The following is a 57,465-nucleotide window of genomic DNA, read 5'->3' as shown; positions in this document are numbered from 1 at the left end:
CGCTGCTGACGGGTCCGGCATCGCGTTCGTGCATCGTGAGGCCGATTCCAGCGGCCGTGCCGACGACGAACAGCGCGCCGATCGCAAGCGAGAGCCGTTTGCGGATTTTCGAATTCGTTAACATGACTAGTGATCCTTATTAAATGAAACTCTTTCGTGACGCGTGGTGATTGAGCGAGCTCAGCCAGCCGCCGCGGGAACCCATTGCTCAGTGCATCAGCAACGGCCTCAAGCGTTGGCAGCAGTATGGTTGACGCCCGGGTGGTGATAAAGACGGCGATCGGCGACGCTTTGTATCCGGGCCGGATACAGTCAATGGGCCCGATCGAAGTACTTCCGCAGGAACGCGGTGACGTCGTCGAAGACCGGCGCGTGGGCGATCAGATCGTCGTGGGTGATGCCGGCGTAGCGAGTGACCTGCACCGGGACGCCTGCGCTAATTAGCTCTTTTGCATACGCTTCACCGTCGGCGCGCAGGGCATCGTGCTCGGCGCTCGCGATCAGCGTCGGCGGCAACGCGTGCAAGCGGCGCGATTCGAGCGGCGCGGCGTACGGATGTATCCGCTGCGCGGCGTGCGGCAAGTAGGCGCGAATGTCCTTGAATCGCGACATCGGCGATTTGCAGCGGCGCGTCGGTGAATGAGGCTTGCACGGTGTTGCGGATGCGAATGTCGATGCACGCATTGTCCGCATGAAGCCGCTTTCGATCATCACCGGCAGATCGATAAGACAATTCGCTCAGAGCGAAATGTTTTCGCCTTCTGATGCGATGTCTGCCGATACGGTTTGCTGGTCGGCTGAGCCGTTCAGGTATCGCGCGATCGAAGCGGGCAGCGCGTCATTTCTACGCAGCAGATAACACCGCTCGAATACCTCCGCGATCCAGTCGACGAATACCCTCACCTGGGGCGACAAATGACGATTCTGCGGATACACGGCCGAAATCGGCAGCGACGCCGGACGCCATTGCGGCAGGATTTCGATCAGGTCGCCGCGTTGCATACGGCGCAGTGCCATGAAGTGAGGAATCTGGATCAACCCATGGCCCTCAAGCCCGCATTGAAGATAGGCGTCGCCGTCGTTTGCGGCGAGCTTCGAACGCATACGCACCGCGACCGGCTTGTCGTCGACGATAAAGTCCATATCGACGATACGGCCGCTGCGACTCGAAAAATAGTTCACCGCGATATGTTGATCGAGATCTTCAAGCGTGGCCGGCGTGCCGTGCCGCGACAGGTAGGCGGGGCTCGCTACCGTGACGAATTCGGCGGTGCCGACGCGCCGTGCGACGAGCGTCGAGTCTTGCAGCGGACCCATGCGGATCGCGCAATCGACACTTTCGGCAACGAGATCGATCGCTTTGTCACTGACACCTAGCATCAGATCGATGTCGGGGTAACGCATATGGAAGTCTTCGAGCGCGGGCACGATCACCATGCGGCCGATCGCGCCGGGCATGTCGACTTTCAAGCGACCGCGTGGCGCGCGCGAGGTCTCGGCCAGTGCATGCTCCGCGTCTTCGATGTCGGCGAGGATGCGCGCGCAACGTTCGTAGTACGCGGCGCCGTCGGGCGTGAGGCTGAGGCGGCGCGTCGTGCGATTCAGCAGACGGGCTTTGAGAAATGCTTCGAGGTTCTGGATGATTGTCGTGACCGACGAGCGGGTCATGTTCAGTGCGTCGGCGGCGCCGGAGAAGCTGTGCAGATCGACGACGCGCGTGAAAACGTGCATGGCCTGGAGTTTGTCCATGTTTTTTCATTCGGCGGCGCAAGATGCCGCGGATGTCGCATGCGGTGAACCCGGCGAACCCGGTGAACGCTGCGAAAAGGCCCTGATTTCGGTGGCTAACTGTTCGATGTACCCGTCTGTCAAACCCGCTTCGGCCAATGCTGCTTCGAGGTCGAGCACGTAGTCCTGATTGCTGCCGACATGACCACGCGCTGCGGCGATCAGTGGCACGACGGTGCGAACCGACGCGTCGGATTCATATTGTGGTTGTGCACGATCGGCGACGAATACGATCGCATGCGCGCGCGTGCCGTCCTCGAACGTGATCGGCGCCCACGTCGGCAGATAGGAGCCCGCGACCATCTCGCGAATCCAGATCAGGCGCAATTCTTCATCCATCGATTCTGGCGCGAGCCTGAGCGCAACGCCTGCGGCGCTACCGCCGGGCTCGAGCGCCAGCATGCGGCCGGGGCTGTCGGGGCTGCCGCGGCCCGCGACGAGGCGTATGCAGAAGCTGCGGTGCCAGTCGCGCAAGGTTGCGGCCGCACGTGCATCGAAATGGATCAGGGGGTTCCACATCAGTGAGCCGTAAGCGAAGACCCACACCGGGCTGTCGTCGGGGCGCTGCGCTAGCGTCGCTGCCAGCGATGCTTCGATGCGTGCGGCGCTCCATAGCGATTCCGTAGGCAGGTCGCGGAAGCTATCGAGGTAGGCACCGGAGCGCAGGGCGTCGCGTGACAGCATGATCGGATCGGAGGGCTTGCGGAAATGAGCAGTTGTTGCAAGGCGGCGGAACGTGCCGCGAGTCGGCGCTTTGCGCATGACCCAAGTATCCGCCTGACCGGATAAGAGATAAACCCGCCGGGTGGAAACGCTTTGTCGCTGGTGCGGCGACAATCCGGTCGGCGTGTCGGCGGAGCCGGGCAGTCGGGGTCAATCGTCAGCGCATTTTCCGGCAACGCGATGTCGATCCGGATGCCCGCGCGGTGCGCACGCTCAGACGTGATGCGGCGCTCGAGCCGCCTGACGCATTCGCGCGCCAGGCGCGCGCCGATACGGCGCGGCACGCGGTTCGGTTCATTCAGTGCGACATCAGCACCGGCACCGTCATCGATTCAAGCATCGTACGTGTCACGCCGCCAAGCACGCGTTCCTGCGCGTGCGGATGACCGAATGCGCCCATCACGAGCAGGTCCGCATGCAGATCGGCGATGCGGTTCAGCAGCGTCGCACCGGTGCCTACGCCGGCGACGGCCGGCGTCGTCGAAAACGACGCGCGGATGCCGTGTCGCTCGAGAAATGCGGACACGTCGATGGCCGTTGGCGGTGCGTTGTGCGGTGCGGCGCGTGCGTGCGTTCCGACCGACTCGATCGTCACGAAACGCGCACGTCGGATCAGCTCAAGCGAGTCGGTCAGCGCGCGCGCCGCTTCACGGCTGCTGTCCCACGCGATCACCACGTTTTCGCCGAGCGTCGCGACCTTGCCTGCGTACGGCAGAACGAGTGCCGGGCGGCCGCATTCCATCAGCACGTCTTCGATGAAATGCCGCGCGACGTACGACGCTGGGTCCTCCGGATCGCGCTGGCCGAGCACCAGCAGATCCGCATGCCGTGCGTGCAGCGTCACGGTTTCGATGGCGGGTCCGGGCGGCGCGCGCCATTCGACGCTGCATGCGGCGCGTTGCGCGGCGTCCAGAAACGCGGCGTGTGCCTGCGACTGCCGTTGCGCGTGCTGCTGCTCGAGCGTGGACAGCTGCAGGCTGTCGTCCAGCCTGAAGAGGGGCTGGAACAGATCCTGACTTACCACGTAGAGCCCGATCAGATGCGCATCGAAGCGTAGTGCGAGATCGAGTGCGACCGCGACCCGCGCCGCGCTGTGACGGCTGTCGTCGATATGAACCAGCATGGTCTTATAGCTCATGGGAGCTCCTTTTCCGCGGGATGTGATGCGGTCTCATCGGCAGCAGGTTGCGCGCGCAATGGAACCAGCAGGACCGGACATGGCGCGCCGCGCACGACCCGTTCCGCGACACTGCCGAGCACGAAGCGCTGAAAGCCACGCCGACCGTGCGTTCCCATCACGATCAGATCGGCGTGGTATTCCTGCGCTGCCCGCTGGATGCACTGCGCGACGCCCTCGCCCGGCGTGACCGTGTCAATGACGCGCGGGCTGCCGTTGATGCGCTGTGCCGCCATCCGATCGCGCGCGCCGGCGATGACGCGCTCGCCGTCGCGGCGCAGCGCGTCGCACAATGGCTGCGGATTGAACCCGGGTGTGCCGAAGGCGATACCCGGCAGATCGACCACATACAGCGGATGCAGCAGGGCGTCGTTCTGGCGGGCAAGGCGCAGTGCGGTGTCGAGCGCCTGATGCGAAGTGTCGCTGCCATCGAGTGCGACAAGAATGTTGGTGTACATCGCGTCTCCTCCGTCAGTGTCGGGCTTTGTCCGCCGTGGCTGCGCCGGGTTATGTGCGGCTTTGCCGCAGCGGCGCGCGGCACGCACCTCGCAATACACGTTCTAATGCGACATCAGCACGGGCAAGGTCATCGATTGAAGAATAGTCCGCGTCGCGCCGCCCATCACCCGTTCACGCCAGCGTGCGTGCCCGTACGCGCCCATCACGATCATGTCGCAGCCCTGATCGTGTGCGGTCGACAGCAGCACGTCGCCGATCGGCGCGTCCCTCGCTGCGTCGACTTCGAGTACGTCGACACTGGCGTCGTGGCGCGCCAGCGTCAATGCAATATCCGCGCCTGCGAATCGCTCGCCGGGCGGTTCGCCGGCCGTGCCGCGCACTGTCACGACCGTGCACTTTTTCGCGCGTGCGAGAAAAGGTTCGGCGTCGTATGCGGCGCGCGCGGCTTCGCGGCTGCTGTCCCACGCGATCAGAAGCCGTTCGCCGAACTTCGGGAAGGCGCCCGCCTTCGGAAGCAGCAGCACGGGCCGCCCCGCCGACATCACGACGCATTCGGCGAAGTGGTCGTCGACATAGGACTCCGGGTCGTCCGGATCGGTCTGGCCGATGATGACGAGATCGGCGTAACGCGCGTGCTGTGGCACGCTCGCATTCGCGGGCCCGTCGGAACAGATGAAGCGGGCGTCGACGTTGGCGCGCAGCGCCTGCGCATGAAAGAGCCGCTCGAGCGCACCGCGTTGCTGTGCGCGCCGCTGTTGATGGGCGGGGTAGTAGTCAGCCGTGCCGGCCATCACGAAGAACGCGCGGGAATCGGGTTCGAACGCCGCAAAGAGGCCCGTCAGATGGGCGTCGAAGCGTCGCGCAAGTTGCAGTGCGGCGTCGAGCCGCTGCGGGGTCCGTTCGCTGGTGTCCAGATGGACGAGAACACTCTTGTAGCTCATCGCAGTCGCTCCGTCATGAGCGGCGGGCGGATCGGCCGCCAGCCTTGTTTGAGTCTAGAGCGTGTGAGGCGTGCCGCATTGACGCAGATCAACCGCGCGCGCCGCGCGGACTTTATGACCGGCGCGTGACCCCACGCCGCCACGTCACCACCGCAGGTGCATAAGCCATGCGAAATGGTTGCGCGATGCACGCGAATGCGTTTGACAGAGGTCAACGCTACTGCTCTGTCGCGACCTACACTGAGTGAGTCAGCGTGGACCCTTAGCGGAGGGAGAGTCAGTTATGAAAGCAATCGTTTACCACGGGCCGGGCAACAAGTCGCTCGATGAACGGCCGATACCGGAACTCGCGGCGCCGACGGATGCGATCGTCAAGGTTACGCGCACGACGATCTGCGGGACTGATCTGCACATTTTGAAGGGGGACGTGCCGACCTGCGAGCCGGGCCGGATTCTCGGCCATGAAGGTGTCGGTATCGTGCATCGCGTTGGGGCGGCCGTGCAGGGACTGGCCGTCGGCGATCACGTGCTGATTTCATGCATTTCGTCGTGCGGTCAATGCGACTATTGCCGGCGCGGCATGTATTCGCATTGTGCGACCGGTGGCTGGATTCTCGGTAACCGGATTGATGGTACGCAAGCGGAGTACGTGCGCATTCCGCACGCGCAGACGAGCCTGTATCGGATTCCACCAGGCCTCGACGAAGAAGCGCTGGTGATGCTGTCGGACATTCTGCCTACCGGCTTCGAATGCGGGGTGCTCAACGGCAAGGTGCAGCCGGGCAGCACGGTCGCGATTGTCGGTGCGGGTCCGATCGGCCTCGCGTCGTTGTTGACCGCGCAGTTCTATTCGCCAGCACAGGTCGTGATGATCGATCGTGATCCGAACCGTCTGGAAGTGGCGCAGCGGTTTGGTGCGACCGCCTGCGTCGACGCGAGCCGTCAGGACCCGGAAGCCGAAGTGATGCGGCTGACTGACGGGGTGGGCGTCGACTGTGCGATCGAGGCGGTCGGGATACCGGCCACGTTCGAAATGTGCACGTCGCTGGTTGCGCCAGGCGGTGTGGTCGCGAACGTCGGCGTGCACGGCGTAAAAGCGGATCTCCATCTCGAGAAGCTGTGGGATCGCAATGTCGCGATCACGACGCGTCTCGTCGATACGGTCAGCACACCGATGCTTCTGAAAACGGTGCGCGCTGGACGGCTGGACCCGGGGCAACTGATTACGCATCGCTTCCCGCTGAGCAAGGCGCTTGATGCGTATGACACGTTCAGCCGCGCGGCGGATACGCGCGCGCTAAAGGTGGTGATTGAAGTGAGCTAGGGTGTCGGATCGGTCGAGTTGATCGGTTACCACCTCCGCGGTGAGCGCGTAATTCGTGTGTAATGCGCGGATACGCGCTGTTGAATGCGTTTGTCCGCACGATTCGTCGGAGGCTTGCGGCGTTGAAGGAGATTGAGTGGGCGTTGGAGCGACAGCCGTCGGGGTCGTAGACATTTCGTCGCCCGATAGCGTTACCACCCGTTACACAACTGAATGTTCAGTCGCACCTGCTACTTCCTGTCGCTTCTAGAATGCACCTCATCTGAACTGCACTGCCACTCATGAAAGCACGCCGACGACGTTCATGTCCAACCGGCAGGCAAAGGGGCTGCACAACACGGAGGACAGGATGCTTGAGCCAATGTCCGTTACGGCGAGCAAGACTGTTAATGGCGAAACGGTCAACGCGGAGTTTCTTTGTGATACCGGTCGATTGCGGATTGTGGGTGGCGATCAACTCCGGCTGGAGTGGTTTCCCCCTCATTCGTGGATCGCAATCGCGTCCGTTTCGGGACATAGCCGTTGGGGTACGCGGCCCGATGAGGAAGACTTGCTGCTACTGATCGATAATATTGCAAATTCACCGGGGTAATGGTGTTCAGAGTGGGTCCGGCGCCGTTGGTTTTCGCGAGGTAGCCGTGCGCACTGCAATGGAGTCGAGTGCGCGCTATTCTACGCAGGGCAAATTCATTTTGCGACCGGACTGCGGCGGTGCTTCTGACATCGACCGATAGAGTGCGTTGTTGTATGTCCTCCATGGAGCGACGACATGACTTCACACAGCGAGCAAGCGATAAAAGCCACGATCGAACGGTTCTATCAGGCATTTTCGACGAAAGACATTTCGTTACTGCGTCAGGTGGTCACGAGCGATTGGGAGTACATTCCTGAGCCGCCGGGCGCCGTACCGGGTCCTGAGCAGATGGGCAAGATTTTCGAAAATATCGCCACTGCGCTGCCGGATATGAAAGTTCGCATACTCGACCTGCTCGTTCACGGGGACCGGGTTGGCGTGCGTGCGGAGGTGACGGGGACGCAAACGGGGAGCTTGCTTGGTATTGCCGCTACGTCAAAACGGGTTCATTTCGCGATTCATTCTTTTCACCAGATACGTGATGGACGGGTTTGTAAAACATGGCATCTGGAGGATTGGCTGGGGGTGTTTCGGCAGTTGGGAGCGTTGCCTAAGAGTTTCGATCTGATGTGAGCGTGCGTGTACATTTTCTCGAAGTCAGCCTCCGCTACCGTTCGAGTTTCTCGAACGGTAGCCGGTTTAACGTACACAATTTAGCTTGCGACCTTTCACTCGGTCGGCGGGCGACAAGACAATTTTGGCGATTCCGCCTGCTTCCTCTTCATGCTTGTGACGTCGCAAGCTAGTCAGACGGCTTACTGCTGTCTATAGAAGTAGATGCGCTCATCGAAGCCACCGCTCCCAACGTCCTTCGTCAGCACCACGTCCATCGCACCGACACTTGTCGACATCGGAGTCTCGCCCGTGTACCCAAACCAGAACGCGGAGTACAAAGCTTCCAGCTTCGACGGACCGAGACGCGGAAGGTTAAGGACGACGAAAGCGGCGTACCACGGTTGAGTCGAACTTGGGTCAACAGGTGCGGTGATGTCGGCCTGAATATGGTAAGTGCCCTCTTGCAGGATGTCGCAGGTCGGGTGAAAAACTTCTGTTGGCGTTACGCCCCGAAGAACCGTCACTACCGACGTTGTTCCGTCTGGCGCCGTGACCGTGTATGTCGCAGAACCATTATTGGATGCTCCGGTTATCTGTAGCGGTCCTTCGGGATTGTCATTGCCAAATGAACCCGCGTCGTTGGCCGCCTGTTGAGCGAGGTCCATCACGCGACCTTCAAGACCCAACTGATCGTTCAGGTAGACATTCAGGAAATCATGCCCGAGGGGGTCGTAGGCGTACGTCGCCAGGCCTGAGTTGAAATTTGGAAGGGCCGGCTGGGAGGTGAGCGCCAACGTCGACAGAAGCCGGGCAAGCAGGTCGATCACAATGTCCTGCACCGCCGTCACGTATTTGCCGGTATCGGAGGTTGTCGCAGGTGTGCCAACGTTGACCACCTGAAACTGCCTGGCAATCTCGTAGCCGTTCACGTTGTACTGGTTAGGCACCGCCATCTGGGTTCGAGCGTACAGCTCCTTCGCGAACATGTTGCCCTGAGAGTGCGCGACAATCACCATCTTTTGACCCATGCTCGCCAACGCCATCAGGTTGACGGTCGAAAATTCGAGCGTGTTTGACGCCGCTGCATCGAGGCCGTTCAGTACGGTCGTCGCAACGGTATCGCGTGCCACCTGCTTAACCGAATCGAGGTCGGCAGCGGATAGCGTGTTTTGCACGCCGCCTAACGCTCTCCATGCCTGTTCGATGAATCCCCACGACGTTCCGATAACTGCGGCCAGCGAGTATTTTCCGAAGTGACTCGTCAGCTCTCGTAGGCGGGCACCTTCTCGGCGCTGCGTTGTCGCCTTCTTGAGAGGAACGATCTCTTTGGCGTAGCGCGCAAGCGCGTCGGCTACGGTGGTTTTCTCGGAGGGAGCGCGTTGGATGAACACGCCCCGAACCATTTCGTCTTCTGTGCGTCGCGCCCAATCCTCGGCGTCGCGCTTGGTTCTGAACATCTTCGCGGCTGTCGGCCAACCAACTCGGCGGATGGTCGCTTTCCATGTTCCCGAGGGCGTTTTTGTCAGTGCTGCCATGTGTTCCTTGTTAGGGGTTACACCGTGCATTGCACCGAAATTGCACCGCGAGCCGGGGGTAAAAGAAAAGGGCTTGCGAACAAATCGCAAAGGTCAAAGCAAAAAACCCCTGTAGATCTTTGATCTACAGGGGTTTCGCATTTGGTGGCGAATCAGGGATTCGAACCCCGGACCTGCGGATTATGATTCCGTCGCTCTAACCGACTGAGCTAATTCGCCTAAGACCGACAATTATAGGGAGGTCGGCGGGGGTCGTCAACCCCCGCCGGTTCCCTTATCAGGACGCTCGATCTACATCACACGACGGAGCAGAGCAGAGGGCAGCGCGCAGAAACACCCCGCCCACCGCCCCCATCAATCCTGCGCATAGATATTGGAGTCCTTGGTCTCCCGCACAAAAATCAGCCCGATCACAAACGTCATCATCGCGATGATGATCGGATACCACAGCCCGGAGTAGAGGTTGCCGTTAGCCGCCACAATCGCGAACGCAGTGGCCGGCAGGAACCCGCCAAACCAGCCATTGCCGATGTGATACGGCAACGACATCGACGTGTACCGGATCCGCGTCGGGAACATCTCCACCAGCATCGCCGCGATCGGTCCGTACACCATCGTCACGTAGATCACGAGGATGGTCAGGATCACCACGGTCATCGGCCAGTTGATCTGCGCCGGATCAGCCTTCGGCGGATAGCCGTCCGCCTTCAGCGTCGAGCCCAACTGCGTCTCGAACGCCTTGCCCAGGTCCTTCGCGTTCGCGGCCCGGCCGTCAAACGAGTTGATCACCACGTCGCCCACCTTGACCTGCGCAATCGTTCCCGGCGGCGCTGCGACGTTCTCGTAATTCAGACCCGCCCTCGACAGCGCGCTCTTCACGATGTCGCACGACGACGTGAACTTCGCCGTGCCCACCGGGTTGAACTGGAACGAGCACTCGCTCGGGTCCGCGATCACGACGATCGGCGAGCGCTGCTGCGCAGCCTCCAGCGCCGGGTTCGCATAGTGCGTCAACGCCTTGAAGAGCGGGAAGTACGTCAGCGCCGCGATCAGGCAGCCCGCCAGAATGATCGGCTTGCGGCCGATGCGGTCCGACAGCGAGCCGAAGAACACGAAGAACGGCGTGCCGATCAACAGCGCAAGCGCGATCAGGATGTTCGCGCTCGTGCCATCCACCTTCAGCGTCTGCGTCAGGAAGAAGAGCGCATAGAACTGGCCCGTGTACCACACCACCGCCTGACCCGCGGTCAGGCCGAGCAGCGCGATAATCACCACCCTCAGGTTTTTCCACTGGCCGAATGCTTCCGTCAGCGGCGCCTTCGACGTCTTGCCTTCGGCCTTGATCCGCATGAATGCCGGCGATTCGTTCAGTTGCAACCGGATCCACACCGACACCGCCAGCAGAATCAGCGAGGCAATGAACGGAATGCGCCAGCCCCATGCGCCGAACGCGTCTTCGCCCATCGTCGTGCGCACGCCGAGAATCACGAGCAGCGACAGGAACAGGCCCAGCGTCGCCGTCGTCTGGATCCACGACGTATAGAAGCCGCGCCGATTCGCCGGTGCGTGCTCGGCTACGTAAGTCGCCGCGCCGCCGTACTCGCCGCCAAGCGCGAGACCCTGCAACAGCCGCATCGCGATAAAGATCACCGGCGCAGCGATCCCGATCGATGCAAATCCCGGCAGGAAGCCAACCACGCAAGTCGACAGACCCATGATCACGATCGTGATCAGGAACGTGTACTTGCGGCCGACCAGGTCGCCGAGCCGCCCGAACACCAGCGCGCCGAACGGACGCACCGCGAAGCCCGCGGCAAAGCCCAGCAGCGTGAAAATGAAGCCCGCGGTCGGATTGACGCCGGAAAAGAAGCTCTTGCTGATGAAGACCGCCAGCGAGCCAGCCAGATAAAAGTCGTACCACTCGAATACCGTGCCCAGCGACGATGCGAAGATCACCCGCTTCTCATCGGCTGTCATCGGCGCGTGCGAGACCTGCCCGCTTACGGTAGCCATATGTCGTCTCCACTATTGATTTATGCACGCGGTCGCCCGGAAAGGCGGATCCGTGCCCCCGATTATTGGAGTGGAAACTTACGGCCTACTGACTCGGAATAGTCTGACTGTGCGGCGCGTTGTTTTTCGGAAAATCTCGGATTTTTGTCTATACGTCGGCCATCTTGCCCATAATTTTTGGCAACGTGCTGTTTTGACGAGGTCGCGCCGGTCGGCGTTTCCTGATGGTTAGGGTAAGTCCCGTGCCCGCAAACTGACACGCACGAGCGTGCCGGCGAGTCGCGGCGATTCCCGATAGACGTTGTCGTCGATCGTGAGCGTGCCGCCGTGCATCGTCGCGATCTCGCGGACGATCGCCAGACCGAGGCCGCTGCCGTCGCCTTCGCGGCCGAGAATCCGGTAGAAGCGCTCGACCACGCGCTCGCGTTCGGCGGCCGGTATGCCGAGCCCTGTGTCTTCGACTTCGAGGTGAACCCAATGCGGCGCATCGTGCGGCGGCTCTTCGCGCACACGCACCGTCACGCGTCCGCCAGGCGGTGTGTAGCGGATCGCGTTGTCGATCAGATTCGACAGCATCTCGCGCAGCATCACCGGATTGCCTTCCACTTCAACCGGCAGATCCGGTCCTTCGTAGCCGAGGTCCATCTGCTTGGCGAGCGCCGCCTGCACCCAGTCGCGTACCGCATGGCGCGCGACCTCCGTGATCTCGACCGGTGTGAAGACCTGCCCGGACATCCGGTTTTCCGCGCGCGCCAGCGCAAGCAGTTGTGTGACGAGCCGTGCCGCGTGCTCGGAACTCGTCGCGATCTGCTCAAGCGAGCGCTGTACTTCCGTCGATACGTCCTGCCGAAGCGCCAGTTCCGCCTGCGTGCGCAGGCCGGCAAGCGGCGTCTTCATCTGATGCGCGGCATCGGCGATAAAGCGCTTTTGCAGTTCCATGTTTTGTTCGAGGCGCGTCAGCAAATCGTTGAACGACGTGACGAGCGGTTCGATTTCCGGCGGTGCGCGGCGTGCTTCAAGCGGCGACAGGTCGTCTGGACGCCGCGCGCGGATATGCGCTTGCAGTGCGTGCAACGGCGCGAGACCGCGCGATAGCCCGAACCACACCAGCACGATGGCGAGCGGCAGGATCACGAATTGCGGCAGGATCACGCCTTTGATGATGTCGTTCGCGAGCTGGCTGCGCTTGTCGAGCGTCTCCGCGACCTGCACGAGCACCGGCTGTGCGCCTTGCGTCTGCGGAAATTCGACCGTCGTATAGGCGACGCGGATGTCGTTGCCATGCAACACGTCGTCGCGGAATTCGACGATGCCCGGCTGCGGCCGGTCGTCTTCGTGCGGCAGCGGCATATCGCGCTCGCCGCCGACCAGTTCGCCGCGCGTGCCCAGCACCTGATAGAACACGCTATCGATATTGTCGGCGCGTAGGAAATCGCTCGTCGAATCGGGCAGCCTCAGTTCGGCGAGGCCGTTGACCGGCTGGATCTGGCGCGCAAGCACATACGCATCGGTCTCGAGCGCGCGGTCGAACGGGCCGTTCGCGATCGACTTCGCGACCAGATAGGTCACCGCGATGCTCATCGGCCACAGCAGCAACAGCGGCGCGAGCATCCAGTCGAGAATCTCGCCAAATAGCGACCGTGGGCGCGTCTCGGCCGCCGCTTCGGTTTCGTCGGGCGGCGCGAACGGGTTTTCGTAGCGGGCGTCGCGGTCTTCGTCGAGGTTCGCCGCGTGCGCCGGAGCAGCTGTGGCGCGATCTGCGCGGGCGGACATGGCGCTGGGTCTGCTTACTTGTAGTGATGGCTCGCCGGCATCGCGGACGATGCGGCGCGCTCAGGCGTCTGCGCTGCGGACGTTGCCGCCGCTGCGCCCGCTGCGGCTTGCTGGGCCGGCGCCGGGGCGGCTTTCTCAAGACAGTAGCCGAGCCCGCGCACCGTGATGATGCGCACGCCGCTCGGCTCGATCTTCTTGCGCAGCCGGTGCACGTAGACCTCGATCGCGTTATTGCTGACTTCTTCGCCCCATTCGCACAGGTGATCGACCAGTTGTTCCTTCGAAACGAGCCGGCCGATCCGCTGCAGCAGCACTTCGAGCAATCCGAGTTCGCGTGCGGACAGATCGAGCACCTGGTCGTTCACGTACGCGATGCGTCCGACCTGATCGAACGACAGCGATCCATGCCGCACGACTGTCGGACCGCCGCCCGCGCCACGCCGCGTGAGCGCCCGCACGCGTGCTTCGAGTTCGTTGAGTGCGAACGGCTTGGCCATATAGTCGTCGGCACCGAGGTCGAGGCCCTTCACGCGCTCGTCGACGCTATCCGCGGCCGTCAGAATCAGCACCGGCAGGTTCGAATTGCGCGCGCGCAGACGGCGCAGCACCTCGAGCCCGGACATGCGCGGCAGGCCGAGATCGAGAATCAACAGGTCGAAAGTCTGCATCGACAGCGCGGTGTCCGCTTCGACGCCGTTCTTCACGTGATCAACGGCATAGGCCGATTGGCGGAGTGATCGAATCAGACCATCCGCGAGTATGCTGTCGTCTTCGGCAATGAGAATTCGCATGATGCGCTGGCAGGCATGCCGGCACCGGTATGTCCGGCGCGCGGCGTCTCCGAAACATTATTGTGGTGGGGTTGGTATCTGATTGGCCATGCGTGTTTACACATGCGTGCATGTGCGCAAATTGGCCGTAATTGAGCTTGCCAAAACCACTGTTTTTTTATACAGTGTCTGCGACTGGCGTGTTGCCCGGGTTCGATCCGACGGGAGGGGCATGCACAGCCTGCACAGGCGCCGTTCATCATAGCAAAGGACGATTCATGGAAGAAAGCAAGAAAGGCTCGGCTGGACTGACGGCTGAAAAGAGCAAGGCGCTTGCTGCCGCGCTCGCGCAGATCGAAAAGCAGTTCGGCAAAGGGTCGGTCATGCGGCTCGGCGCAGGTGAGGCAGTCGAAGACATTCAGGTGGTCTCCACCGGGTCGCTCGGCCTCGATATCGCATTGGGTGTCGGCGGTCTGCCGCGTGGCCGGGTCGTCGAAATCTATGGGCCGGAATCGTCGGGTAAGACCACGCTGACGCTGCAAGTCGTCGCTGAAATGCAGAAGATCGGCGGCACCGCGGCGTTTATCGATGCGGAACACGCGCTGGACATCCAGTACGCGGCGAAGCTCGGCGTGAACGTGTCGGACCTGCTGGTTTCGCAGCCGGATACCGGCGAACAGGCACTCGAAATCGCGGACGCGTTGGTGCGTTCAGGCTCGATCGACATGATCGTGATCGACTCCGTCGCGGCGCTTGTGCCGAAGGCGGAAATCGAAGGCGAAATGGGCGATGCGCTGCCGGGTCTGCAGGCACGACTGATGTCGCAGGCGCTGCGCAAGCTCACCGGCACGATCAAGCGTACGAACTGCCTCGTGATCTTCATCAACCAGATCCGCATGAAGATCGGCGTGATGTTCGGCAATCCGGAAACCACGACTGGCGGCAACGCGCTGAAGTTCTATGCGTCGGTGCGTCTGGATATCCGCCGGATCGGCTCGATCAAGAAAAACGACGAAGTGATCGGCAACGAAACGCGTGTGAAGGTGGTGAAAAACAAGGTGGCGCCACCGTTCCGCGAAGCGATTTTCGACATTCTGTACGGTGAGGGTATTTCGCGTCAGGGCGAAATCATCGACTTGGGCGTTCAGGCGAAGATCGTCGACAAGGCGGGTGCCTGGTACAGCTACAACGGTGAGCGGATCGGTCAGGGCAAGGACAACGCACGCGAATTCCTGCGCGAAAACCCGGACATCGCACGTGAAATCGAAAACCGCGTCCGCGAGTCGGTGGGTGTGAATGCGATGCCGGTCGATGCGGTGATTGGCGCAGACTCAGAAGACGCGGAAGTCGCGGGCGAAGAGTAAGCACGACGTGATGCGCAAGGGCCAACCGGTGTTCGAGTCTGGACGTGATGCGGGCGGCCCGCGCGACGGGGGAGAGCGCGATCGTTCGAACCCCAGCGATGCATTCGATCCCTTCGAGTCTTTCGATGCACATGACCGGGCGGAGGGTCGTGGCCCGTCTGCACGATCCGGTTCCCGATCGGGTTCCCATTCCAGCGCCGCAGACGGCGAAACCACCTACACCCGTTCGCGTCGCCAACCTGACACAACGGATTCAACCTCCGCCGGCTCACAACGCCAGCGGCCAACCCGCTCGCTGAAGAGCCGCGCGCTCGCTCACTTGTCCCGGCGCGAATATAGCCGCGCGGAATTGTCCCGTAAGCTGCAGTCGTTCGTCGAAGACGGCGATTCGCTCGACTCGCTGCTCGACGCGCTCGAGCAGGAGGGCTGGCTCTCCGACTCACGTTTCACCGAAAGCGTTGTCCATCGCCGCGCACCGCGGCTCGGCGCGAACCGCATCGTCGGCGAATTGAAGCGGCAAGGTGTCGGCTCCGTGCTGATTGAAGAAACCGCCGCACGATTGCGCGAAACCGAACTGGCGCGCGCGCAAGCCGTCTGGCGCAAGAAGTACGGCCAACTTCCCGAAACGCCCGCGGAACGCGCGAAGCAGGCACGTTTCCTCGTCGCGCGTGGATTTTCGCAAACGGTGGTCTCAAGAATCCTCAAGGGCATCGACGAAGACTGAAATGCCGACGAAGGAGTCGATGCATGGGCCGACGCAGGTGCCAATGCAGGCATCGACCAAGCCGCAAATGCCGCACGGATGTCGCCCTTACCGTTTCACCACCCCGTCGACCCTGAAAGCTCGCTGCTAACTCGTCGCCGAGGCTGTCCGATTCGCACGGGCCATGCCGAGGCACGGATACCCGATATGCTAAAATCCGGAGGTTTCCAAATCCGGCCTTCTTCCCCTCGCATGTCGCTTTCCCCGCCCGTGCCCCGTCAATTGCGCCATCGCCGCGCAATCCGAGCGGATGCTTATGAGCGTGCAGATGGGTTGTGGGATATCGAGGCGTGCCTCACCGACGTCAAGCCGCGCGATACCGTGCTGGCGTCAGGTGTCCGGCCCAATGGCCTGCCGATCCATGAACTCTGGCTTCGCATCACGATCGATCGCAAGCTCAATGTCGTCGACGCCGAAGCGTCGTCGGCCTGGGTTCCGTATCCGGGTCTTTGCGAAACGTCCAATTCCGCCTATCGTGCCCTTATCGGGCTCAATCTCTTCGATAACTTCCGCCGTCACGCCGCGCGTCTGCTCGGCGGCACGGTCGGCTGCACGCATCTCACCGAGCTCTGCGCGGTGTTGCCGAGTGCGGCAATCCAGGCCTTTGCCGGCGACGTGTGGAATACCACGAACGGAAGCCCCCGCGCGAGCGGCGAACAGGACAAAGCGGAGGGACGGGCGGGAGCCGACGCGCATTCCAACGAAAATTCAAACGATAAACCGCCATTCCAACTGGGTCGCTGCCATACGCTGCGATTCGACGGCGAGGCGGTACGGCAGTTCTATCCGCGCTGGTACGGCCACGCGCCGCGATCGTTGCAGCCTCGCGAGGCGTCGCGCGCCGGCGCATCGGCTGCGCACGCAGCCGCTGAGGAGACAGCCGGTAAAGAAGTTCTATCCAACTCTCAGACTGAAGGGAATCACGCATGAAGATTCACGAGTACCAGGGTAAGGAAATCCTGCGGAAATTCGGAGTCGCGGTACCGCGCGGCAAGCCGGTGTTCTCGGTGGACGACGCGGTCAAGGCCGCTCAGGAACTGGGCGGCCCGGTGTGGGTCGTGAAGGCTCAGATCCACGCGGGCGGCCGCGGCAAGGGCGGCGGCGTGAAGGTCGCGAAGTCGCTTGACCAGGTGCGCGAGTATTCGAATCAGATCCTCGGCATGCAGCTCGTCACGCACCAGACCGGTCCGGAAGGCCAGAAGGTGAATCGCCTGCTGATCGAAGAAGGCGCTGACATCAAGAAGGAACTGTATGTCGGTCTCGTGATCGATCGCGTGTCGCAGAAGGTTGTCGTGATGGCGTCGAGCGAAGGCGGCATGGACATCGAAGAAGTCGCCGAGAAGCACCCGGACGCGATCCATAAGGTGGCGGTAGATCCGGCCAAGGGCCTGCAAGATGCGGAAGCTGACGGCCTCGCGAAGAAGATCGGCGTGCCCGACGCTTCGCTGCCGCAAGCGCGCACGATTCTTCAAGGTCTGTACAAGGCGTTCTGGGAAACGGATGCGTCGCTCGCCGAAATCAACCCGCTGATCCTGACCGGCGACGGCAAGGTGATCGCACTCGACGCGAAGTTCAACTTCGATTCGAACGCGCTGTTCCGTCATCCGGAAATCGTCGCGTACCGTGATCTGGACGAAGAAGATCCGGCTGAAATCGAAGCGTCGAAGTTCGATCTCGCCTATATCTCGCTCGACGGCAATATCGGCTGTCTGGTGAACGGCGCCGGCCTCGCGATGGCGACGATGGACACGATCAAGCTGTTCGGCGGCGAGCCGGCCAACTTCCTCGATGTCGGCGGCGGCGCGACGACCGAGAAAGTCACCGAAGCGTTCAAGATCATGCTGAAGAACCCGAACCTGACGGCGATTCTCGTCAACATCTTCGGCGGCATCATGCGTTGCGACGTGATCGCGGAAGGCGTGATCGCGGCGTCGAAGGCTGTGTCGCTGAAGGTGCCGCTCGTGGTCCGCATGAAGGGCACGAACGAAGACCTCGGCAAGAAAATGCTTGCCGAATCGGGCCTGCCGATCATCGCGGCGGACAGCATGGAAGAGGCCGCGCAGAAGGTTGTCGCGGCGGCGTCGGGCAAGAAGGCTTAAGGCCAGCGCCAATCACCGGATACGAATGGCGGCGCGAGAGCGCGGCGCGCGTACGCAACTTCCACGCGAAGCACCGTATAACGAGCGCCGAAGACGCGAAGCCAAACGAACAGAGGTCAATACATGTCGATTCTGATCAACAAAGACACGAAGGTCATCACGCAGGGCATCACCGGCAAGACCGGTCAGTTCCATACGCGGGCTTGCCGTGAATATGCAAACGGCCGCGAAGCTTTCGTCGCGGGCGTGAACCCGAAGAAGGCCGGCGAAGACTTCGAGGGCATTCCGATTTACGCGAGCGTCAAGGAAGCGAAGGCTGAAACCGGCGCGACCGTGTCGGTCATCTACGTGCCGCCGGCGGGCGCCGCTGCTGCGATCTGGGAAGCGGTTGAAGCCGATCTCGATCTCGCGATCTGCATCACCGAAGGCATTCCGGTGCGCGACATGATCGAGGTCAGGGACCGCATGCGTCGCGAAAACCGCAAGACGCTGCTGCTTGGACCGAACTGCCCCGGCACGATCACGCCGGACGAGCTGAAGATCGGCATCATGCCGGGCCACATTCACCGCAAGGGCCGCATCGGCGTCGTGTCGCGTTCGGGCACGCTGACGTACGAAGCAGTCGGCCAGTTGACCGCGCTGGGTCTTGGCCAGTCGTCGGCGGTCGGGATCGGCGGCGACCCGATCAACGGTCTGAAGCACATCGACGTAATGAAGATGTTCAACGACGATCCGGACACGGACGCGGTCATCATGATCGGTGAGATCGGCGGTCCGGACGAGGCGAACGCCGCTCACTGGATCAAGGACAACATGAAGAAGCCGGTGGTCGGCTTCATCGCGGGCGTGACGGCGCCTCCGGGCAAGCGCATGGGTCACGCTGGCGCGCTGATCTCCGGTGGTGCGGACACCGCTGAGGCGAAGCTCGAGATCATGGACGCCTGCGGTATCAAGGTCACGAAGAACCCGTCGGAAATGGCGCGTCTGCTGAAATCGGTGCTGTAAAGCCGTTTTCGTCGCGTTACCCACGAACGCCGGCGTACTTTCAGGTACGCCGGCGTATTTTTTTGATACTCTTACGAAATTCTTTCGTAAAGCACCGATTTTTTTACACCAAGCGAGAGAGCGTCCCTCCCTCGCTTTTTTATCGCCGGTCCTGACTCCGGGCTTTTACCCTGCTTTCATGCTCGAATTTTTCGCGACACTGCATTGGGCCGCAGTCTTCCAGATCATCGTGATCGACATTCTGCTGGGTGGCGATAACGCGATCGTGATCGCGCTTGCGTGCCGCGATCTGCCGGCCGCGCAGCGTACGCGCGGAGTCGTGTGGGGGACCCTCGGCGCGATCCTGCTGCGCGTCGCGCTGATCGCGTTCGCGGTCGCGCTGCTCGACGTGCCGCTGCTCAAGTTCACCGGCGGCCTGCTGCTGTTATGGATTGGCGTACGACTGCTGGCGCCTTCGCCCGATGGGCACGCGAACATCAAACCTGCCGACAAGCTGATCACCGCGATCAAGACGATCATCATCGCGGACGCGGTGATGAGCCTCGACAACGTAATCGCGATTGCCGGCGCAGCGGAGCAGGCGGACCCGCAACACCGCATCGCGCTCGTGATCTTCGGCCTCCTGGTCAGCATTCCGCTGATCGTCTGGGGCAGTCAGCTGGTGCTGCGGCTGCTCGACCGTTATCCGATCGTCGTCTCGCTGGGCGCGGCGCTGCTCGGCTGGATTGCGGGCGGGCTCATCATCAACGATCCGGCCGGCGACCGTTGGCCGATTCTCGATACGCCGGCTGCCGAGTACGGCATGAGCATTGCCGGTGCGCTGTTTGTGCTGATCACCGGTCATCTGCTCAAGCGGCGCAACGCGCGGCTGGCTGGCCACTCATCGCATTAGCTTTCGCTTCACGTTCGCGGCCGCCACTTTACGGCACTTTGCACGCCGCGAACATATGCCGTTCGGCTGACTAGGTAAGCCTGGCGAAGCTCGTTACGATCGCAACGCCTGTCCTGATGTGCGGGACAGGCGTTTTTGCTTCGAGGAGTTTTGCCCATGATCGCAACTGTCGCCGTCTATTCTTTGTCTTCGTTTTTTTCGCGCCGCCGTTTCAGTCCACCGGACGGTCGCTGGCAATGGCCGCTTGGGCTCGCACGGGCCTGTTACGCCGCTTATGGCTTCACGCTGATCGAGCTGATGATCGTGCTCGCGATCGTCGGCGTGATCGCGTCATACGCGATTCCCGCGTATCAGGACTATCTGGCGCGCAGCCGGGTGGGCGAGGGTTTGTCGCTTGCCGCGTCCGCGCGGCTTACAGTCGCGGAAAACGCCGCGAGCGGCAACGCGCTGGGCGGCGGCTATACATCGCCGCCCGCTACACGCAACGTGAAATCGATTCATGTCGATGACGATAGCGGCCAGATCACCGTCGCGTTCAGCACGCGGGTCGCGCCGGCGCAGACGAGCACGCTGGTGCTGGTGCCGTCGGTGCCGGACAATGCGGATGCGCCTACCGCGCGTGTTGGCCTCGCGAAAGGTGTGTCACAGCCGGGTGTCGTGACGTGGGAGTGCTTCGCAGGCGGCAAGAGTGCATCGTCGTTGCCCGCGCCGGGTGCCGGTCCGCTGCCGGCCGATGCCGCGACGCTGCCGGCGAATTTCGCGCCACCGGAATGCCGCGCATGATGCATGAATCTTCTAATAGCGCCACGGTTACCTGACCTTACCGGCGTATTTCGGCACAGCCGGCGCACAGCGGGATGATTCTTTTGTATAGTGCGCCGGTTGCCGACGTCTCCCATTGCTCATGCCCACGACATTTGCACGCTATCTTTCGCTTTTCCTGCTGGTCTGTGCGTTGATTCTTCCGTATGCGGTCGTCAACCATACCTATCCGATCCCGACCTTCTATGCGGAGTACACAGCGCTCGCGCTGTACCTGTTGACCGGCGCCGCCGTCGCGCTGATGGTCTGGACGTCGCACCCGCGCATCCCGTTCGGCTCGCCAGTGGTGGCGCTCGTGCCACTAGGGTTCGGCATCGTGCTTGTCGCGCAGACCTTCGCGTTGCCCCTCGCGCAGCCGTCGATGAACTGGCTGGGCGCCGGGTTCGTGCTCGCCGCGCTGCTGGCGGTGCATACCGGCTTTGGTTTCAATCGCGCGGAGCTCACGGAGACCGTGCTGTGCGTCGGCGCGGGCGCGATGGTCATCGGTGCGCTGTTTGCGGTGTTCTGCCAGGTGATCCAACTGTTTCACCTGGAAGCGAAGGTCACGCCGTTCGTCGTCGCGTACAACATCATCGTTGACCGGCGTCCGTTCGGGAACATGGCGCAGGCGAATCACCTCGCGACCGTCATTGCGTTCGGGGTGGCAGGCGCGATGTTTCTCGTGCAGACGCGGCGGCTGAACGTGATCGTCTGGGCGCTGCTGTCAGCGATTTTTTCGCTGGGCCTGGCGCTCACGGTTTCGCGAGGCCCGTGGCTCCAAACCGGCGTGATCGTGGTCGCGGGCTGGTGGATGGCATTCGCCGAAAAGCGGCGCGATCCGCATCGGCGTCGAAGCGATCGCGAATGGCTGGTTCCGTTCGCGCTCGCACTGCTGTTTGTGCTGATCAACGTGGTGGTGCGCTGGGCCAATGTTCGCTATCACCTCGACCTGGCGGTGTCGGCCGCCGATCGCTTCACGGAGGCCGGGCAAATCGCACCGCGGCTTGCGCTGTGGAAATACGGTTGGACGATGTTCGAGTCTCATCCGCTGCTGGGCGTCGGCTGGGGCGAGTTTCCGCGTTACCAGTTCGATCTGGTCACGCAGTTGGGGCATGTCGAGATCGCGAACAACTCGCACGATATCTTTATCGACCTGCTTGCGAAGACGGGTGTGATCGGTCTGGCTATCGTGCTGCTCGGATTGCTGACGTGGCTGGTCCGCGTGCTGCGCGTGCCGCACACGGCCGCGCGGGTGTTCGCGCTTGCCATGATTGGCGTGCTCGTGATGCACGCGCTTGTCGAGTATCCGCAGCAATACATGTTTTTCCTGCTGCCTGCGATGTTCATCTTCGGACTGCTCGACACGAAGCCGCTGCGCTGGATACCGGGCGGCGTATCGCTGACTGCCTATTCGGTCATCGTGTTCTTCGGGCTCGCCGCGCTGTATCCGCTGCTGCGCGACTATAACCGTGCGGAAGTGCTGTACTACGGCTCGCGTCCGGCCGAGCAATACGAGGCGAATCCGTCGATCCTGTTCGGCGCATGGGGCGAGTATGGGATGGCGACGCTGCTGCCGATGAACGGCATGAATCTGCCGTACAAGCTCGAGATGCACAAGCAGGCGATCGCGCTGCTGCCGGGCGAAACGGTGTTGCGCCGCTACGCGGTGCTACAGGCGTTGAACGGCGACATGCAGGGCGCGTTCGATACCGTCGGACGCCTGAAGCTGTTCGCTGAGGAGTTGAACGATTGGCCGTCGCAATTGGCGTATCTGTACACGCTTCTCGATGAGCAAAAGACGCTGGCGGGCTTCAAAGCCGACCTGGTGAAGAAATACGGAACGCCACCGAAAGACATCAATCAGGACGACGAGGACGACGACGACGGCTGATCACAGCGATGCGACCCAATCCCCCGACTTGCCGCCATGCTTCTCCAGCACACGGACGTCGGTGATGGCCATCCCGCGGTCCACCGCCTTGCACATATCGTAGACCGTCAGCAACCCGACCTGCACCGCGGTCAACGCTTCCATTTCGACGCCGGTCCGTCCGCGCGTTTCCACTTGCGCGGTGCAATGGACGCCCGGCAGCGTGTCATCGAGTACGAAATCCACCGTCACTCGTGTGAGCGCCAGCGGGTGACACAGCGGGATCAGATCGGCGGTGCGCTTCGCGCCCTGAATCGCGGCAATCCGCGCGACGCCGATCACGTCGCCTTTTTTCGCGTTGCCGTCGCGAATCAACGCGAACGTAGCCGCCAGCATCCGGATCGAACCGCGCGCAATTGCGACACGTTGAGTCTCCTCTTTACCGCCGACGTCGACCATATGCGCCTGGCCGGCCGCGTCGAAGTGGGTGAGTTCACGCATGGTTGTGCTCCTGGTACGCTTAATATTCCTGCGACGGGTCGACGCCGGTCATCGCAATGGGTTTGCGCCGTCCACTGAATTCCGCGCGGGCGCCGCGCGCTAGAATTTGACCATACGCCGCCTGTCTTCGCACGGTCGCCACGGGGTGGGCGACTGGTTACAATCGTGCGAGACCAGCAGAAGTGAATACGCCGCAGGGCACGATCTTCGTCCCGCGATTTCAACCTCGCGAACCCGCGCACCACGCAATGCGTCCGAATCGGTTCCTTGCCGTGTTGTTGTCCGTCGCGCTTGCCGCACCGCAGCCCTTGCTTGCGCAAGCCGCCAGCCGCAGTTTGCCCAGTAGTTTGCCCGGCAGTTTACCGCTCGAATCGGGCCCGCTCGAACAATACGCGTCTCCCGAGCTACCGCCCGATATCGCGCAGGGCGTATTTGGCACGTATGGCGGCGCGCAATCGCGTTTTTCGGGCAACGTCGGTGGCAATGCGAGCTTGCGCGCGCCCGTCTCGACGTGGCAACTGCCCGATCTCGGCGACGGCTCCGGCGGCTCGCTGACGCCACAAGCCGAACGCAAGCTCGGCGAGCGCGTGATGCGCGAGGTGCGCCGCGATCCCGACTATATCGGCGACTGGCTGGTCCGCGACTATCTGAACTCGGTCTCGGCAAAGCTCGCGGCGGCAGCGAGTGCGCAATACATCGGCGGATACCGGCCGGACTTCGACCTGTTCGCGATGCGCGATCCGCAAATCAATGCGTTTTCGCTGCCGGGCGGCTTTATCGGCGTCAATACCGGGCTGATCGTCACGACGCAGACCGAATCCGAACTGGCATCGGTAATCGGCCACGAAATGGGCCACGTGTTGCAGCGGCATATCGCGCGGATGATCAGCGCGAGCGAAAAGAGCAGCTATGCGGCGCTCGCCAGTGTGCTGTTCGGCGTGCTCGCGGGCGTGCTTGCGCACAGCGGCGACCTTGGCAGCGCGATCGCGCTCGGTGGTCAGGCGTACGCGGTTGACAATCAACTGCGCTTCTCGCGCGCGGCCGAGCACGAAGCGGACCGCGTCGGCTTCCAGCTGATGTCAGGCGCGGGCTACGATCCCTATGGGATGGTGTCGTTCTTCGAACGGCTCGATCGCGCATCAATGGGTGACACGGGCGTACCGGCCTATGCGCGAACCCACCCGTTGACCGGCGAGCGCATCGCCGACATGGCCGACCGCGCGCGTCGCTCGCCGTACCGGCAGCCGCACCAGGCGCCCGAGTATGGCTTCGTGCGTGCGCGTGCGCGCGTGCTGCAGGACCGTTCTCGCAGCGACTATGCCGATGAAATTTCGCGCATGCGCTCGGAGATCGAAGACAAGACCGCATTGAACGTCGCAGCGAACTGGTACGGCATTGCCTACGCGCAGATGCTGCTCGAACGCTACGACGATGCGGCTGCAACGCTTACGACTGCGCGTCAGGTGTTCGAGTCGAATGCGCGCAGGGAAGGCGACGCGACGCGCGGCTCGCCGAGCCTCGATGTGCTGGCCGCCGATATTGCGCGTCGCGCCGGCCATGACGACGACGCACTGCGGCTCGCGCAGATCGCGCAGGCGCGCTGGCCGCAGTCACACGCGGCCATCGAGATCCATTTGCGCACGCTGCTTACCGCGCGGCGCTTCGAGGAGGCGCAGGCGCAGGCGAAGCGCGAGACCGAGGCGGAGCCGCAGCAACCCGCCTGGTGGCTCTATCTGGCGCAGGCGAGCGCGGGCAGCGGCGACGCACTGACGCAGCATCGGGCGCTAGCCGAGCAATTTGCGCTCGAAGGCGCGTGGCCATCGGCGATCCGGCAGCTCAAGGAAGCGCGTGACATCAAAACGGCGGGTTACTACGATCTGTCGACGATCGACGCGCGCTTGCACGAGTTCGAGGCGCGCTACAAGGAAGAGCGGCAGGACGAGAAAGACAATAGTTGACCGCGGTTGAGAGCGGTGAACGGCGCCGCGACTGTGCCATCGGGCTAGCGTGTGCGTTAGGGGCGTCCGTCCGCTGAACTGCCAGACGCCGCCGCAACAGCCCGTGCAGCCGGGCTCGCGACAAACCCGAAGCGTGCCGCGACCTGCGCTCGCGAAATCGATTGAAGCGGCAGCGCATAGTCGTCGCGCCAGTTGAACCGGCCGGTGCCGCCATCCGCCGATAGTTCGGCGTGCTCGGAAAAGAGATCGAGATCATGGTCGTGCAGCGCGGCTATCCGCGCGGGCGATGCATCATCGGAAAGCAGCACGCCGCCTTCATCGTCCACAAAGACGGCAGCCGGCTCGAATGGCTGGCCAGCATGGTCGGTGAGCACCAGCGTCCCGTTTGCATCATCGACGGCCAGCCGCACGATCCATGGCGTATAGACCAGTTCGACATACACGCGCTGCGGTCCGTTCTGAAAGAACCACTGGCCGTCCCTATCGCATTCGTAGTTGCGGTTGATAAAGCCGAGCAGCGCCGCATGCCGGATTGGCTCGCCGAGCGCGCCGCGCGCCTGCGCGGCCTCGTCGCGCATGCGCCACGTGCCGCGCCGGTCGAGCAGCAGCCAGCCGGTGCAATACGGGACGTTCGGCCATTTGGCGAGCGCCTGTTTGACGATCTCATCCATGCTGCGTGAACGGCGCGAAGTAACCGAAGACCCGCCGCGACAGCCAGTCGATCCGGCCGGGAAACGGCCCGGTCATGAAGCCGACATGTCCGCCGTCCGCGGGCTGATCGAGCTCGACCGCATTCGATACGTCATGCGGCGACGGCAACACCGTGCCGGGCAAAAACGGATCGTTGCGTGCGTTCAACACCAGCGTGGGCACCGTGATTTCCGGCAGCCATGGTCGCGTCGCGGCGCGCGTCCAGTAATCGTCGGCATTCCGAAAGCCGTGCAGCGGCGCGGTGACGACGTCATCGAAGTCGAACATCGTGCGGCTCGCGAGCATCGCGTCCAGATCGAACAGCCCCGGGTATTGCGTCAGCTTGCGCTGCGCTTTCTTCTTGAGCGTCTTCAGGAAGCTGCGCGTGTAGACCATGCCGAAGCCCTGCGAAAGCGCGCGTCCGCCCGCGTGCACATCGAGCGGCGCGGAAATGGCCGCCGCGGCCGCGACGAACGAAGCGTCTTCGCGCCGCTCGCCGAGCCAGCGCAGCAGCACGCTGCCGCCAAGCGACACCCCCGCCGCGACGAGCGGGCCGCGATGTACGTCGCGCAGCCGCCGCAACACCCAGTCGACTTCGTTGCTGTCCGCAAGATGATAAAAGCGCGGCAGCAGATTCAGCGGTCCGCTGCAACTGCGAAAGTGCGGCACCACCGCCTGCCAGCCGCAGCGATGCGCGGCGTCCACCAGCGCGAGCGCGTAATGCGACGTCGAGCTGCCTTCGAGCCCGTGAAACAGCACGAATAGCGGGGCGCCATCGGACGCCGGTTCGGATCGCGCGTGCTGTGCGTCGTGGACCAGCCAGTCGAGGTCGATAAAGTCGCCATCCGGTGTGTCCCAGCGCTCGCGCCGGTAGTTCACGGTGGGACGGCGACCGAACAGCGCCGGTACGATGGTCTGCGCGTGGCTGGTCGGCAGCCAGAGCGGCGCGCGGTACAGCATGTCGACCGTTGCCTCGACCGCCGCCGTAGCGCGGTGTCGCGTGGAGGAAGCGTGTTTGTCGTGCGTCGTGCTCATCGCAGTACCGGTCGAATCAGCGAGGCGTCATGCCGTCGCTCAATGCAGTGGCCCCTGGCCGTGCCTCATTTTGGCAGCGAATTGCGTGGCGGTTTCGTTCGGCATCGCACTCGCGTGGATATGCGCAATGCGCCATTCACCACGTTCGTGGACCATCACGTACGTGGTAAACACCATCGACGGCGTGGCCGCCGGGTTGGCCGGCCGATGCGCTTCGGCAATCGCGTAGACGACCGTGCCGAGACTGTCGTAGACGCGGATATCGAGCGGCTCGATCGACACCGGCGTTGCCTGGAGCTGCGCAGCAAGCCCCGCACGGATGTTGTCGAGACCATGCAGATGCGAGCCGTCCGCGCAGATGCAGGTGACGAACTCCTCGTCGATCCATAGGCCCATCAGACTCTCGATATTGACCTCCGCGACCGCCTGGTAATAGGCGTTGAGGGTATCCGCAGCGGCTTCGAAGATATGGGCGAAACGTGGCATGGCTCGTCAGTCTGTTAGGCGCGGCGTGCGCGGTTGCAGGTCATACGGCATCGACGGGCGGCGGGCGCTGCGAGCATGGCGCGCCGCGTGCATTTCGTGCAGCTGGCGTCGGCAGCCGGCGGCGGACAACCGCGAGAATGCCCGTGCTGCAAGACGCACACGTGACGCGCCCTCGTGCGGCCTGGGCCGGACGTGGCGGGCCTCGCGCGCTCGGCCGGTGCCGCGGCCGCGCGGCCTACCGCTGCGCGATCAGCATGCCGCGCAAGTCATCGAATACCTGCTCAGCGCTCAATTGCCGCAGACAGTTCAGATGGCCCAGCGGACATTCGCGTTCGAAACACGGACTGCATTCGAGATGCAGCCATTGTACCTTTGCGAGGTCCGACAGGGGCGGGGTGTGGCGCGGATCAGTCGATCCGAACACCGCGACGAGCGGCCGGCGCAGCGCGGCGGCGACGTGCATCAGGCCCGAATCGTTGGTGACGACCGCATTGGCGCGTGTAATCAGCGCGCAGGCTTCGCCGAGCGCGGTCTGGCCGCACAGGTTGCGCACGTTCGGCGCACGGTCGACGATGGCCTGCGCGAGCGGCGCGTCTTTCGGTGAGCCGAGTGCGATGATCTGCGTGTACGGGAACGACTGACCGATCATTTGCGCGAGCGCAGCGAAGTGCTCCGGCGGCCAGCGCTTCGCGGGCCCGTACTCGGCGCCCGGGCAGAAAACCAGCAGCGGCACGCGCGCATCGAGGTTAAAGCGCGCCGATACACGCGACGCCTCGTTCAGATCGGCATCGAGACGCGGCACCGGCAGGTCGCCCGGCGCGTTCGCACCGGGCGCGTACGCGAGTGCCGCATAGTGGCCGACCATCGGCGGACGTTGGTCCTTGCGCGGATTCGTGTGACGCACGTTCAACAGGCCGTAGCGGCTTTCACCGGTGTAGCCGATGCGCAGCGGGACGCCCGCGAGCCATGGCACGAGCGCCGACTTCAGCGAGTTGGGCAGCACGTACGCCGCGTCGTAGCCGACGTCGCGCAGGTCGCTCGCCAACTGCCAGCGGCGTAGCATCTGCAGCTTGCCGTGGGCGAGATCGGTCGCGTAGACATCGCGAATCTCGGGCATCCGTTCGAGCACGGGCGCCACCCAGCTGGGTGCGACCGCGTCGATCACGATGCGCGGATGGAGTTTGACAAGGCGCGCAAGGAACGGCTGCGCCATCAATGCGTCACCGATCCAGTTCGGTGCGATAACCAACGCGCGACGCATCAGGATAAGTTTCCGATGTCGAAAAGAAGCGCCACGCGCGAGGGCGTGCGGCGTTCAGGTTACAGGTTTGAAAGAGACGGGGTCACGCGCACGGAGCGGAGCCAAAGAATACGTAGTCTCGCGCGTCCAAACGACGACCCCCCGCACGCGTCGGTCAGCACGCCGGCAGATGCATCAGGGATTGCGCTTCCGTCCGTGCGCACGTTGCGACGAGCGCTGCGCGCGGTGGCAAATTCGCCCATTCGGCCGCAAAGTGGACCGTCGAACCTCGACCAACCAAAGAAGCGGGCGCAACCCGGATGCCCGCCGGCTTCAGTGGCCTTTGACCACTTCGCCGTCGCGCAGCTTGTAGCGGGTGCCGCAGTACGGGCAACGTGCTTCGCCGTGCGTGACGTCGATAAACACGCGCGGGTGCATGCTCCAACGCGGCATGGCCGGATTCGGGCAGTAAGCGGGCAGATCTTTTGCCGACAGCTCGACCAGCGGCATTTCCTTGATTTCGCTCATGAGGCTTTCTCGTCTATGCGGGATGCCGGGCGCACGGTCCGCTGTTCGTAAAGGTCTGACAACGTCTGGCGGCGCCCGCCCAGGTTTGCTCGAATCAGATTTTCGTGAGCCAGTGCGCGTACTTCGCGCTCCTGCCATTCACGATGTCGAAGAACGCGGACTGCAGCTTTTCGGTGATGGGGCCGCGCGTGCCGGCGCCGATCGTACGGTTGTCGAGCTCGCGAATGGGTGTGACTTCAGCGGCGGTGCCGGTGAAGAACGCTTCGTCGGCGGTATAGACTTCGTCGCGCGTGATGCGCTTCTCGATCACTTCGAGGCCTGCGTCTTTCGCCAGCGTAATGACCGTGTCGCGCGTGATGCCGTCGAGGCACGACGACAGGTCAGGCGTGTACAGCTTGCCATGGTTGACGAGGAAGAAGTTCTCGCCCGAGCCTTCGGACACGTAGCCGTCGACGTCGAGCAGCAGCGCTTCGTCGTAGCCGTCCGCGGTCGCTTCCTGGTTGGCGAGAATCGAGTTCACGTACCAGCCCGACGCCTTCGCGCGGACCATCGACACGTTCACGTGATGGCGCGTGAACGACGACGTCTTCACGCGGATGCCCTTGGTCATGCCGTCTTCGCCGAGGTAGGCGCCCCACGGCCATGCGGCGATCGCAACGTGGATCGTGTTGCCGCGTGCCGACACGCCGAGCTTTTCCGAGCCCACCCAGACGATCGGGCGCAGGTAGCACGTCTCGAGCCTGTTTTCACGCACGACTTCGCGCTGCGCGGCGGCGATCGTTTCCTGGTCGAACGGCACGTCCATCTGGAAGATCTTCGCCGAGTTGAAGAGACGTTTGGTGTGTTCTTTCAGACGGAAAATGGAAGTGCCGCCGTCGGCCGTCCGGTATGCGCGGACGCCTTCGAAAACGCCCATCCCGTAGTGCAGCGTGTGGGTGAGCACGTGAATCTTGGCGTCGCGCCAGTCGATGAGCTTGCCATCCATCCAGATCTTGCCGTCGCGGTCGGCCATTGACATACGATTCTCCAGGGCAGTGCTTTAGCGAATAATTGATTGCGGGAGTGCAACGACAAAGCCGCGGCCCGCATGAACTCGCCTGAAAGGCGCGCTTCAGGAACAGGCTTGACCTCGCGCAAGCTGCAAAACGGGCTGTTGCAGCAGCTGCGAGGCGGCGAAGATTATTATTTTAGCGTCTTTTGTAGGGCGACCGGACATTCCTGGGTGGACCGGACGCTATAATTCCGCGCACACATAACATGAATCCGCCTATGTGGCCGGGCCGTCAAGGCCGGCCACGCTGTTTGCCGGAGCGCCATCGAGGCGTGCCGGCGTCCTCCGTCTCATGCCCGCTCACCTTTCCGAACCCGATCGCCGCGCATTTCATGAAGGCCTGCGCACCTATTCGCCGACCTTGATGGCTATCTTCTCGTGGGGGCTGGTGACGGGCATCGCGATGAGCAAATCGGTGATGACGGTGCCGCAGGCGCTGGGCATGTCGCTGCTGGTCTATGCCGGCTCGTCGCAACTCGCGGTGCTGCCGCTGCTCGCCGCGAAACTGCCGATCTGGACCGTGCTGCTCACCGCCGCGATGGTCAACACGCGCTTTGTGATCTTCAGCGCCGGGCTTGCGCCGCATTTCGCCTATCTGCCGCTGTGGCGGCGGCTCCTCGTCGGCTACTTCAACGGCGACATCATCTATCTGTTGTTCCAGAAGAAGGCATTTGCCACGGGCTACGTGCCGGGCAAGGAGCCATTCTTCTGGGGCATGGCGGTCGCGAGCTGGGTTTCGTGGCAAGTGTCGTCGATTATCGGCATCCTGCTGGCGAGCCTGTTTCCGGATAACTGGGGCCTTGGCCTCGCGGGCACGCTGGCGCTGATCCCGATCATGGTGTCGGCAATTGCAAATCGCTCGACGCTCGCCGCAGTTGCGGTGGCGGGCGTCGTGTCGCTGCTGCTGTTCGATCTGCCGTACCGGCTCGCGCTGCCGCTTGCGGTGGTGGCGGCGATCGCGGCGGGCAGTGCGACTGATCTGATCGTCGAGCGCGCCGATTTGCGCCGCATCCGCAACCGCGCGGGGGATTCGCAATGAGCGCTACCCGAATCTGGCTTGCGATTCTCGGCATGATGTTCGTGACCGCGCTCACGCGCGCGCTGTTTCTGATCGGCGGCGAACGTACCGTGCTGCCCGAGCGTGTGCAGCGGATGCTGCGCTACGCGCCCGCCGCGGCGCTGATCGCCGTCGTGCTGCCGGATGTGCTGGTGACGGACGAGGGCGTGTCGTTCGCGCTCGCGAATCACGATTTTTATGCGACGCTTGCGGGACTCGCCTGGTATTTGCTGCGACGCAGCATGGTCGAGACGATCATCGTCGGGATGCTGGTGTTTACGGCGCTGCGACTTGTGCTGTAAGGCCGCTGACGGATTCGCCCGGACCGCGTTTGCCGAATATTGTCAATCAGCCGGGGGCGGATCGAAACGGCAAGGGGATCGGTTAAAATGGCAGCCTCCTGACGCCTGCAGGCAGCCTGCAATCTGGCCGCGGGTCTGGGCGCTGCGCGTGCCGCGACGATCTCGCCGTTCATGCCGCCGCCCTTGACCGCCCGCGCAGCGTCCGCCACCGCCTTCCAATCAACTCGCATACACATGTCCATGAACCACGTATTGCGTCTCTCCGATCTGATCACCGAAGGCAAGCTGTCCGGCAAACGCGTTTTCATCCGCGCTGACCTGAACGTCCCGCAAGACGACGCAGGCAACATCACTGAAGACACCCGCATCCGCGCATCGGTGCCCGCCATCAAGGCGTCGCTCGACGCGGGCGCGGCCGTCGTGATGGTCACCTCGCACCTGGGACGCCCGACCGAAGGCGATTTCAAGCCCGAAGATTCGCTCGCGCCGGTCGCGCAGCGCCTCTCGGAACTGCTTGGCCGCCCCGTGTCGCTCGTGCAGAACTGGGTCGAAAACGGCGTGAGCGTTGCGCCGGGCCAGCTCGTGCTGCTCGAGAACTGCCGCGTCAATAAAGGCGAAAAAAAGGATTCAGACGAACTCGCGCAAAAAATGGCGAAGCTGTGCGACGTCTACGTGAATGACGCGTTCGGCACCGCGCATCGCGCGGAAGCGACCACGCATGGCATCGCGAAGTACGCGACGGTGGCCTGCGCGGGCCCGCTGCTGGCCGCTGAGCTCGAAGCGCTGGGCAAGGCGCTGGGTGCGCCGAAGCGGCCGCTCGTGGCGATCGTCGCCGGCTCGAAGGTGTCGACCAAGCTGACTATCCTGAAGTCGCTTGGCGACAAGGTCGATCAGTTGATCGTCGGGGGCGGCATCGCGAATACGTTCATGCTTGCCGCGGGCCTGAAGATCGGCAAATCGCTTGCCGAAGCGGATCTGCTCGGCGAAGCGAAGGCGATCATCGAGCAGGCGAAAGCGCGCGGCGCGTCGGTGCCGATTCCGATCGACGTCGTGACCGCGAAGGAGTTTGCGCCGACCGCGAAGGCCGAAATCAAGCAGGTCGCCGACGTGCAAGACGACGACATGATCCTCGACATCGGCCCCGAGACCGCGAAGGTGCTCGCGTCGCAACTCGAGAAGGCCGGCACGATCGTCTGGAACGGCCCGGTCGGCGTGTTCGAATTCGATCAGTTCGGCAACGGCACGAAGACACTGGCGCAAGCCATCGCCAGGTCGCCTGCGTATTCGATCGCGGGCGGCGGCGATACGCTCGCGGCGATCGCCAAGTACGGCATTCACGACAAGGTCAGCTATATCTCGACGGGCGGCGGCGCGTTCCTCGAATTCCTCGAGGGCAAGAAGCTGCCGGCGGTCGAAGTTCTCGAATCGCGGGCCTGAACGTGGCGCAGCGCTCTCCCACCAGCACCACGCGGAAAACGCGCGCCTCGTCGCGTGCGGGATCCTCGGCGGGAGCGCGCGCGCCGAAGAACACCGCGGCGCAAGACGCGCCGCCGCCGCGACCGGCCGATGAAGCGGCGCCCGCCACAGCCGATTCTGCTGTGGCGCTCGCCGGGTCGCCCCCGACCTCGAACATGACGGTGCAACATGCGCCGGCGCAAAATAGCGCGGCAAACCGCGCAGCCGCATCCGATAATCCGACGCCGATGCTCGCCGCGCGACCCAAGCGCGTTGACGCGAGCAGCACAAACGGCGCATACGCCCCGGCAGTACCGGTCGGCGCGCAGCCTCCGCATCCGACTCATAGCGCACTTCCCAGCGATCCCACCCACACGAGGAGACTCATGCATCGCGCCACCAAGATAGTCGCTACCATCGGCCCGGCTTCCAGCACACTGGAAATCCTGAAACAAATGATCGAGGCGGGCCTCGACGTGGTGCGGCTCAACTTTTCGCACGGCACGGCCGACGACCATCGTCAGCGCGCCGAGTTCGTGCGCGAGGCGGCCCGCCAGGTGGGCCGCGAAGTCGGCCTGATGGCCGACCTGCAAGGCCCGAAGATTCGCGTCGGCAAGTTCGAGAACGGTAAGGTGACGCTCGTCGCCGGCAATCCGTTCGTCCTCGACGCTGACTGCGAACTCGGCAACGACGAGCGCGTCGGTCTGGACTATAAAGATTTGCCGCGCGACCTGAAACCGGGCGACGTCCTGCTGCTGAACGACGGCCTGATCGTGCTTAGCGTATCGCGCGTGATCGGCAACGAGATCCACACGGTCGTGAAGATCGGCGGCGATCTGTCGAATAACAAGGGCATCAACCGCCAGGGCGGCGGCCTCACCGCGCCCGCGCTGACCGCGAAGGACATGGAAGACATTCGCACCGCGATGGCGCTTGGCGCGGACTATGTTGCCGTGTCGTTCCCGAAGAACGCGACCGATATGGAAATGGCGCGTCAGCTCGCGAATATCGCGGGCGCGCCGTACGGCATCAAGCCGAAGATGATCGCGAAAATCGAGCGCGCCGAAGCGATTCCGGCGCTGCAAGGCATTCTCGACGCGTCCGACGGCGTGATGGTCGCGCGCGGCGACCTCGCGGTCGAAGTCGGCAACGCGGCGGTGCCGGCGTTGCAAAAGCGCATGATCAAGATGGCGCGCGACTCGAACAAGTTCGTGATCACCGCGACGCAGATGATGGAATCGATGATCCACGCGCCGGTGCCGACGCGCGCCGAAGTGTCCGACGTCGCGAACGCGGTGCTCGATGGCACGGACGCGGTGATGCTGTCCGCGGAATCGGCGGCGGGCAAATACCCGGTGCAAACCATCGAAACGATGGCGGCCATCTGCGTCGAAGCGGAGAAGTCCGAGCACGTCGAACTCGACCGCGACTTCCTCGACCGCACGTTCACGCGGATCGACCAGTCGATCGCGATGGGCGCGTTGTTCACCGCGTATCACCTGGGCGCAAAGGCCATCGTCGCGTTGACCGAGTCCGGCTCGACCGCGCTGTGGATGTCGCGCCACTGGACGCATGTGCCGATCTTCGCGCTCACGCCGCGCATCGGCAGCGAGCGCGCGATGCAGATCTACCGGAACGTGAATCCGCTGCATCTCGATAGCAGCAACGATCGCGACATCGCGTTGCAGCAGGCGCTCGAAGTGGTGGTCGGCAAAGGCTATGCGGCGCGCGGCGACATGGTGGTGCTGACCGTCGGCGAGCCGATGGGCCAGGCGGGCGGCACCAACACGCTGAAGATCGTGCGCGTCGGCGAACCGTATTGAGCGCAGCAGACCCGCACGGGAAACCGTGCGGGCAAGTAGCACGCAGAAGAAACACGCAGAAGAAACACGCCCGAGATCAGTTGTTCATAAAAGGCGGTTTATAAACGGCATCGCGAGGCAGGTCGCCCATCCCGAGAGAGGCGGCACATCGCGCGGCGCGCGCGTCGGACATTCCGGATGCGCACGCGTCGCGCCGAGCGCGCAGGGATGCGGCCTGCTTCACGTAAAATTGCGAATTCGACGCAATGGATGCCTTGGGCAAAGGTTTTCGTTTGAAATCCAAGGAGTAGCACATGCCTCTCGTATCAATGCGTCAATTGCTGGACCACGCGGCCGAAAACGGCTACGGTTTGCCGGCATTCAACGTGAATAACCTGGAACAGGTGCAGGCCATCATGTCGGCGGCGGACCAGGTCGGCGCGCCGGTGATCATGCAGGCGTCGGCGGGTGCGCGCAAATATGCGGGCGAGCCGTTCCTGCGTCATCTGATCGAAGCGGCGGTCGAGTCGTATCCGCACATTCCGGTCGTGATGCACCAGGATCACGGGCAATCGCCGGGAGTATGCATGGCGGCGATCCGCAGCGGTTTCACGAGCGTGATGATGGACGGCTCGCTGGAGGCGGACGGCAAGACGGTCGCGTCGTATGAGTACAACGTCGGCGTGTCGAAGAAGGTCGTCGAAGCGGCGCATTCGATCGGCGTGACGGTCGAAGCGGAGCTCGGTGTGCTGGGTTCGCTGGAAACGATGAAGGGCGACAAGGAAGACGGCCACGGCGCCGAGGGTACGATGACGCGCGAGCAACTGCTGACGGACGTCGAGCAGGCCGCCGATTTCGTGAAGCTCACGCAGTGCGACGCGCTCGCGATTGCGATCGGCACGTCGCATGGCGCGTACAAGTTTTCGAAGAAGCCGACCGGCGATATCCTGTCGATCCAGCGCATCAAGGAAATTCACCAGCGCATCCCGAACACGCACCTCGTGATGCACGGTTCGTCGTCGGTGCCGCAGGAACTGCTGGCAGAGATTCGCGAGTTCGGCGGCGATATGAAGGAAACCTACGGCGTGCCGGTCGAAGAGATTCAGGAAGGTATCAAGCACGGCGTGCGCAAGGTCAATATCGATACCGATTTGCGCCTGGCGATCACCGGCGCGATTCGCCGCTACTTCGCGGAGAACCCGTCGAAGTTCGATCCGCGCGACTACCTGAAGCCGGCGCGCGAAGCGGCGAAGAAAGTCTGTCTGGACCGCTTCGTCGCCTTCGGCTGCGAAGGCCAGGCGGGCAAGATCAAGCCGACGCCGCTGGACAAGATGGCGGAGAAGTACAAAGCGGGCGATCTGACCCAGGTCGTCCGCTAAGCGGTTGAGCGAAGCGGCGCGGGCGCATGCGAAGCGCCTTGCCCGCGCGCGTCGCGGCGGCCAGCCGGTTTGACGGGCTGGCCGCATAGCAGTTGAGTTGCATCGCCGTTCCCGCTTGACCCGGGGAACGGCGTTTCCCTTTTGTCAGGGCAGTGTTTTTGCCTCATTTTTTGCATGACTTTTACGAGCCACGACGATGTCTACCCTTTACGAATCCACGCTTCGCTCGCTGCCGCTGCTGGGCCGCGGCAAGGTCCGCGACAACTATGCGGTGGGCAATGACAAGCTGCTGATCGTCACGACCGACCGTCTGTCGGCGTTCGACGTGATCATGGGCGAGCCGATTCCGGACAAGGGCCGCGTGCTGAACCAGATGGCCAACTTCTGGTTCGACAAGCTGAAGGACATTGTGCCGAACCACCTGACGGGCGTCGCGCCGGAATCGGTCGTCGCGCCGGACGAAGTGGAACAGGTGAAGGGCCGTGGGGTCGTCGTGAAGAAGCTCGAGCCGATTCTCGTCGAAGCGGTCGTGCGCGGCTATCTGGCCGGCAGCGGCTGGAAGGACTATCAGGCCACCGGCGCGATCTGCGGCGTCGAGCTGCCGCCGGGCCTGCAGAATGCGCAGAAGCTGCCCGAGCCGATCTTTACGCCGGCGGCGAAGGCCGAAATGGGCCACCACGACGAGAACATCACCTATAACGAGATGGAGCGCCGGATCGGCACCGAGCTGTCGGCGACGATCCGCGACATTTCGATTCGCCTGTACAAGGAAGCGGCCGATTTTGCCGCGACGCGCGGCATCATCATCGCGGATACGAAGTTCGAGTTCGGCCTTGATAACCATGGCAAGCTGTATCTGATGGACGAAGCGCTGACTGCCGATTCGTCGCGCTTCTGGCCCGCCGATGAGTACAAGGTCGGCACGAACCCGCCGTCGTTCGACAAGCAGTTCGTGCGCGACTGGCTGGAGACGCAACCGTGGAAGAAGGAGCCGCCGGCGCCGAAGCTGCCCGGCGACGTGATCGCAAAGACCGCCGACAAGTACCGCGAGGCGCTCGAGCGGTTGACCGGGCAGCAGTTGGTCTGAGGTTGGTCTGATCGCGGGCCTGACGGCTGGCTGATGACCCGCCTCGCGACTCGCTTGACTGATCGCCGGCGCAAGCGGCGCTGGTATCTGTATCGCACCCGTGACGGACGGGGGAAGGAATCTGTGGAAAATGAGTGACGTTCAAACCGCGCATACGCACGATGCGCCGCTCGTCGGCGTGCTGATGGGCTCCAGCTCCGACTGGGAAGTGATGAAGCACGCGGTCGCGCTGTTGCAGGAATTGGGTGTGCCGTACGAGGCGAAGGTCGTCTCCGCGCACCGGATGCCCGACGAGATGTTCGCGTACGCGGAGTGCGCGCGCGAGCGCGGCCTGCGCGCGATTATCGCGGGCGCGGGCGGCGCCGCGCACCTGCCTGGCATGTTGGCCGCGAAAACGACGGTGCCGGTGCTCGGTGTGCCGGTTGCGAGCAAATATCTGAAGGGCGTCGATTCGCTGCATTCGATCGTGCAGATGCCCAAGGGTGTGCCGGTCGCGACGTTCGCGATCGGCGAAGCGGGCGCGGCGAACGCGGCGCTGTTCGCGGTATCGATTCTCAGCGGCACGCTGCCGGAATATGTGGAAAAGCTTGCCGCGTTCCGCGTGCGCCAGAATCAGGCCGCGCATGCGATGGTGCTGCCCGCGCTGTGAGCGCGGCACAATCGCGTCACAATCCATTTGCGATAAGGTTCATTGCCCCACTGGCCGCCTGCTGCAAGCGGCGGCCCGATCGATGCCGGATCCGACCACGAAGATGAGTTCAGACAACACCCCGGTTTCACCGATTCTGCCTGGCGCCTGGCTCGGCATGGTTGGCGGCGGCCAGCTCGGCCGCATGTTCTGTTTTGCCGCGCAGGCGATGGGCTATCGCGTCGCCGTGCTCGATCCGGACGAAACGAGTCCTGCCGGCTCGGTCGCGGACAAGCATTTGCGCGCGGCCTACGATGACGAAGCGGCGCTCACCGAACTCGCGCGGCTATGCGCGGCGGTATCGACGGAGTTCGAGAACGTGCCGGCCACGAGCCTCGACTTTCTGGCGCGATCGACGTTCGTGAGCCCGGCGGGCCGTTGCGTTGCGATTGCGCAAGACCGGATCGCGGAGAAGCGTTTTATTGCCGCGTCGGGCGTGTCGGTTGCGCCGCATGTGGTGATCGAGTCGTCGGACGCGCTGGCCGCGATCGAGGATGCGGCGCTCGACGCGGTGTTGCCCGGCATTCTGAAAACCGCGCGCCTCGGCTACGACGGCAAGGGTCAGGTGCGCGTTTGCAATGCGGACGAAGTGCGCGAAGCGCACGCGTCGCTCGGCGGCGTCGCCTGTGTGCTCGAGAAGCGCTTGCCGCTGAAGCTTGAAGTGTCGGCGCTGATTGCGCGCGGCGCGAACGGCGGGTCGGTCGTGTATCCGCTTGCGCAGAATGCGCACCGCAACGGTGTGCTGTCGCATACGATCGTTCCCGCGCCGGATGCCAGCGCGACGCTCGTGACCCAGGCGCAGCAGGCCGCGTTGCGGATTGCCGACAAGCTGGGCTATGTCGGCGTGCTGTGCGTCGAGTTCTTCGTGCTCGACGATGGTTCGCTCGTCGCCAACGAAATGGCGCCGCGGCCGCACAACTCCGGCCACTATACGGTCGATGCCTGTGCGACGAGCCAGTTTGAGCAGCAGGTGCGCGCGATGACCGCGATGCCGCTTGGCGACACGCGTCAGCATTCGCCGGCCGTGATGCTGAACATCCTCGGCGATGTGTGGTTTGCGGGCAGCGCGAAGGATGCAAAGAGCGCGCGCAGCGGCCCGGCGGTGACGCCGCCATGGCACGAAGTCGCCGCGATGCCGTCGGCGCGTTTGCATCTGTATGGCAAGGAGGATGCGCGTCCCGGCCGTAAGATGGGGCATGTGAACTTCACCGCTGCGACGCTCGACGAGGCGCGTACGGCCGCCCGCGATTGCGCGCGGTTGCTGCATATCCCGACGAGCTGACGCCGCTTCCACGATGCCGGATCAACCGAACCCGTCTGGCGGCGCGCCGGGCGCGCCAGAATCTCGCGACAGCGGCGACACGCGCGCGACGATCGATGCCGCGCAGATCGATCATGCGGCGGCGTTGCTCGACGCGGGCGAACTGGTCGCATTTCCGACCGAAACTGTCTATGGCCTGGGTGGCGATGCGGAAAGCCCGGCAGCGGTCGGCCGCATCTATGCGGCAAAAGGACGGCCGGCGAATCATCCGGTGATCGTGCATCTCGCGCCGCATGGCGACCCGCGCTACTGGGTCGAACAGTTGCCCGCCGATGCGCAGCGGCTTATCGATGCGTTCTGGCCGGGCCCGCTCACGCTGATTCTCAAGCGCGCGGCGCATATCCCGTCCGCTGTCAGCGGCGGTCAGGATTCAGTCGGCCTGCGGTGCCCGTCGCATCCCGTCGCACAGGCGTTGCTCGACGCATTCAGCGCACGCCGCGGCGGACACGGTGGCATTGCGGCGCCGTCCGCGAACCGCTTCGGACATGTCAGCCCGACCACCGCGCAGCACGTGCGCGACGAGTTTGGCTCGGCCATTCATGTGCTCGATGGCGGCCCGTCGAAAGTCGGCATCGAATCGACAATTGTCGATCTGTCGCGCGGTTTCCCGGCGCTGCTGCGGCCGGGACACGTGACGCCGCAAGACATCGCCGACGTGCTCGGCGCGATGCCGCGGCTGGCGGACGGTGCCGACGCTACCGCGCCGCGCGCGTCGGGCACGTTGAAGGCGCACTATGCGCCGCGCACGCCGCTCGCGCTTATGCCGTTCGATGCGCTCAAGCCGCTGCTCGTGGCGGCGCGCGCCGCGCATGAGCGCGTTGCACTGGTCGCGCGGGCATCGCGTGCCGGGCATTGGGCGGACGCCAAAGACGTGCACTTTGTTGCCGCGCCGGAAGACCCCCACGTTTATGCGCGAGACCTTTACGGCCTGTTGCGCGCGCTCGACCGCGCGAACGTCACGCGCATCCTGATCGAAAAGCTGCCGGATACGGTCGAGTGGATCGCGGTGAACGACCGGCTCGGGCGAGCGGCCGCTGCGTTCGAGGCGTCTGATTAGCTTGTCGCGAGCGGCGCGCAGGTGACGCGATCCGAGGCGATAAAAAACGCCCAGCGATACATCAAGCTGGGCGTTTTTGTCAGAACGAACGGCGCGCTTCTCTACATCGCGCGATTACTTCCCAAGCCCCGTCGCGGCGATCGTCTGCTCGGCTGTCGTCGCGAACAACGCGTGCAAATGCGTGGTCGGGTGAATCGTATCGGCGAACATGTAGCTCTGGTCCGCACCCGCGACCGTGTACAACTGCGGCGAGCAGAATAGCGACGACGCGAACGCGCTCGGGTCCGACTCGCCGAACTGCGCCGCCGCGGCCTGCATGTCAGCCAGTCTGCAAGCGGTGCCGGTGTTGGACACCGCGAAACCGTTCGCCTGATAGTTCGCCACTGCACCGTCGATGAATTGATCGGTCTGCAGGTAGATCACCTTGCTCATCAGATTGGTGGCGACCAGCGTGCCCTGAAGCGACTGGTTGAATGCACCGACCAGTGTCTTGAACAACTGCTGACCCGACGCGCCCGAATTGATGCCGAGCGGCGTCACCGCGATATCCGGCACGTTCGCGACCACGACGTGCGTCGCGCCATTCGCGAGAATCGGCGCGACGACCTGTTGCACCATTTGCTGCGCAGTGGCCACCAATGTGTTGGCGGCCGCGCCAACTGCTTGCAGCGTGGCCGTGTTCGGATCGACGCCCTGCGCGACCGCGGCCGCAATGGTCGCCTGCGCCGTTTCCGCCGCGACTAGCACGTCGTTCGCGCCGCCTTCGACCAGCACCAGTTGGCCCGCGTTGAAGCCGCCATGCGCGCTCAGATAGTTCTGCACCTGCGTCGCGACCGGCACCGTGGTCGCCTGCGCATACGACGGTTGCCCTGCCGGCGCATGACCGATCCCGTCCGCGCCGATCACGAGCGCACCGCCTTGCGCGTAACCGAACCCCGATGACGCGACAAGCGGTTGACCGAAGCCGCCAAGATAAGCAGGCGTCAGCGTGCCGCCGTAATACTCAGCGACCTTCTGCGTCCAGATTTCACCCGGGTTCGTCGTGAATCGGCCACCGCCGAAGTTTGCCTGGATCACCGGCGAGTACGTACCGACATCCGACAGGCTTGTGCCGAACGACACGACCTGCAGATTGACGCCGCCGGCCGGCGTGCTGCTCGCATTGTTATTGTCTCCGCCGCCGCCGCACGCGGCGAGCACCGCGACCGCGGCACCCGCGATGCCGATTTGCGCGGCGCGCCGCAGGCGTGATGGCTGTGATGCTTGCTTCATGTTGTCTCCGATCTTCTCGTATATGTAGTGGGCATTGCGAGCCCTTTATCGCAAGCTGCGCGCGCGGCGTGCGTGACGCGGGCGGTCAGCCTGCAGAACGGTTCCGGTCCGGGTGATTGGCTAGTAGAACGGCATTCCTGGCGGTTACTTGAGCACAAGCACGCGGTCCTTTGCGTGGTTTGATTTTCCAGGCATTGCGCCTGTCATCGGCGGCGCGCGCTCGCATGTGTGCTGGCGTGCGATGCTGCGGTTGAGCCGCGCGGACAGGTGATGTCTGCACGTATGCAATGCGGATCGCACCGGCTATCGACACGAGCCGGGCGCCCGGGTGCGATGGCGAGCGCAAGCAAGCCGGCAGTGAAGCATGAGTCTCTCCCTCCGTGGTCTGCGCCGCCGCATGGCGCGGTCGGCGCGATCGTTCTAGTTTGATTGGCGCGGGTCCGATATCGAACGCGAGGTGCTCGCGCGATCTGCGCTGCGGTGATGCGCCGTGCGCATTCACTCGCCGTTCATGCGCGTTTCCTCGACGCGACAAACGCTGCCCGACAGCGTACACGGTTCACGGCCGCACGCGCGTGCGCATTGCTAGAAGGATTCCTCAATGCGCGCCGCGGCGATTCGGGTTTTTCCTTAGCTTGCTGCGCGGCTCGGCGACAGGTTCGGCGAGCGATTCAGTGAGCGCGGCCTGCGGCCCCTGGTAGACCCATTCGAGCAGGCTGTCGTGTGCGTCGCGCGCGGCCTCCGCACGCGGATCGTTGATCAGGCTGACGACGACATAGCTGAAGCCATCGGCGGAAGCGACGTAGCCCGCGATCGCGCGCACGTCGCGCAGCGTACCGGTCTTGATATGCGCATTGCCGTTGACCGGCTCGCGCGTCAGCCGGTTTCGCATCGTGCCGTCGACGCCGACGATGGGCAGCGAATCGACGAACACTTGCGCGACCGGACTTGCATTGGCCGACTGCAACAGTTCGGCAAGCGACAGCGCGGTGATAGCTTCGTTGCGCGACAGGCCCGAGCCGTTCTCGAGCGACAGGTACTCGGTCGACAGCGCGCTGTTTCGCAGGAACGATTCGATCGCACGAGCGGACTTCGCGGGCGTTGCCGGTGGTTTGCTTTCGACAGCGCCGATCGTCAGGAACAGGTTGCGCGCCATTGTGTTGTTGCTGAATTTATTGATGTCGTGAACGATGTCCGACAGCGTCGGGCCCAGGTGGGTCGCGACGAGCCGCGCGCCGACCGGCACCGCGCCTTCACGCGTCGTGCCATTGAATGTGCCGCCAGTCTGTTTCCACAGCGCGAGGAAGCCGCCGGCGAAAAACGCCGAATGGTCGAGCGTCGCGACATTGATCGTGCGGTCGCCGCAGCGCAGCGGGTAGTTGCCGTCGAATGATGCGGTCACGATGCCGCCGGCCTCGGGGGTCACGACCGGATTGAGCGCGTCCAGCTGGCCGCGGCATGGGCCGTCGGTCGCGTGCAGATGATTGTCGATCTGCAGTTGCGCGAGCGCGGGCAGCACGTCGATCGCGACCGTGCCATCGGGCGACGGCGTCAGCGTGAACGACAGCGACTTGAACGCATACAGCAGCGGGTCCGGGCCGACGTTGTACGGCGCTTCGGTGTCGTCGTCGAATGCGGGCAGGTCGCGCGTGGACGGATCGAAGAAACGCTTGTCGAGCACGAGCGCGCCGTCGATGCCGGCGATGCCCGCGTTGTGAATCTTCTGCACGAGGTCGATCAGTTCCTCGGGCACGAGTTTCGGGTCGCCGGTGCCCTGAATGTACAGATTGCCGTGCAGCACGCCGTTCGCATCGAGGTTACCGTCCGCATACGCGGTCGTGCGCCAGCGATAGTCCGCGCCGAGCATCGACAGGCCTGCGTACGTGGTGACGAGCTTCATCGTCGATGCGGGCAACATCGGCTTGCCGGCGTTCAGCGCGAGGAGCGGCGTGTGATCGCCCACTTTTTCGACGACCACGCTCACCGACGACAGCGGCACATGTGCGCGCCGCAAGCCTGCCATGACCGCCGACGGCAGCACGGTGGTTACGTTGACCGATGGGTGCTGGGTTTTCTTGCGCGCCTGAGCGGGCGCTGCGCACACGAGCGCAGCCGATGCGAATAGCACGGCCGCGGCGCGCGCCGCATGATGCGTGCGTGCGGTTGCGGTTGCGTTCGGGTTCGCCGATATGACGCTGGACGGCGCGGCGGCAGTTGCGGAGTACCCAACAACCGAACCGGTGACGGACTTGCCGCGCGAGAATAATCGTGCGTACGAGAAAACGCGGGCGGACAGGCGGCGGATGGACAAACGGGCAATGGCGGACGATGAAGCGGGCGTCATTTACGGTCGATCTTCGGGAAAGCTTTCGTATTCGGTTCTTGCAGCGGCGCGCGATGCCCACGCGGTGGATTGTCTGCGGCTGGCAGTCAGAGTGCAAGCGCCAGGTGCGGGGTGAAGCGCAAACGCAACTGTGCGCATCGTCCCACGCACCACGCGGGTCGCGCCAGCGCGAATCGCGCAAAAGCGTTCATTGTAGAGATATGCCGAGCCGCTGCATAAAAAGGTTAATGCGAAAGCCAACCCGAAAGCCAATGTGAAGCTGCTGCGCGCGAGCTTGCGTAAGCGGGGGCTAGAATGCAGGCATCGCGTCCTGTTCACGAAAACCATGCGGATACTGCTTGTCGAAGATGACCGGATGATCGCCGAAGGCGTACGCAAGGCGCTGCGCGGCGAAGGCTTCGCGGTCGACTGGGTGCAGGACGGCGAATCGGCGCTGCGCGCCGCATCCGGCGAACCGTACGATCTGTTGCTGCTCGATCTCGGCTTGCCCAAGCGCGACGGCCTCGATGTCCTGCTCACGTTGCGCAAGCGCGGTCTGTCCGTGCCGGTGCTGATCGTCACTGCGCGCGACGCGGTGGCCGACCGTGTGAAAGGCCTCGACGCAGGCGCCGACGATTATCTCGTGAAGCCGTTCGATCTCGACGAACTCGGTGCGCGAATGCGTGCGCTGATCCGTCGCCAGTCCGGCCGCAGCGATTCGACCATCCGTCATGGCACGCTGACACTCGACCCGGCGTCGCATCAGGTGACGCTGGATGGCGCGCCGGTCGCGCTGTCCGCGCGCGAGTTCGCCCTGCTTGCCGCGCTGCTCGCACGGCCGGGCGCGGTGCTGTCGAAAACCCAGCTCGAGGAAAAAATGTACGGCTGGGGCGAGGAGATCGGCAGCAACACGGTCGAGGTGTACATTCACGCGCTGCGCAAGAAGCTCGGTTCGGACCTGATTCGCAACGTACGCGGCCTGGGCTACATGATCGCGAAGGAAGCCTGACACGATGCGTTCGATTCGCCGTCAACTATTGTTCTGGCTGCTTGCAATCGTGTTGCTCGGCGTCGGTATCGCGGGCTGGCTGATTTATCGGCAGGCCCTCGCCGAAGCCAACGAACTGTTCGATTATCAGCTGCAGGAAATCGCGGCGGCGCTGCCCGCCGAACCGTTTTCGCAAATCCTCAGTTCCCGCGATACGGGCGACGAAGGGATCGTGCTGCAAATCTGGAATCGCAACGGCATGCTGATGTACTACTCGCATCCGCGCGCGCCGCTCGCGCCGCGCGCGGAGCTCGGCTTCTCGACCGAGCGCACCGATCGCGGCGACTGGCGCGTGTACGGCGCGATCGTCGGTGACAACGTCGTGCAGCTCGCGCAGCCGCTGTCGGTGCGCAACCGGCTGGCGGCGAACGTCGCGCTGCGCACGCTGTGGCCGCTGATTGTGCTGCTGCCGCTACTCGGCGTCGCGGTGTGGGGCGTGGTCGGCCGCGGGCTCGCGCCGCTGCGCCGTGTGACCGGTGCGCTCGACACACGCCATCCTGAAGCGCTGGACCCATTACCCGACGCGCGTTTGCCGCTCGAAGTGCGGCCGCTCGTGCGCGCACTGAACGGTCTGCTCGAGCGGCTTGCGGTGGCGCTCGATACGCAAAAGGCGTTTGTCGCCGACGCCGCGCACGAACTGCGCACGCCGCTCGCCGCGGTGCAGATTCAGGCGCAGCTTGTCGCGCGCGCACACGACGATGCGGCTCGTAGCGAAGCGCTCGCCGATCTGCAAGCTGGCGTCACGCGTGCGACGCGCCTTGCCGAACAGTTGCTTGCCCTCGCACGCGCGGAACCGGACGGCCGGGAAGCGGCAAATGAGATCGATCTCGATACGCTGCTGCATGACTGCGTCGCAGCCTATGCGCCGCTTGCGCAGCGGCGCGGCGTCGATCTCGGCATCGAGGCGAGCGAACCTGCGTTCGTGCGCGGCGACACGGAAGCACTGCGCGTGCTCTTCAACAACCTGATCGACAACGCGACCAAATACACGCCGGGCGGCGGGCGCGTGGATGTTTGCCTGCGCGTGGCGGACAGCCGCCCGGTCGTGACGATCGCAGATAGCGGCCCGGGTATTCCACCAGAAGAACGCGATCGCGTGTTCGATCGTTTCTATCGCGTCGGCTCGGGCGCAAACCGTGCGCGTACCGATGTGGCCGGCAGCGGCCTCGGCCTCGCGATCGTGCGGCGCATCGCGCTTCAGCATGACGCGACCGTGACGCTCGGCGACGCGCGGGCGGGCGGGCTGCTCGTCACCGTGACGTTTTGAAACCCCTTTCTTTATCACTATTTTCCGCAACGGTCTGTTTAAGATTGCTTTAAGTGACCCCGCGTACTCTGCGACACATCGAGAACCACTCTCCCTGTCTGGAGTACAACGATGAACGCAAAAACTCTGTCCCGCAGTGCTGTCGCTGTGGCTGTCGCGGTTGCGCTGTCGGCCGGCTATGTAGCCGGGCGCCACAACGTGCATACGCCAGAAGTCATTCAGCCGGCGCAGGCTGCTGCTGCGATGATGCCGGCCGAAGCGGCCGCCAAAACCGGCATTCCCGATTTCTCGGGCCTCGTTGAAACGTACGGGCCGGCCGTGGTCAATATCAGCGCGAAGCATGTTGTGAAGCACACCGCGTTGCGTGGTGGCAGCGGCAGCAACAGCAACCAGCAATTGCCGATCGATCCTAGCGATCCGTTCTACCAGTTCTATCGCCACTTTTTCGGCAACGTGCCGGGCATGCAAGGCGGCCAGGGCGGTGACGACGGCGGCGACACGCCCGACCAGCCGAGCGCGAGTCTTGGTTCCGGCTTCATCATCAGCAGCGACGGGTACATTCTGACCAATGCGCACGTCGTCGACGGTGCAAATGTGGTTACCGTGAAACTGACCGACAAGCGCGAGTATCACGCGAAGGTTGTCGGCGCGGACAAGCAGTCGGATGTCGCGGTGCTGAAGATCGATGCGAAGGACCTGCCGACCGTGAAGATCGGTGACCCGCGTCAAAGCAAGGTGGGTCAGTGGGTCGTTGCGATCGGCTCGCCGTACGGCTTCGACAACACGGTGACCTCGGGCATCATCAGCGCGAAATCGCGCTCGCTGCCGAACGAAAATTACACGCCGTTCATCCAGACCGACGTGCCGGTGAATCCGGGTAACTCCGGCGGCCCGCTCTTCAACCTGCAAGGCGAGGTGATCGGCATCAACTCGATGATCTACTCGCAGACCGGCGGCTTCCAGGGTCTTTCGTTCGCCATCCCGATCAATGAGGCGATGAAGGTCAAGGACGATCTGGTGAAGACCGGCCACGTGAGCCGCGGACGCCTGGGCGTCGCGGTGCAGGGCCTGAACCAGACGCTGGCCGACTCGTTTGGCCTGAAACAGCCGCAAGGCGCGCTCGTCAGTTCGGTCGACAAGGATGGCCCGGCGGCGAAGGCTGGCTTGCAGCCTGGTGACGTCATCACCTCGGTGAATGGCACGCCGGTCACGGACTCGTCGGATCTGCCGTCGCAGATCGCAAACCTGAAACCGGGCAGCAGCGCCGACCTGACCGTGTGGCGCGACAAGGCGTCGAAAGACATCAAGGTGACGATTGGCTCGTTCTCGGACACGACGGTCGCGTCGAACGACGAGTCGGCGACGCAGGTGCAAGGGCGCCTCGGCGTCGCGGTGCGTCCGCTGACGCCGCAGGAAAAGAGCGGCGCGTCGGTGTCGCACGGGTTGCTCGTGCAGCAGTCGGGCGGCGCGGCGGCAAGCGCGGGCATTCAGCCCGGCGACGTGATCCTCGCGGTGAACGGCCGTCCGGTGTCGAACGTCGAGCAGCTGAAGCAGGCGGTATCGAAGGCGGGTGACAGCCTTGCGCTGCTGATCCAGCGCGATAACGCGCAGATTTTCGTACCGGTCGACCTCGGCTGATCGTGCGAAAGAACCTGCCGGCGGGACGCGGCCACGCGCCGCCTCCCGCCGCGCGGTAAGAAAGGAGCGGCCGACGGGTATGCCGCTTGCTGCTCCGGTTTTGTCGACTGTTCGGGTGATCCCGAAATAGGAGCTAACCAAATGGAGAAGCATCAGCAGTACTTTCCGCGCCGTTTGGCCGCAGTCGTTGCGGCCGCAGCACTTTCTCTCGGTTTCGCATCGGGCGCGTTCGCGCAAGGCGCAAACGGCGTCACCGGCGGCTCGACCGGCGACAACACCAGCGCCGGCAATGTAAACGGCAACGGCCTGCCGCAAATTCAGCAGCAAGGTGGCGTGTCGTACACGTCGGGCGGCGTCGGCCTTGACGAGTCGCATGCGCTGCGCGCGGCGGAACATGACTGGCCGCTGTCGCTGCGTTTCACGGGACCCACCTCCGATTATCTGGCTGACGTCCATGTGAAGATCGCCGACACGCACAGTGGCGATGTGCTCAGTGCGACATCACGCGGCCCGTATATGCTCGTCAAGTTGCCTCCGGGCCGTTACACCGTGCAGGCGTCATATGAAGACCGCGCGCAGACGCGGAGCATCACCGTGCCGGCGAAGGGCACCACCAAGGCGGATTTCTCCTGGCAGACGCAGTAAGGCGGAAAACCGGCGTATCCGGGCGAATGTCGCGCGGCGTCGGTCAGGTTGTTGCAAGCGTGCGGGAACGCGCGCAATCCACGACGGTTTGATCGATAATGAAGCCACGGACTTCCAGGTCCGTGGCTTTTCGTTTTTGAAAGCGCGTTTGAAAGATCGGCGACTTTGCTGCAGGTGCACAAGCGCTGGTCCCGCGCAAGATCAGATTCGTTCCGGAGCAGGTGAGATGAGCGGTGTTCCGACTGACGGCGGCGAAAGCCGCGGTGCCTCGCAGGAGCCAGGCGCCGCGCGCCATGGCGCGCGGCCGGACGCAGCGGCGGCGGGCCAGCCTGCCGAACATCGTGTCAGCATTTCACCCAATCGCCACCGGGTACGCGTGATTCATCGAGGCATCACGGTCGCTGACACCCAGTCCGCGCTGACGCTCGTTGAAACCGGCGTGCCCGACGTCTTCTACTTCCCGCGCGCTGATGTCAACATGGCACGCCTCGAGCGTTCGACCCATTCGTCCCGATGTCCGCACAAAGGTGACGCATCGTATTTTCATCTGCGTACTGAGGACGGAATCGTGGAAAACGCCGCGTGGAGTTATGAGGCCCCGATCGACGGAGCCGTGCAGATAAAAGGGTATCTGGCGTTTTACGCGTCGCGCGTCGACCGCATCGATCAGACTTCCTGATCCCGCGGTTGTGAGCACATCGGGAGGCGGCCATGGAACTGACCAACGCGGTAAGAATTCCGCTTGCACAGTCCGAAGTCTGGGACGCGATGCAGGATCTTGCGTTGTTGCGTGCAAGCCTCGATAACTGCGAGTCGTTCACTCGGCTGGCGGGCGGTGAATATGCACTGGCGCTGACGGTGCCGCTCGGACCTTTGCGCGCGCATTATGAAGTGCGTGCTCATGTTGCGAGCGATAACGGCACGGTCGCCGACCAGCCGCATCGTACGCTGAACTTCAAGGCGCGCGCGGGCGGGGTCGGTTCGCTGCGCGGCCAGATCGACGTCGCGTTGCGCGCCGACGATGAGACCCCGGGCAACCCGCCGAGCACGCGCATCGACTACGCGGTATGGGCCACGTCAACCGGGCCGCTTGCCGAATTGCCGGCGCGACAGATCGAGAATGCGCTGCACGAGCTCGCGGACGATTTTTTCACCGAGTTTTGCGCGGTCGTGCAGGCGAAGCACGGGCAGGGACCGAACCAGTCGCGCGGTACGCCGCCGCGTCGGCAGCATGTGTTCCTGCGGCCGATCAGCCTTGCCGGCGTCGCGCGCCGCGCGCGGCACGATCATGGCGGCGCGCTGTCCGGCCGCGCGATACATTCGACGCTCGGCGCGCGTGCGCATCATGAACACCCACCGCACGTACTCCCGCATTGGGCGTGGGCCGCGATGATTTTTTTCGTCGCGTTGCTGTTGTACGTCGCGCGCTGGTTCAGCGGCAGCTAGGACACTGCGCGCCGGGCGTGACGCGTTAAAGGCGCCCGGCGGCGGCCATCACGCTGCCCACATCACGCCGCCGGTTACTCGCTGGACCCGATGCGCAACGACGGGCCGAATCGCAATGCGTCGACCACCGCCTCGACCATCTCGCGCGCGTACTTGCCGTAGTCGACCGAGCATGGCAGAAACAGCATGTCGCGCAACGCGCCGCTGACGAACGAATGCAGGATCGATGCCGCGCGCGTCGTGTTCAGATCGGCCGGCAACTGCCCCTTCGATACCGCATTGCGCAGCCCGCCCTGGATGTTCGCGAGCCCTTCGCGCATATCGTTCTGATGGCGCGCCATGACCGGCCCCATCTCTTCAACGAACTCGCATTTCAGAAAAAGGATGTCGAACACGCGGCGCTGCCGCGAATCGATCGCGGTGTTGCGCAGCACGACCGTGAGGATGTCGATCAGCTTGCCGAGCGGATCCGGTTCCTGCGGATCGAGCGATGCCGCTTTCAGTTCGTCGAGCGGCATCAGCACCCGATCGAACATCGCGGTGAAAAGATCGCCTTTGTTTTCGAAATGCCAGTAGATCGCGCCGCGCGTGACACCCGCGGTCTGTGCGATATCTGACAGCGAAGTGCGAGAAACCCCCTTCTCGAAGAACACCTTTTCGGCCGCATCGAGAATGCGGCTTCGCGTTTCCAGTGCCTCTTCCTTGGTTCGTCGGACCATATCTTCAGACTACCTGTATTGCTGGATTTCCCTGAGGTTTTTAAACGTCGATGATAAGGATCATCTCGTGTAGTCGTTCTCACGGAAACTACTGTTCCATGGATGCGCGCCAATCCAGCGCGGATAAACTTTTACATGCATTCGTGAACGTATCTATAATAGCACCCTAAACGATCGGATGACCCAGCTCACCCGACCGGTTAATATCCGTCACTGTTGCTTTCAAACACCTTTACGCCACCCTTCCGAAGGGTGCGCGGTGCGGCATTTTCCCGGTTTGGCGCATTCCAGAGTGCGGTGCTCCCGCAGCAAACGGCATCCATGGGCTTCCCGGTCGGGGGCGTCGCAAGACGCCTGTGCGCACCGTCGTCATCCTGGTAGCCGGTGCGCGCTATTCCTTCTCAGTCTCTGACAGAGGTCGTTCCATGCGCGTCAAACGGGTTCCTATCCGCTGGGCTTCGTTCAGCCTGCTTCCTGCCGCGGCGCTTGCCGTCATGCTGGCGGCCTGCGGACCAAAACAATCAGTTCCTCCGCCGCAAGACCCCGAAGTGGGCATCGTGACCGTCCAGCCGACGCCGGTGCCTGTGATCACCGAACTGCCCGGCCGCACCAGTGCGTACCTCGTCGCGCAGGTGCGCGCGCGGGTCGATGGCATCGTGCTGCGGCGCGAGTTCATCGAAGGCAGTGAGGTGAAGGCCGGCCAGCGGCTGTACAAGATCGACCCGGCGCCGTATATCGCCGCGCTGAACAACGCGAAGGCGGCGCTTGCGAAGGCGCAGGCGAATCTCGCCACGACCACCGCGCAGGCGAACCGCTACAAGGTGCTGGTCGCCGCGAACGCGGTCAGCAAGCAGGACTACGACAACGCGGTCGCCTCGGAAGGCCAGGCGGCGGCGGACGTCGCCGCGGGCAAGGCGTCGGTCGATACCGCGCAGATCAACCTCGGTTATACGGACGTCGTGTCGCCGGTCTCGGGCCGCGTCGGTATTTCGCAGGTCACGCCGGGCGCTTATGTGCAGGCGAGTCAGGCGACGCTGATGTCGACCGTGCAGCAACTTGACCCCATGTACGTCGACCTCACGCAGTCGAGCCGGCAGGGGCTGCTGCTGCGCCGCGAAGTGCAGAGCGGGCGGCTGAAGACCACCGGCCCGAACGCGGCGAAAGTCACGCTGATTCTCGAAGACGGCCGGCCCTACAGCGAAACGGGCAAGCTGCAGTTCACCGACGTCACCGTCGACCAGACCACCGGCTCGGTGACGATTCGCGCGATCTTCGACAACAAGGACCGCGTGCTGCTGCCGGGCATGTTCGTGCGTGCGCGCATCGAGGAAGGCATCAACGAGGCCGCGCTGCTCGTGCCGCAGATCGGTGTCACGCATGACCAGAAGGGACAACCTACCGCGCTCGTCGTCGACAAGGACAACAAGGTCGAACTGCGCACCCTCGTCACGTCACGCACCTACGGCCCCTACTGGGTGGTCGAGGACGGTCTGAAGCCGGGCGATCGCGTGATCGCGCAGGGCGTCGACAAGGTGCGTCCGGGCATGAAGGTCAGAACCGTTGCCGCGCAGCTTCCCGCCACCCCCGCTTCCGATGCGGCAGGACAAGCCGCGCCGGCCGCCTCCGCTGCATCGGGCGCGTAATAACAGGGAGCCTGTTACATGGCAAAGTTCTTTATCGATCGCCCGATCTTTGCATGGGTGATCGCCATCGTGCTGATGCTGGCGGGTCTTGCGTCGATCTTCACGCTGCCCGTCGCTCAGTACCCGACCATTGCGCCGCCGTCGATCCAGATCAGCGCGACCTATCCGGGTGCATCGGCGAAGACCGTTGAAAACACCGTCACGCAGGTGATCGAGCAGCAGATGAGCGGCCTCGACCATCTGCTGTATCTGTCGTCGACGTCGGACGACTCCGGCACCGCGACGATCACGCTGACCTTCGCGGCCGGCACCAACCCGGACATCGCGCAGGTGCAGGTGCAGAACAAGCTGCAGCTTGCAACACCGCTGCTGCCGCAGGTCGTTCAGCAACTGGGTACGAAGGTGACGAAGTCGAGCAGCAGCTTCCTGCTGGTGCTCGCGTTCGTGTCCGAAGACGGCAGCATGAGCAAGTACGACCTCGCGAACTACGTCGCGTCGCACATTCAGGATCCGGTGAGCCGGATCGATGGCGTCGGCACGGTCACGCTGTTCGGTACGCAGTACGCGATGCGGGTCTGGCTCGATGCGAACAAGCTGACGAACTTCAGCCTGACGGCGGTCGACGTGCAGGCGGCGATCAACGCGCAGAACGTGCAGGTCGCGGGCGGCGCGCTCGGCGGCACGCCGGCGGTGCCAGGGCAACTGCTGCAGGCCACGATCTCTGAAGCGTCGCTGCTCACCACGCCCGAGCAGTTCGGCAATATCCTGCTGAAGGTGAACCAGGACGGCTCGCAGGTGCGGCTAAAGGATGTCGCGCGTATCGATCTCGGCGGCGAGAACTACAACGTCGACACGAAGTACAACGGCGCGCCGACGGCCGGCTTCGGTATTCAGCTCGCGACCGGCGCGAACGCGCTGCAGACCGCGAAGCTCGTGCGGCAGAAGATCGACCAACTGGCGCCGTACTTCCCGCACGGCCTCGTCGTGAAGTACCCGTACGACACGACGCCGTTCGTGCGGCTGTCGATCGAGGAAGTCGTGAAGACGCTGCTTGAAGGCATCGTGCTCGTGTTCCTCGTGATGTATCTGTTCCTGCAGAACCTGCGAGCGACGTTGATTCCAACTATCGCGGTGCCGGTGGTGCTGCTGGGCACTTTCGCGATCATGGCGGCCGTGGGTTTCTCGATCAACGTGCTGTCGATGTTTGGTCTCGTGCTCGCTATCGGCCTGCTGGTGGACGACGCGATCGTCGTGGTTGAGAACGTCGAGCGCGTGATGAGCGAAGAGGGGCTGTCGCCGCGCGATGCGACCCGCAAGGCGATGGACCAGATTACCGGCGCGCTGATCGGCGTCGCGCTGGTCCTGTCGGCGGTGTTCGTGCCGGTTGCGTTCTCGGGCGGCTCGGTCGGGGCGATTTACCGGCAGTTTTCGCTGACCATCGTCGCGGCGATGGTGCTGTCGGTGCTGGTCGCGTTGATCCTCACGCCGGCGCTGTGCGCGACCATTCTCAAACCGATTCCGCAGGGCCATCACGAAGAGAAAAAGGGCTTTTTCGGCTGGTTCAACCGCGTGTTCGACAAGAGCCGCGATAACTATCACAAGGGCGTGCACCATGTGATCAAGCGTTCGAGCCGCTGGCTCATCATCTACCTGGTGGTGATCGTCGCGGTGGGCATGCTGTTCGTGCGGTTGCCGAAGTCGTTCCTGCCGGACGAAGACCAGGGCACGATGTTCGTGCTCGTGCAGACGCCGGTCGGTTCGACGCAGGAAACCACGGGCCGGGCGCTGAAGGACATCTCCGACTACCTGCTCAACGACGAAAAGAGCATTGTCGAGTCAACTTTCACGGTGAACGGCTTCAGCTTTGCGGGCCGCGGTCAGAACTCGGGTCTGGTGTTCGTGCGGATGAAGGACTACTCGGTGCGCCAGCACGCGGACCAGAAGGTGCAGGCGCTGGTTGGGCGTCTGTTCCAGCACTTCTCGACGTACAAGAACGCGACGGTGTTCCCGGTCAATCCGCCTTCCATTCCGGAACTCGGCACCGCGGCGGGCTTCGATTTCGAACTGCTGGACCGCGCGGGGGTGGGTCACGATGTGCTGATGCAGGCGCGCAACCAGCTGCTCGGCATGGCAGCGAAAGACCCGACGCTCGCGCAGGTGCGTCCGAACGGCCTGAACGATACGCCACAGTTCAAGGTGACGATCGATCAGGAAAAGGCCTCCGCGCTTGGCGTGCAGCTCGCGACGATCGACCAGTCGTTCTCGATCGCGTGGGCATCGGCGTACGTGAATAACTTCCTCGATACGGACAGCCGGATCAAGAAGGTGTACCTGCAGGGCGACGCGCCGTTCCGGATGATGCCGGAAAACCTGAATGACTGGTACGTGCGCAACGCGTCTGGCGGAATGGTGCCCTTCTCCGCCTTCACGACCGGCAAGTGGACCTTCGGTTCACCGAAGCTGGAACGCTTCAACGGCATCTCGTCCGTCGAAATCCAGGGGCAGGCGGCGCCGGGTAAGAGTACCGGTCAGGCGATGGCGGCGATGGAAGCGCTCGCGAAGAAGCTGCCCGAGGGGATCGGCTACGACTGGACCGGCCTGTCGTTCCAGGAAATCCAGTCCGGCTCGCAGGCGCCGATTCTGTACGGCATCTCGATTCTGGTCGTGTTCCTGTGCCTCGCGGCGCTGTATGAGAGCTGGTCGATTCCTTTCTCGGTGATCATGGTCGTGCCGCTCGGCGTGCTCGGCGCGCTGCTGGCCGCGACGTTGCGTGGGCTCGAAAACGACGTGTTCTTCCAGGTCGGCCTGCTCACCACGGTGGGCTTGTCGGCAAAGAACGCGATTCTGATCGTCGAGTTCGCGCGTGAGCTGCAGCAAGGGCAGGGGATGGGGCCGATCGAGGCCGCTCTCGAAGCGGCACGCTTGCGGTTGCGGCCGATTCTGATGACGTCACTCGCGTTCATTCTCGGCGTGCTGCCGCTTGCGATCAGTAACGGCGCAGGCTCGGCGAGCCAGCATGCGATCGGTACCGGTGTGATCGGCGGGATGTTGACGGCGACATTCCTCGCGATCTTCATGATCCCGATGTTCTTCGTCGTCATCCGCGGCAGCTTCAGCGGGGAGAAGGAAGATCCGGACGCGGCGCTCGCTCATTACAACGAGCATCATCCGCACGATCCGTCGGGCGGTGAACCGTCGGGCGACGGTGATCGCAACGGCGGCGGCTCCGGCAAGGAAGGACACTAAGATGCTCAAACATTCTTTGATCGCAGCATCGGTGGCGCTCGTTGCCGCCGGCTGTACGATGGCGCCCAAGTACGAGCGCCCGGCGGAGCCGGTGTCGGCGACGTTCCCGCAAGGCGGTGTCTACGACACGCAGCCGGTGCCGGCGCGAGGCGAGCGCTCCGCAAACGGCGCGCCGGCAACCGAGATCGGCTGGCGTGACTTCTTCGTCGATGAGCAGTTGCAGCAGTTGATCGAGATCGCGCTGAAGAACAACCGCGATCTGCGCGTGTCGGTGCTGAACATCCAGGCGGCGCGCGCGCAGTATCAGATCACGCGCGCAGAGCTGTTGCCGGGTATCGACGCTGCGGCGTCGCAGTCGAAGTCGCGTACGCCGAAGAACCTGTCGATCCTCAACAATACGATCTCGAACGAGTACTCGGTTGGGCTGAACGCGTCGTGGGAACTTGACTTCTTCGGCCGCATCCAGAGCCTGAAGGATCAGGCGCTCGCGCAATACCTTGCCACCGCGCAGGCGCGCAAGGCGGCGGAGATCGCGCTGGTATCGTCGGTGGCGGACCAGTATGTATCGATGCTTGGCTTTATCGAAGCACAGAAAGTCACCGAGAACACGCTGCGTACCGCGCAGGATTCGTACAACATCACGAAGCTGCAGTACGAAACGGGCACGGGTTCCGAGCTCGACCTGCGTCAGGCTGAAACGGTCGTCGAGCAGGCGCGTGCGAACCTGCAGACTGAGGCACGCGCACGCGCGCAGGCGGAAAACGCGCTCGTGCTGCTGATCGGCGAGCCATTGCCGGCCGAATTGCGCCTCGGCCATACGCTCGGCGACCAGGATTTGTTGACCGATATCCCAGCCGGCTTGCCATCCGATCTGCTGACGCGCCGTCCGGACATTATGGAAGCGGAGCAGAATCTGCTTGCCGCGAACGCGAATATCGGCGCGGCGCGCGCCGCGTTCTTCCCACGCATTTCGCTCACCGGCAACCTCGGCACGTTGAGCCCGACCCTCGGCGGCCTTTTCAAGGCAGGGTCGGCGGCGTGGGGCTTCGCGCCGCAGATCACGGTGCCGATCTTCGAAGGCGGTGCGAACATCGCGAACCTCGATCTTGCGCACGTACAGAAGAACATTCAGATCGCACAGTACGAGAAGGCGATCCAGACCGCGTTCCGTGAAGTGGCCGACGGCCTCGCGGCGCGTGGCACGTTCGATCAGCAGATTGCCGCCCTCGAACGCGACACGTTCGCGGAGCAACGTCGGCTGGATCTGTCGGAGCTGCGCTATCGGAACGGCGTCGACAGCTATCTGTCGGTCCTGACCGCGCAGACCGATCTGTACTCGGTGCAGCTGTTGCTCACTGATGCGCGCGTACAGCGACTTAGCAACCTGATCGATCTCTATCAGGCGTTGGGCGGCGGGTGGATCGAGCGAGCCGGCGACACGCCGCGGCCGGCCGATGCGCCTGCCGACTACGGTGATGCACCAGCGACGCCCGCTTCAGCTTCAGCCTCCACTGCCGGCTGACACGTGGAATAGCCGATCGGCCGGGTTGACGAGGCGGAAGTGTATAGATAGAATTTCAACCTGAAAACTACGTACAAGCGAGTGCGAAAAACGTAGCGCCGCCCGGGTAACTGGGTCCCACCATGGAGTGGGAGTTCCGCCGCAAGGTAGATAGAGAGTCTCGCATACGACGGCCACCGGAAGGTGGCCGTTGGTTTTTCTGGCTCTGCATTTCGTCATGCAAAGTTTCACCAGGCTGTCTTGATTCCACACCACTCACTTGCGTGTTCGGCTAGCCACACTGGTTGGTTATCCTCGAATCTTCTTGCCCAGATAGGTTGCGCGCAGCAGCGTCGTAAAGTTGATCCTTCGCGCGCTGGTTTGGCGCTTCGTCAGCCCGTCACTATTGAGTTTCCCATAAAACATGACAACCGATTCGATGCTGGCGCGTTATATCTCTAACGGATTGAATGGAGATACGCGCCATGGCAAAGAAGCCGTTGGACGAGGCAACGAAGAAACGCTTGCGGGCCGGCCGCATGCTTCTGGCGGGCAAAGGCCCGGCAGAAGTGGCACTGGCCGTGGGGGTAGCCC

General features: G+C 63.5%; 50 protein-coding genes, 1 tRNA gene and 1 pseudogene (1 of these 52 only partly in view). 30 read left to right on the top strand and 22 right to left on the bottom strand.

What is annotated here, in order from left to right:
* The 7 genes from HV796_RS15475 to HV796_RS15445 all read right to left on the bottom strand — a co-directional run.
* On the bottom strand, positions 1–34 hold the start of the coding sequence (locus tag HV796_RS15475; protein ID WP_377691817.1) for an efflux RND transporter periplasmic adaptor subunit. 1,064 nt of this gene lie to the left of the window's left edge; 34 of the gene's 1,098 nt are visible here — the first part of the coding sequence; the start codon lies at positions 32–34; its stop codon lies beyond the left edge, outside the window.
* Between the two features lie 278 nt (positions 35–312).
* Entirely contained in the window at positions 313–612 is a 300-nt protein-coding gene (locus HV796_RS15470) for an alpha/beta hydrolase fold domain-containing protein (protein ID WP_343052902.1), read from the bottom strand.
* A 126-nt stretch (positions 613–738) separates the two neighbouring features.
* Complete coding sequence (locus tag HV796_RS15465; protein ID WP_175227380.1) at positions 739–1,749, bottom strand: LysR family transcriptional regulator; 1,011 nt, start codon at positions 1,747–1,749, stop codon at positions 739–741.
* A 6-nt stretch (positions 1,750–1,755) separates the two neighbouring features.
* On the bottom strand, positions 1,756–2,550 hold the full coding sequence (locus HV796_RS15460; RefSeq protein ID WP_246355880.1) for a gamma-glutamylcyclotransferase: 795 nt from the start codon (positions 2,548–2,550) through the stop codon (positions 1,756–1,758).
* A 259-nt stretch (positions 2,551–2,809) separates the two neighbouring features.
* Positions 2,810–3,649, bottom strand: a complete 840-nt coding sequence (locus tag HV796_RS15455) for a universal stress protein (RefSeq protein ID WP_175227379.1) — start codon at positions 3,647–3,649, stop codon at positions 2,810–2,812.
* Positions 3,646–4,146: a universal stress protein gene (locus HV796_RS15450; RefSeq protein WP_175227378.1), complete on the bottom strand. Its 501-nt coding sequence runs from the start codon at positions 4,144–4,146 to the stop codon at positions 3,646–3,648. The genes HV796_RS15455 and HV796_RS15450 overlap by 4 nt, the downstream gene beginning before the upstream one ends.
* 102 nt (positions 4,147–4,248) lie before the next feature.
* Entirely contained in the window at positions 4,249–5,088 is an 840-nt protein-coding gene (locus tag HV796_RS15445) for a universal stress protein (RefSeq protein WP_175227377.1), read from the bottom strand.
* Between the two features lie 283 nt (positions 5,089–5,371).
* Between HV796_RS15445 and HV796_RS15440 the strand changes: the two genes are divergently transcribed.
* Positions 5,372–6,412, top strand: a complete 1,041-nt coding sequence (locus tag HV796_RS15440) for a zinc-dependent alcohol dehydrogenase family protein (protein WP_175227376.1) — start codon at positions 5,372–5,374, stop codon at positions 6,410–6,412.
* A 769-nt stretch (positions 6,413–7,181) separates the two neighbouring features.
* Positions 7,182–7,619 (top strand): ester cyclase, encoded by a 438-nt coding sequence (locus tag HV796_RS15435; protein WP_175227375.1) that lies wholly within the window; start codon positions 7,182–7,184, stop codon positions 7,617–7,619.
* 182 nt (positions 7,620–7,801) lie between these two features.
* On the opposite strand, the gene HV796_RS44160 is transcribed toward HV796_RS15435, so the two are convergent.
* The 5 genes from HV796_RS44160 to HV796_RS15410 all read right to left on the bottom strand — a co-directional run bounded on the left by HV796_RS44160 (position 7,802) and on the right by HV796_RS15410 (position 13,713).
* Positions 7,802–9,136 (bottom strand): hypothetical protein, encoded by a 1,335-nt coding sequence (locus HV796_RS44160; protein WP_246355879.1) that lies wholly within the window; start codon positions 9,134–9,136, stop codon positions 7,802–7,804.
* A 142-nt stretch (positions 9,137–9,278) separates the two neighbouring features.
* Positions 9,279–9,355 (bottom strand) — tRNA-Met (locus HV796_RS15425).
* A 135-nt stretch (positions 9,356–9,490) separates the two neighbouring features.
* Entirely contained in the window at positions 9,491–11,149 is a 1,659-nt protein-coding gene (locus tag HV796_RS15420) for an MFS transporter (protein WP_175227374.1), read from the bottom strand.
* Between the two features lie 228 nt (positions 11,150–11,377).
* Complete coding sequence (locus tag HV796_RS15415; RefSeq protein ID WP_175227373.1) at positions 11,378–12,922, bottom strand: sensor histidine kinase; 1,545 nt, start codon at positions 12,920–12,922, stop codon at positions 11,378–11,380.
* Positions 12,923–12,936: 14 nt separating this feature from the next.
* Positions 12,937–13,713 carry a response regulator transcription factor gene (locus tag HV796_RS15410; RefSeq protein ID WP_175227372.1) on the bottom strand — a complete coding sequence of 259 codons (777 nt, stop codon included), beginning with the start codon at positions 13,711–13,713 and terminating at the stop codon, positions 12,937–12,939.
* 257 nt (positions 13,714–13,970) lie between these two features.
* Here HV796_RS15410 and recA point away from each other — a divergent pair, with 257 nt between their 5' ends.
* The 8 genes from recA to HV796_RS15370 all read left to right on the top strand — a co-directional run bounded on the left by recA (position 13,971) and on the right by HV796_RS15370 (position 22,507).
* Complete coding sequence (gene recA / locus HV796_RS15405) at positions 13,971–15,056, top strand: recombinase RecA (protein WP_175227371.1); 1,086 nt, start codon at positions 13,971–13,973, stop codon at positions 15,054–15,056.
* A 10-nt stretch (positions 15,057–15,066) separates the two neighbouring features.
* Positions 15,067–15,780: a recombination regulator RecX gene (gene recX / locus HV796_RS15400; RefSeq protein ID WP_175227370.1), complete on the top strand. Its 714-nt coding sequence runs from the start codon at positions 15,067–15,069 to the stop codon at positions 15,778–15,780.
* 231 nt (positions 15,781–16,011) lie between these two features.
* Positions 16,012–16,749 carry a DUF2889 domain-containing protein gene (locus HV796_RS15395; protein WP_175227369.1) on the top strand — a complete coding sequence of 246 codons (738 nt, stop codon included), beginning with the start codon at positions 16,012–16,014 and terminating at the stop codon, positions 16,747–16,749.
* On the top strand, positions 16,746–17,918 hold the full coding sequence (gene sucC / locus HV796_RS15390) for an ADP-forming succinate--CoA ligase subunit beta (RefSeq protein WP_175227368.1): 1,173 nt from the start codon (positions 16,746–16,748) through the stop codon (positions 17,916–17,918). The genes HV796_RS15395 and sucC overlap by 4 nt, the downstream gene beginning before the upstream one ends.
* Before the next feature lie 123 nt (positions 17,919–18,041).
* Positions 18,042–18,923, top strand: a complete 882-nt coding sequence (sucD, locus tag HV796_RS15385) for a succinate--CoA ligase subunit alpha (RefSeq protein ID WP_175227367.1) — start codon at positions 18,042–18,044, stop codon at positions 18,921–18,923.
* Between the two features lie 178 nt (positions 18,924–19,101).
* Positions 19,102–19,815, top strand: a complete 714-nt coding sequence (locus HV796_RS15380) for a TerC family protein (RefSeq protein WP_175227366.1) — start codon at positions 19,102–19,104, stop codon at positions 19,813–19,815.
* Between the two features lie 156 nt (positions 19,816–19,971).
* Positions 19,972–20,598: a pilin gene (locus HV796_RS15375; protein ID WP_175227365.1), complete on the top strand. Its 627-nt coding sequence runs from the start codon at positions 19,972–19,974 to the stop codon at positions 20,596–20,598.
* 121 nt (positions 20,599–20,719) lie between these two features.
* The gene (locus tag HV796_RS15370) at positions 20,720–22,507 is read left to right on the top strand and encodes a PglL family O-oligosaccharyltransferase (RefSeq protein ID WP_175227364.1); all 1,788 of its coding nucleotides are present in this window, start codon (positions 20,720–20,722) and stop codon (positions 22,505–22,507) included.
* Here HV796_RS15370 and moaC read toward each other — a convergent pair whose 3' ends face one another.
* Positions 22,508–22,987: a cyclic pyranopterin monophosphate synthase MoaC gene (gene moaC, locus HV796_RS15365; RefSeq protein ID WP_175227363.1), complete on the bottom strand. Its 480-nt coding sequence runs from the start codon at positions 22,985–22,987 to the stop codon at positions 22,508–22,510.
* Between the two features lie 248 nt (positions 22,988–23,235).
* Between moaC and HV796_RS15360 the strand changes: the two genes are divergently transcribed.
* Complete coding sequence (locus HV796_RS15360) at positions 23,236–24,945, top strand: M48 family metalloprotease (protein WP_175227362.1); 1,710 nt, start codon at positions 23,236–23,238, stop codon at positions 24,943–24,945.
* Positions 24,946–25,001: 56 nt separating this feature from the next.
* On the opposite strand, the gene HV796_RS15355 is transcribed toward HV796_RS15360, so the two are convergent.
* From HV796_RS15355 to HV796_RS15330, 6 genes are all read right to left on the bottom strand, one after another.
* Entirely contained in the window at positions 25,002–25,616 is a 615-nt protein-coding gene (locus HV796_RS15355; protein ID WP_175227361.1) for a DUF2946 family protein, read from the bottom strand.
* Positions 25,609–26,670 (bottom strand): hydrolase, encoded by a 1,062-nt coding sequence (locus HV796_RS15350; protein ID WP_175227360.1) that lies wholly within the window; start codon positions 26,668–26,670, stop codon positions 25,609–25,611. The genes HV796_RS15355 and HV796_RS15350 overlap by 8 nt, the downstream gene beginning before the upstream one ends.
* Positions 26,671–26,709: 39 nt before the next feature.
* Positions 26,710–27,156 (bottom strand): nuclear transport factor 2 family protein, encoded by a 447-nt coding sequence (locus HV796_RS15345; RefSeq protein WP_175227359.1) that lies wholly within the window; start codon positions 27,154–27,156, stop codon positions 26,710–26,712.
* Between the two features lie 235 nt (positions 27,157–27,391).
* Positions 27,392–28,417 carry a lipopolysaccharide heptosyltransferase II gene (gene waaF, locus HV796_RS15340; protein ID WP_175227358.1) on the bottom strand — a complete coding sequence of 342 codons (1,026 nt, stop codon included), beginning with the start codon at positions 28,415–28,417 and terminating at the stop codon, positions 27,392–27,394.
* 312 nt (positions 28,418–28,729) lie between these two features.
* Positions 28,730–28,924, bottom strand: a complete 195-nt coding sequence (locus HV796_RS15335; RefSeq protein ID WP_075155855.1) for a zinc-finger domain-containing protein — start codon at positions 28,922–28,924, stop codon at positions 28,730–28,732.
* Positions 28,925–29,018: 94 nt separating this feature from the next.
* On the bottom strand, positions 29,019–29,942 hold the full coding sequence (locus tag HV796_RS15330) for a branched-chain amino acid transaminase (RefSeq protein WP_175227357.1): 924 nt from the start codon (positions 29,940–29,942) through the stop codon (positions 29,019–29,021).
* Positions 29,943–30,267: 325 nt separating this feature from the next.
* Here HV796_RS15330 and HV796_RS15325 point away from each other — a divergent pair, with 325 nt between their 5' ends.
* From HV796_RS15325 to HV796_RS15285, 9 genes are all read left to right on the top strand, one after another.
* A complete protein-coding gene (locus tag HV796_RS15325; RefSeq protein ID WP_175227356.1) occupies positions 30,268–31,014 on the top strand; it encodes an AzlC family ABC transporter permease in 747 nt (248 codons plus the stop codon).
* Positions 31,011–31,334 carry an AzlD domain-containing protein gene (locus HV796_RS15320; protein ID WP_175227355.1) on the top strand — a complete coding sequence of 108 codons (324 nt, stop codon included), beginning with the start codon at positions 31,011–31,013 and terminating at the stop codon, positions 31,332–31,334. Before HV796_RS15325 ends, HV796_RS15320 begins: the two co-directional genes overlap by 4 nt.
* Positions 31,335–31,574: 240 nt before the next feature.
* Complete coding sequence (locus tag HV796_RS15315; protein ID WP_175227490.1) at positions 31,575–32,771, top strand: phosphoglycerate kinase; 1,197 nt, start codon at positions 31,575–31,577, stop codon at positions 32,769–32,771.
* Positions 32,772–33,175: 404 nt separating this feature from the next.
* The gene (pyk, locus tag HV796_RS15310; protein WP_175227354.1) at positions 33,176–34,612 is read left to right on the top strand and encodes a pyruvate kinase; all 1,437 of its coding nucleotides are present in this window, start codon (positions 33,176–33,178) and stop codon (positions 34,610–34,612) included.
* 293 nt (positions 34,613–34,905) lie between these two features.
* The gene (gene fba / locus HV796_RS15305) at positions 34,906–35,970 is read left to right on the top strand and encodes a class II fructose-bisphosphate aldolase (protein WP_175227353.1); all 1,065 of its coding nucleotides are present in this window, start codon (positions 34,906–34,908) and stop codon (positions 35,968–35,970) included.
* Between the two features lie 196 nt (positions 35,971–36,166).
* Positions 36,167–37,057, top strand: coding sequence for a phosphoribosylaminoimidazolesuccinocarboxamide synthase (locus tag HV796_RS15300; RefSeq protein WP_175227352.1), 891 nt, complete (start codon positions 36,167–36,169; stop codon positions 37,055–37,057).
* 130 nt (positions 37,058–37,187) lie between these two features.
* Positions 37,188–37,706 carry a 5-(carboxyamino)imidazole ribonucleotide mutase gene (purE, locus tag HV796_RS15295; RefSeq protein WP_175227351.1) on the top strand — a complete coding sequence of 173 codons (519 nt, stop codon included), beginning with the start codon at positions 37,188–37,190 and terminating at the stop codon, positions 37,704–37,706.
* A gap of 103 nt (positions 37,707–37,809) precedes the next feature.
* Complete coding sequence (locus HV796_RS15290; RefSeq protein ID WP_175227350.1) at positions 37,810–39,027, top strand: 5-(carboxyamino)imidazole ribonucleotide synthase; 1,218 nt, start codon at positions 37,810–37,812, stop codon at positions 39,025–39,027.
* Between the two features lie 13 nt (positions 39,028–39,040).
* Positions 39,041–40,123, top strand: coding sequence for an L-threonylcarbamoyladenylate synthase (locus HV796_RS15285; RefSeq protein ID WP_246355877.1), 1,083 nt, complete (start codon positions 39,041–39,043; stop codon positions 40,121–40,123).
* Between the two features lie 114 nt (positions 40,124–40,237).
* Here HV796_RS15285 and HV796_RS15280 read toward each other — a convergent pair whose 3' ends face one another.
* Together HV796_RS15280 and dacB are read right to left on the bottom strand one after the other, a co-directional pair.
* Complete coding sequence (locus HV796_RS15280) at positions 40,238–41,395, bottom strand: SGNH/GDSL hydrolase family protein (RefSeq protein WP_175227349.1); 1,158 nt, start codon at positions 41,393–41,395, stop codon at positions 40,238–40,240.
* A gap of 598 nt (positions 41,396–41,993) precedes the next feature.
* The gene (gene dacB / locus HV796_RS15275) at positions 41,994–43,739 is read right to left on the bottom strand and encodes a D-alanyl-D-alanine carboxypeptidase/D-alanyl-D-alanine endopeptidase (protein WP_246355876.1); all 1,746 of its coding nucleotides are present in this window, start codon (positions 43,737–43,739) and stop codon (positions 41,994–41,996) included.
* Positions 43,740–44,064: 325 nt separating this feature from the next.
* On the opposite strand from dacB, the gene HV796_RS15270 reads away from it, so the two are divergent.
* From HV796_RS15270 to HV796_RS15245, 6 genes are all read left to right on the top strand, one after another.
* The gene (locus HV796_RS15270; protein ID WP_175227348.1) at positions 44,065–44,727 is read left to right on the top strand and encodes a response regulator; all 663 of its coding nucleotides are present in this window, start codon (positions 44,065–44,067) and stop codon (positions 44,725–44,727) included.
* 4 nt (positions 44,728–44,731) lie between these two features.
* Positions 44,732–46,033, top strand: coding sequence for an ATP-binding protein (locus HV796_RS15265; protein ID WP_175227347.1), 1,302 nt, complete (start codon positions 44,732–44,734; stop codon positions 46,031–46,033).
* Between the two features lie 111 nt (positions 46,034–46,144).
* Positions 46,145–47,671: a DegQ family serine endoprotease gene (locus HV796_RS15260; protein WP_175227346.1), complete on the top strand. Its 1,527-nt coding sequence runs from the start codon at positions 46,145–46,147 to the stop codon at positions 47,669–47,671.
* 141 nt (positions 47,672–47,812) lie between these two features.
* A complete protein-coding gene (locus HV796_RS15255) occupies positions 47,813–48,316 on the top strand; it encodes a carboxypeptidase-like regulatory domain-containing protein (protein ID WP_175227345.1) in 504 nt (167 codons plus the stop codon).
* A gap of 226 nt (positions 48,317–48,542) precedes the next feature.
* Complete coding sequence (locus tag HV796_RS15250) at positions 48,543–48,995, top strand: DUF427 domain-containing protein (RefSeq protein WP_175227344.1); 453 nt, start codon at positions 48,543–48,545, stop codon at positions 48,993–48,995.
* 32 nt (positions 48,996–49,027) lie between these two features.
* Positions 49,028–49,762: an SRPBCC family protein gene (locus tag HV796_RS15245; RefSeq protein ID WP_175227343.1), complete on the top strand. Its 735-nt coding sequence runs from the start codon at positions 49,028–49,030 to the stop codon at positions 49,760–49,762.
* 74 nt (positions 49,763–49,836) lie between these two features.
* On the opposite strand, the gene HV796_RS15240 is transcribed toward HV796_RS15245, so the two are convergent.
* On the bottom strand, positions 49,837–50,481 hold the full coding sequence (locus HV796_RS15240) for a TetR family transcriptional regulator (RefSeq protein ID WP_175227342.1): 645 nt from the start codon (positions 50,479–50,481) through the stop codon (positions 49,837–49,839).
* Between the two features lie 425 nt (positions 50,482–50,906).
* Here HV796_RS15240 and HV796_RS15235 point away from each other — a divergent pair, with 425 nt between their 5' ends.
* From HV796_RS15235 to HV796_RS15220, 4 genes and pseudogenes are all read left to right on the top strand, one after another.
* A complete protein-coding gene (locus tag HV796_RS15235) occupies positions 50,907–52,124 on the top strand; it encodes an efflux RND transporter periplasmic adaptor subunit (protein WP_175227341.1) in 1,218 nt (405 codons plus the stop codon).
* Between the two features lie 18 nt (positions 52,125–52,142).
* Entirely contained in the window at positions 52,143–55,370 is a 3,228-nt protein-coding gene (locus HV796_RS15230; protein WP_175227340.1) for an efflux RND transporter permease subunit, read from the top strand.
* Between the two features lies 1 nt (position 55,371).
* Positions 55,372–56,892: an efflux transporter outer membrane subunit gene (locus HV796_RS15225; protein WP_175227339.1), complete on the top strand. Its 1,521-nt coding sequence runs from the start codon at positions 55,372–55,374 to the stop codon at positions 56,890–56,892.
* A 464-nt stretch (positions 56,893–57,356) separates the two neighbouring features.
* Positions 57,357–57,465, top strand: a pseudogene (locus tag HV796_RS15220) (IS630-like element ISCARN39 family transposase); the annotation flags it as partial.

It is taken from the genome of Paraburkholderia humisilvae (assembly GCF_902859855.1).
Classification (GTDB): domain Bacteria; phylum Pseudomonadota; class Gammaproteobacteria; order Burkholderiales; family Burkholderiaceae; genus Paraburkholderia; species Paraburkholderia humisilvae.
Note: the sequence above shows the minus strand (reverse complement) of the source record. Positions and strands in the feature narration are given on the sequence as shown.

Bases quoted from the DNA above. Each gene is read 5' to 3' on its own strand.
- HV796_RS15470 (WP_343052902.1), bottom strand. From the start codon at position 612: ATGTCGCGATTCAAGGACATTCGCGCCTACTTGCCGCACGCCGCGCAG.
- HV796_RS15465 (WP_175227380.1), bottom strand. From the start codon at position 1,749: ATGGACAAACTCCAGGCCATGCACGTTTTCACGCGCGTCGTCGATCTG.
- HV796_RS15460 (WP_246355880.1), bottom strand. From the start codon at position 2,550: ATGCGCAAAGCGCCGACTCGCGGCACGTTCCGCCGCCTTGCAACAACT.
- HV796_RS15455 (WP_175227379.1), bottom strand. From the start codon at position 3,649: ATGAGCTATAAGACCATGCTGGTTCATATCGACGACAGCCGTCACAGC.
- HV796_RS15450 (WP_175227378.1), bottom strand. From the start codon at position 4,146: ATGTACACCAACATTCTTGTCGCACTCGATGGCAGCGACACTTCGCAT.
- HV796_RS15445 (WP_175227377.1), bottom strand. From the start codon at position 5,088: ATGAGCTACAAGAGTGTTCTCGTCCATCTGGACACCAGCGAACGGACC.
- HV796_RS15440 (WP_175227376.1), top strand. From the start codon at position 5,372: ATGAAAGCAATCGTTTACCACGGGCCGGGCAACAAGTCGCTCGATGAA.
- HV796_RS15435 (WP_175227375.1), top strand. From the start codon at position 7,182: ATGACTTCACACAGCGAGCAAGCGATAAAAGCCACGATCGAACGGTTC.
- HV796_RS44160 (WP_246355879.1), bottom strand. From the start codon at position 9,136: ATGGCAGCACTGACAAAAACGCCCTCGGGAACATGGAAAGCGACCATC.
- HV796_RS15420 (WP_175227374.1), bottom strand. From the start codon at position 11,149: ATGGCTACCGTAAGCGGGCAGGTCTCGCACGCGCCGATGACAGCCGAT.
- HV796_RS15415 (WP_175227373.1), bottom strand. From the start codon at position 12,922: ATGTCCGCCCGCGCAGATCGCGCCACAGCTGCTCCGGCGCACGCGGCG.
- HV796_RS15410 (WP_175227372.1), bottom strand. From the start codon at position 13,713: ATGCGAATTCTCATTGCCGAAGACGACAGCATACTCGCGGATGGTCTG.
- recA (WP_175227371.1), top strand. From the start codon at position 13,971: ATGGAAGAAAGCAAGAAAGGCTCGGCTGGACTGACGGCTGAAAAGAGC.
- recX (WP_175227370.1), top strand. From the start codon at position 15,067: ATGCGCAAGGGCCAACCGGTGTTCGAGTCTGGACGTGATGCGGGCGGC.
- HV796_RS15395 (WP_175227369.1), top strand. From the start codon at position 16,012: ATGTCGCTTTCCCCGCCCGTGCCCCGTCAATTGCGCCATCGCCGCGCA.
- sucC (WP_175227368.1), top strand. From the start codon at position 16,746: ATGAAGATTCACGAGTACCAGGGTAAGGAAATCCTGCGGAAATTCGGA.
- sucD (WP_175227367.1), top strand. From the start codon at position 18,042: ATGTCGATTCTGATCAACAAAGACACGAAGGTCATCACGCAGGGCATC.
- HV796_RS15380 (WP_175227366.1), top strand. From the start codon at position 19,102: ATGCTCGAATTTTTCGCGACACTGCATTGGGCCGCAGTCTTCCAGATC.
- HV796_RS15375 (WP_175227365.1), top strand. From the start codon at position 19,972: ATGATCGCAACTGTCGCCGTCTATTCTTTGTCTTCGTTTTTTTCGCGC.
- HV796_RS15370 (WP_175227364.1), top strand. From the start codon at position 20,720: ATGCCCACGACATTTGCACGCTATCTTTCGCTTTTCCTGCTGGTCTGT.
- moaC (WP_175227363.1), bottom strand. From the start codon at position 22,987: ATGCGTGAACTCACCCACTTCGACGCGGCCGGCCAGGCGCATATGGTC.
- HV796_RS15360 (WP_175227362.1), top strand. From the start codon at position 23,236: ATGCGTCCGAATCGGTTCCTTGCCGTGTTGTTGTCCGTCGCGCTTGCC.
- HV796_RS15355 (WP_175227361.1), bottom strand. From the start codon at position 25,616: ATGGATGAGATCGTCAAACAGGCGCTCGCCAAATGGCCGAACGTCCCG.
- HV796_RS15350 (WP_175227360.1), bottom strand. From the start codon at position 26,670: ATGAGCACGACGCACGACAAACACGCTTCCTCCACGCGACACCGCGCT.
- HV796_RS15345 (WP_175227359.1), bottom strand. From the start codon at position 27,156: ATGCCACGTTTCGCCCATATCTTCGAAGCCGCTGCGGATACCCTCAAC.
- waaF (WP_175227358.1), bottom strand. From the start codon at position 28,417: ATGCGTCGCGCGTTGGTTATCGCACCGAACTGGATCGGTGACGCATTG.
- HV796_RS15335 (WP_075155855.1), bottom strand. From the start codon at position 28,924: ATGAGCGAAATCAAGGAAATGCCGCTGGTCGAGCTGTCGGCAAAAGAT.
- HV796_RS15330 (WP_175227357.1), bottom strand. From the start codon at position 29,942: ATGTCAATGGCCGACCGCGACGGCAAGATCTGGATGGATGGCAAGCTC.
- HV796_RS15325 (WP_175227356.1), top strand. From the start codon at position 30,268: ATGCCCGCTCACCTTTCCGAACCCGATCGCCGCGCATTTCATGAAGGC.
- HV796_RS15320 (WP_175227355.1), top strand. From the start codon at position 31,011: ATGAGCGCTACCCGAATCTGGCTTGCGATTCTCGGCATGATGTTCGTG.
- HV796_RS15315 (WP_175227490.1), top strand. From the start codon at position 31,575: ATGAACCACGTATTGCGTCTCTCCGATCTGATCACCGAAGGCAAGCTG.
- pyk (WP_175227354.1), top strand. From the start codon at position 33,176: ATGCATCGCGCCACCAAGATAGTCGCTACCATCGGCCCGGCTTCCAGC.
- fba (WP_175227353.1), top strand. From the start codon at position 34,906: ATGCCTCTCGTATCAATGCGTCAATTGCTGGACCACGCGGCCGAAAAC.
- HV796_RS15300 (WP_175227352.1), top strand. From the start codon at position 36,167: ATGTCTACCCTTTACGAATCCACGCTTCGCTCGCTGCCGCTGCTGGGC.
- purE (WP_175227351.1), top strand. From the start codon at position 37,188: ATGAGTGACGTTCAAACCGCGCATACGCACGATGCGCCGCTCGTCGGC.
- HV796_RS15290 (WP_175227350.1), top strand. From the start codon at position 37,810: ATGAGTTCAGACAACACCCCGGTTTCACCGATTCTGCCTGGCGCCTGG.
- HV796_RS15285 (WP_246355877.1), top strand. From the start codon at position 39,041: ATGCCGGATCAACCGAACCCGTCTGGCGGCGCGCCGGGCGCGCCAGAA.
- HV796_RS15280 (WP_175227349.1), bottom strand. From the start codon at position 41,395: ATGAAGCAAGCATCACAGCCATCACGCCTGCGGCGCGCCGCGCAAATC.
- dacB (WP_246355876.1), bottom strand. From the start codon at position 43,739: ATGACGCCCGCTTCATCGTCCGCCATTGCCCGTTTGTCCATCCGCCGC.
- HV796_RS15270 (WP_175227348.1), top strand. From the start codon at position 44,065: ATGCGGATACTGCTTGTCGAAGATGACCGGATGATCGCCGAAGGCGTA.
- HV796_RS15265 (WP_175227347.1), top strand. From the start codon at position 44,732: ATGCGTTCGATTCGCCGTCAACTATTGTTCTGGCTGCTTGCAATCGTG.
- HV796_RS15260 (WP_175227346.1), top strand. From the start codon at position 46,145: ATGAACGCAAAAACTCTGTCCCGCAGTGCTGTCGCTGTGGCTGTCGCG.
- HV796_RS15255 (WP_175227345.1), top strand. From the start codon at position 47,813: ATGGAGAAGCATCAGCAGTACTTTCCGCGCCGTTTGGCCGCAGTCGTT.
- HV796_RS15250 (WP_175227344.1), top strand. From the start codon at position 48,543: ATGAGCGGTGTTCCGACTGACGGCGGCGAAAGCCGCGGTGCCTCGCAG.
- HV796_RS15245 (WP_175227343.1), top strand. From the start codon at position 49,028: ATGGAACTGACCAACGCGGTAAGAATTCCGCTTGCACAGTCCGAAGTC.
- HV796_RS15240 (WP_175227342.1), bottom strand. From the start codon at position 50,481: ATGGTCCGACGAACCAAGGAAGAGGCACTGGAAACGCGAAGCCGCATT.
- HV796_RS15235 (WP_175227341.1), top strand. From the start codon at position 50,907: ATGCGCGTCAAACGGGTTCCTATCCGCTGGGCTTCGTTCAGCCTGCTT.
- HV796_RS15230 (WP_175227340.1), top strand. From the start codon at position 52,143: ATGGCAAAGTTCTTTATCGATCGCCCGATCTTTGCATGGGTGATCGCC.
- HV796_RS15225 (WP_175227339.1), top strand. From the start codon at position 55,372: ATGCTCAAACATTCTTTGATCGCAGCATCGGTGGCGCTCGTTGCCGCC.